This window comes from Vibrio harveyi NBRC 15634 = ATCC 14126 = KCTC 12724 (assembly GCF_001591145.1).
GTDB lineage: Bacteria > Pseudomonadota > Gammaproteobacteria > Enterobacterales > Vibrionaceae > Vibrio > Vibrio harveyi.
Genome location: NZ_BCUF01000003.1, coordinates 115343 through 173013, shown reverse-complemented (window position 1 = coordinate 173013; position 57671 = coordinate 115343). Strand labels below are relative to the sequence as shown.

The window sequence follows — 57671 nt, the reverse complement described above, 5'->3', positions numbered from 1 at the left end:
CGATAATTTTAATATTGCCATTTCGCATTCAAAAACAAAATGGGAACAGTCCCATTAATTGAGAATGATCACAGTATAATTTTAGAGCAGATCATCGAAAGGAGGATTAACGACGGATAGGCTGCTGGGTAAAATGCACCACAGACTCATCACCATTTAATTGATTAATCAGCATGTTAGCGGATTTTTCACCAGCATGAGAGTAGCCTGGATCTACGCTGAAGACATTCGGGAAGAGAAAAGAAAGTAATTCGTTACCACCGACACCGGTAACCACCACATCTTCACGTCCCACTTCTTGCAGACGTTTAATCACACCTAGAGCGATGGTATCACTGGCACAAACAATGGCTTGTGTATCGGATTGAAGAACGTGATCCACCAGCTGATACGCACTTTCGTGGCTAAGCTTGCCAGTTTTAAAACATGGTTCGATGCGCTTTTTCTCACACCAAGCTTGGTAAGCATTAAGGCGAGCGAGACCTGTAGTGCGGTCTTCTGGATCAACACCAATGTAGGCAATACGAGAAATAGATTGTTGTTCCAGGTGGGAGAGCGCCATATCGATAACGCCTTGGTTATCGTAGTTGATCGAGGAAACCATTTGCGTGTCCATCGCGATCACGACAATGCGATTGCCCCAATCCGCCAAAGCTTGTTCATCACACCCAGTAAAACCAAACACGATCACGCCATCGACATTGCGACGTTTGAGCACATCCAAATGTTCATTGGTTTTATCGCGATCGAACTGGCTCTCCATGATCACCACGTCATACCCTGCCGAGTACAAAGCGTTGAGCATGGTACCAACGGCGCGGTTCTCTGATGGCGAATCCAGACGAGAGATGATCACACCGATCACCTTTTGGCTGCCGCCACGCATCGACTGAGCCGATTTTGAGGGCACATAACCTGATTCACGAATGATTTGCTCTACCTTCTCACGCGTTTGCGGTTTTACCTTGGGATCATTGGTAAGCACACGACTGACCGTCGACTTGCCCACGCCAGCCAGTTTCGCGATATCAAGAATGGTGAGTTTTTTGCTCATAAGTGTTCAGACTAAAAGAAGGAATCAAACAAAAGGGAAGCAGCGGCTTCCCTTATCTCAGTCAGTAATGAAGATTACTTGTTTAGGTACGCAGGCACGTCTGCAATGCTATCTAATACTACCGTTGCAATCGCTTCGCCTTGTTCTGTTACTGGCTTACCAGTGCGAACCAAAATCTTAGTGCCAACGCCTGCCGCTTCTGCTGCCATCATGTCTTCGGCTTTGTCGCCGATCATCACAGATTTCTCCATGTCGATCTTCAAGAAGTCACGCGCAGAAATAAACATACCTGGTTTTGGCTTACGACAATCACAATCTTGCCTGTACTCGCCAATGCCATGCTCCGGATGATGTGGGCAGTAGTAGATGCCGTCGAACTCAACGCCATTATCAGCGAAGTTCCAGTCCATCCATTGAGTCAGAGACAAGAAACGGTCTTCGCTGAATTTACCACGTGCAATGCCAGATTGATTGGTCACAAGCACCAGCAGGTAGCCTTTATCTTTCAGCGCTTTTGTCGCTTCAAAGACACCGTCAATGTACTCAAAATCATGTTCGTCATGAACGTAGCCGTGGTCAACGTTGATCACGCCGTCACGGTCGATAAAAACAGCAGGTTTTGCCAAAACGTATTTCTCTATTTACTCGGTTTTATCAGATTATTACATACCTTATAAGCACTCACACTATCTAATTGGTGTGAGTGGGCGACAAAACAGTTGATTTGTCGTCCGAGAATCGGTAAATCTTGAGTATCCCTCTTATATATGTCCTTCCGCCAAACATTCTCTGTTTTCCTTTCCCAACAGAACATCCATACATTTAGACGTCTAGACGTAAAAATATCTATTGACTTAATACTACTTAACCCATAGCATCAACTGAGAATTGAGATAGAGTTCAAAATTTACTCCTGTTAAAAGCCGTTTTTGACAGCGAAGTTCCCAGTATCTCTGTGCAGGTTGAAACATGATAGAAATAAAAAACGTCAATAAAGTGTTCTACCAAGGCAGTAAGGAAATTCTTGCCCTTAAGGACATTAATCTAGATATCGCGAAGGGCACCATCTTCGGTGTTATTGGCTCATCGGGCGCGGGTAAAAGTACCCTAATCCGCTGTGTGAACATGCTGGAAGCCCCGACATCGGGTTCCATCATCGTAGATGGCGTTGATCTAACCAAATTAAGCAAAAAGCAATTGGGAGAAACTCGCCGTAATATCGGGATGATCTTCCAACACTTTAACCTGCTGTCGTCTCGCACCGTTTTCGACAATGTCGCACTCCCTCTTGAGCTAGCAGGCAAAGACAAAGCGCAAATCACAACAAAAGTGACTGAGCTACTTAAACTCGTTGGTCTTTCAGACAAGCATGAAAGCTACCCAGCAAACCTAAGTGGTGGTCAAAAGCAACGCGTGGCGATTGCACGTGCACTGGCATCAGACCCTAGCGTTTTGCTGTGTGACGAAGCAACCAGTGCACTGGATCCAGCAACGACTCAGTCCATCTTAGAACTACTAAAAGAAATCAACCGCAAGCTCGAAATCACCATTCTTCTGATCACTCACGAAATGGAAGTAGTTAAGAGCATCTGTCACGAAGTGGCGATCATCGGTGATGGTGAGCTAGTGGAAAAAGGCACCGTTGGTGAAATCTTCGCGCATCCGAAGACTGCACTGGCGCACGAGTTCATTCGCTCTACTTTGGATCTTTCTATCCCAGAAGATTACCAAGCACGCTTACAAACCACGCGCGTAGAAAACAGCTATCCATTGGTTCGCCTAGAATTTACTGGCGCTACCGTGGATGCACCTCTGATGACGCAGATCGCTCGTAAGTACAACATCGACGTGAGCATTCTAAGTTCTGATCTGGATTACGCTGGCGGCGTGAAGTTCGGCATGATGGTCGCTGAACTGTTTGGTAGTGAAGAAGACGATAACGCAGCGATTGAATTCCTGCGTGAGCACAACGTGAAAGTAGAGGTACTTGGCTATGTCCTTTAATACGATTTCTGAATGGCTGAGCCTAAACAGCAACCTACTTTTGGGCGCAACATGGGAAACCCTATACATGGTTGCGGTTGCTGGCATCGTTGGTTTTGCTGTTGGTATTCCACTAGGCGTAATTTTGCACACCACTAAAAAAGGTGGCTTGCTGGAGAACACTAAACTTAATCGCGTGCTTGGCGCCATCGTTAACATTGGTCGCTCGGTTCCTTTCCTAGTGCTGATGGTTGCGATTATTCCAGTAACCAAACTGTTGGTTGGCACCTTTATCGGTACAACAGCAGCGATTGTTCCTTTGACTATCGGTGCAATCCCATTTGTGGCGCGTCTCATTGAAGGTGCACTGCTGGAAGTACCATCAGGTTTGGTTGAGGCTGCACAATCTATGGGCGCAACACCAACACAAATCATCACAAAAGTTCTGCTTCCTGAAGCAATGCCGACTATTGTTAACTCAGTAACGATTACCCTAGTAACACTTGTAAGCTACTCAGCAATGGCGGGTACGGTAGGCGGCGGCGGTCTTGGTGACGTAGCTATCCGTTATGGCTTCCACCGTTACGACGTAGTCATCATGGCAGTAACGGTCGTGATGCTGATTGTTCTAGTACAAATTATTCAGTCTATCGGTGATGCAATCGTACGCCGTGTAGACCACAGATAAGAATTGAAAATACCAATTATAAGGAGATAAAGATGAAATTTAGCCTTAAGAGTCTTTTGACTGTTGCAACTGCCGCTTCTGCACTGGTTCTTGCTGGTTGTGGTGACAAAGAAGTCGACGTGAATAAAGTAAAAGTTGGCGTAATGGCAGGTGCTGAAGCTCAAGTTGCGGAAGTTGCAGCAAAAGTTGCTAAAGAGAAATATAACCTGGATGTTGAGTTGGTTACCTTTACCGATTACGTAACACCAAACGCAGCACTAGATGATGGCTCAATCGACGCAAACGCGTTCCAACACAAGCCATACCTAGATCAGCAAGTAAAAGATCGTGGCTACAAGCTAGTAACTGCAGGCAACTCTTTCGTATACCCTATCGCTGGTTACTCTAAGCAAGTGAAATCAGTGGATGAAATCGAAGATGGTGCTCGCATCGCGGTTCCAAACGATCCAACTAACCTAGGTCGTTCTCTTCTACTTCTTGAGCAACAAGGTCTGATCGAACTGCGCGATGGCGTTGGTCTACTGGCAACAGTACGTGACATCGTAGGTAACCCGAAAAACATCACTATCGTTGAACTAGACGCAGCACAGCTTCCACGTTCTCTTGATGACGTTGCGGTTTCTATCATCAACACAACTTACGCAAGTTCAATTGACCTAACACCTGAGCGTGACGGTATCTTCGTAGAAGACAAAGAGTCTCCATACGTAAACCTTATCGTTGCTCGTGAAGACAACGTTCAAGCAGCTAACGTACAAAACTTCGTGAAAGCATACCAAACAGATGAAGTTTACGAAGCAGCGAAAGACATCTTCAAAGGTGGTGTAGTGAAAGGTTGGTAATCCCCTCTTTCTACAACACTTTAAACTTAAAAAGGGCGCTCATCGGAGCGCCCTTTTTGCATTTGTTTTCATTGCGGTTTTATATCGCTAGAACAGCTGAACTTCGTCTTGCTCAAGCTTCTTTTGCTCCTGTTCTTGCTGTGTATCCACTTGCGGATGTTTAAACACATAAGGCGCTAAAAACGCAGTAAACGGGATAGTAAGCACAATGCCTACACTGCCCGCTAACGCATTCACCACTGCAAGTCCCACCAGCGGCATATTCATAAACTGGCTCGCTGGCATGTTAAGACCCCACACCATCATGATAGTCGTCAATGAGCCACCAGCAAACGCCAAAATCAAGGTGTTAGTCATGGTGCCCATGATGTCTCGACCAATGTTCATCGACGCTCTAACCAACTGCTTTGGTTTGAGTTTCGGGTCGGTTTGTTGCAGCTCCGCATACGCCGATGCAATCGAAATCGCAACGTCCATAACAGCGCCAAGTGCAGCAACGACAATCGTCACGAACATCAACCAACGGATGCCCATCTTTACCGACGTTAGGTAAATCACGTCTTCGCCCTTGTCGAGGTAAATGCCCGACAAGTGCGCCATTTCACCGAACCACTGCGCCATTACACCCGCGGCGATCACACCCAATAATGTGCCGCCCATGGCACATAAACTCTTACGGTTATAGCCAGAGACGAGAATAAAGCTGACTACAATGATCACCACCATCAATAAGATGCTGACCAACATCGGATTCCAACCCGCAAAAATACTCGGCACCAACACGCCAACGATCAATGCCGCAGTAAAATAGAGCGCGACCATGGAATTGATGCCCTCTTTCTTGCCAAAGCTCAGTAACAGCGCACAGAACAGCACAAGCATCAGGTAAATCGCGTCTGAGCGTTTGTGGTTATACGCCCAATAAACGGTGCCATTGGTGGTTTCGCGGATCATCATAATGAAAGTATCGCCTTCACAAACGTACACATTGTGTTGGCGACTAAGAGGATTGGTGACTTCCACCTCTAAACCTTCGCTCTCTCCCTCAAGGATTTTTGCCATGAAGACTTGTTTGCCTGTCATCACATCTGGCACGAGCGGATCTGGCGCAACATGGTTTGAAATCGAACGAGTAACGGTCGCTTCAACAAACTCTTGTTGCTGACGAGATTTAGGACGGAAATCTTCACTCCACGACGACGAAAACTGAAAGATAAGCGTGGAGATAAGGGTAATCAGTAGGGTGAAACCCCATCGGTTATAGATTCTTTTGATCATGAAGCGCTCTTCTACATCACTCAAACAGTCTTTACCTCAAGCGAGTAAAATTAGGCGCGGTAATACTTACCGCGCCCATATGCAGGATTAATGAGTTGGGTTACAACCTGCGACTTTCTCATCAAGCGTCGCCGCGTCTTTGTTAGGGTTAACAAAGTAGCTAGACGAATCATTGATGTTCACAGACTTAACAATTGCAGGGTATTTCGGGTTTTCCAAATCAATCGAGACACAGATTTCCATGTTCTTCAATTGATCCCACAGCGCCTTGCCTTTACCTTCTCTTAGTGTCGTAATTTCACCACTTGGCAGGTATTGCGTGAACGACCAGTTACCAACGTTGCCATTAAAATCTGCCACGTTGATGCCTTTGTTCTTCTCAACATAAGCCGTCAACATATCGCGGATTGCGTATACCGGCTCATTCACTGAGTCGTAGAACACGTCATCTTTGCTCGCCCAACCAAACTTCTGGATTTGCGAACCAAAGCGGTAGCTGTTCATTGCCACTTTGTAAGTTGCATTAGGATCGAACTGTTCACCGCCAATGCTAGTGATGTTGACGCGGCTGCCTTCATTCGTCACTGTATTGTTTTCATCCAACTCAAGAGACGGCTTACTCAGATCCACAGTAAATTCGATATCACCATCAAATTGGTCGTATAGGTAAGCAGGAGCGCCTTTCTTGAACGAAACGGTAATATCACCCGGTTGGTATTGGTTGAAGTAAGAGTAAGACCATTCGATGAAGCGTTTTAGGTTGGCACCTGTCATCTCCACACCAAGCAAAGTGTTGTCGTATTTATACAAGTTAGTCGACTTACCTTTGGTGTACACTTCGTTGTCTATTAAGTTAGATTGATCAGAGAACAGAGATGCTGCAGAGACTATCGCGCCGTTACCTTTACCCATCGCCGCTTCGATTTGCTGCATTTGGATTTGGTTAATCACATCCATCAATGGTGTATCAACCACTTTCGCAAGGTGAATCGTCGAGTACAGACGCTCTGCGGTGTAGTTGTAATCCGTCGCGGTCGCTTCATCTGGGAAGCCTGTTGCGCTTGGTGTGAAGTTGCCCGTTACACGACCAAGCTCGCGCGTCGCGTCTTCAACCGAAATATCATGCACGTATTGGAATTTCGCTTGTAGAGCCTGCTCTTCTTTGACCTTCTTCGTGCCGATGTTGGTTAACGTGGTATCTTCCATTGTCCACTTACCATCGACTTTCTTCAGTTGAATCTCAGCTTTGGCAAGGTAAGCACCCCACTTACCTGGCTCAATGATTTTCACGCTTTGTGCTCGGTTATCTTGAGTGTATTCGCCAGACTTGGCTTTATCTTCAATCAACGTATTTTCGCCGCCGATTTCTGATGTTGATTTGCTGATTGGTGTGACTGTGCCGTCCGCATTCACTTGTTCGATGTAGTTCGCGTGTTCGTGACCCGCTAGAATAACGTCGAATTTATCCGCCATTGCAGACGCAATTTCATAAACGCCCACACCACCGTCTTCTTGGCGACCAAGGTGAAGCGCACCCACGATCACATCTGGATTGTACTTAGACACCAGTTGATCAACCGCTTCTTTGGTTGCGTCCAATTCGTTCTCAAACTTCAAACCTTTGAAGTGATCCGGAGCTGAGGCTTCCCAGTTCGGCACGTTCGATGGCGTTAGACCAACGATCGCCACTTTCACACCTTCCACTTCAAACATTTGGAACGCGCGAATGTAGTTCACATCGTTACTTTCCCACTTGATGTTAGAAGACAGGACCGCACCATTAAAATGATCGAGGTTGCGATCGACAAACGAACGCTCAAAGTTAAATTCATGGTTGCCTGGTACCCAAACATCAAAGCCAAGAGAGTTCATGCTCTCAACCACAGGGTGAGTTGGGTCATCGTTGAATAGCTGCGCGGAGTTGCCCTGAACCGTATCACCGATATCAATCAGGATCATATTTGGATGTGCCGCTTTTTGGCCAGCAAGCAAGGTTGCGATGCGGGTAATACCAGCGTCATCGTCTACGGCATTTAGCGCATAGTCAAAACCAAACAAGCGACCATGTAAATCCGATGTCGCCGCGATAGCAATGGTGACTTCGTCATCTTGCGTTGCTTCACCTTTGACGACGACGTCAGGTGTGTTAGTTAGCGTTTTACCCTCTGCGACCACTGGACTGTAATCTGATGGTACCTCTACGTATTTGGTTTCATCATCGTTACAACCAGCCATCAAGCCGACAACTGCAATACAGATTAGGCTTCGTTTAAATAAAGTCATCTCAATTCCTTCCAGATTATTTTTTTATATATATTTTCGGAAGGGGCCCTCTTCCCAAAACCTCAAAAAGGATATGGATATTATTTGAAATTTTTGAGAAGCAAACGTTTCAATGCTTATAAACCATGCAACTAAGTTACATTTTTCTTTGAACATGAACAAAGATCACAATCAAGGGGATGAGAGGAATGGTCAATGAAAATGCTTTTCGAATCAATGTATTGATAAAATAAATAATAGAAAATTTTACCAATCAACCCTGATTCATTTATAGCGATAGAAAAAAGCTGGCATAGACGCCAGCTTTTTAAAAATAGACTACTTGATGTGGTCCCAAGAGATATTGGAGACAATTCGGCAATCGTCACACTTAAAGTAGAAGATGTCGTGCAGCGGTTCGTCTAGTAACCAGTCACCACCACATTTGGGACACTTGCGCGCTTTTTCCGCTTCCAGTGACTCTCCACCAACTCGGTATTGGTAGTAATAAGTCGGGATCTTGGTGATGTATTCAATACGACCACGCAAATCCCAACCTCGACGGAACAGCACACTGTCAGCGTCGCAAATTTCATGCAGCGCAGCGTGTTCAGCACGACAGCCACCTGCCATTTGGATTTCATCACACGCTTGCCATTCGGTTTGCCATTTCACCACCGCTTTGTGGTCACCATTCAACGTAGCACCATTACGGTAAAGTGGAATTGGTAACAGTGTCTCGCCGCTGCGCAGTGGAGAACAAGTATGAACGTACGTGGTGTACAGCACTTGCCAGCTAGGTGTCTCTTCTTCCGCCGCTTCTTCTGAGTTCAAATCACGACCCAACATGCGCATTTTCGGCGCAAGCAACGAGGCTTCCGACAAACGATTCATGCACACTTTGACGAAATCAGAATGGTAACGAGGGTGCAAACTGTCTTGCTCTGGGCAAACCACGCGAACATAAAACTCGCCATCACCCATCACGATAGGAAACTCACGACCAAGCACCTGACCGTTGTAGCGCAATGCGTCCATCAGACCATTAATCGCTTTATCAACCGCGCTTACGGTAGTGTTATCAAAACACTCAAACTGCAACTCAACAACGTACATGCTTACACTGCAGCCTCTAGTTTGCTTAGAAACTCGGTGAGCGTCTCAGCCAGTACGTCGCGTTTGTCTGAGCCTAAGCGCTCAAGAATCACATTACCGGTTAAGTTACAGATAGAAATAACATCCAACTCTGCATCTGTCGCTGCGATAAATACCGTCGGCTTTAATTTTAGACGGCGCTGAGTGACTAGATGACCAAGAATATTTTCTTGCAGACGAGTAAAGTCATCATCACTCCATACTTGCAGCAACGTCAGTTCGTTACCTTGCCAAGTTGCGTCCATATCAGCGCTGTACTGAGAACCGTAAAAGGTTTTGATGTCTTCATGCAGCGTCAGCTCAATTGCGTTCTCAACGTTAGTGAAATCCGCCATTTCTTCACGTGGGAATGCTTTCCACAATACGGTCCCGTCGCGTTTCTCTTCTACACATGGAGAAACAAGATCAGCAAGCTCTTCACTGCGTGGCAGTTCGTTATGCTCGTCTTGCCAAGCTTGTTGGTAGCGCAGGCTAAAGTCCTGTAGAGCCTGAGTAACGGTTTGGGTCATGAAGGTCTCCTGGTTAGTTTTTATCAGGTCGCGGTGTCTGCCGGATGGCAATTAATCAGCGGATTCAGTAAAATTCTCGCCATTCTAATCGAAAATGACCACAAAGTATGAGCAAATATTCTGACGCTAAAGAGCTTGCTGGCCTAACTCTGGGTAAAAAGACCGAGTACGCAAATCAATACGACGCAAGCTTGCTGCAACCTGTACCTCGCAGCCTAAACCGTGATGACCTTGAACTTGGCGACAGCCTACCGTTTATGGGTCACGATATTTGGACGCTGTACGAGCTATCTTGGCTAAACAGTAAAGGCTTGCCTCAAGTTGCCGTTGGCGAAGTCTACATCCCAGCAACCAGCGCAAACTTAATTGAGTCAAAGTCGTTCAAGTTGTACCTAAACAGCTACAACCAAACGCGTTTTGCTACTTGGGAAGAAGTCACTGAGCGTTTAGCGCAAGATTTATCAGCATGCGCTGGCGAGCAAGTACTTGTGGAAGTGAATCCAGTTAGTCACTACACCAACCAACCTATTGTCACGATGGAAGGTGAATGCATTGACGATCAAGACATCGAAATCACTAGCTACGACTTTGATGCAGCGCTTCTAGACGGCGCTGCAGGTAACGAGCAAGTGGAAGAAGTACTTCACAGCCATTTACTAAAATCAAACTGTTTGATCACCAACCAGCCAGATTGGGGCAGCGTAGAAATTCGCTACCAAGGCGCTAAGCTTAACCGTGAGAAGCTGCTTCGCTACTTGGTTTCATTCCGTGAACACAATGAGTTCCACGAGCAATGTGTTGAACGTATCTTCACTGACTTGATGAAGTACTGCCAACCAACGAAACTAACCGTATTCGCACGTTACACGCGTCGTGGTGGTTTGGATATCAACCCTTACCGCTCAACGGAACAAGACAAGCCAGCGCACAATAATCGCATGGCTCGTCAATAATCTGAGTACTTAATCAAAAGCGAATGAGCTAAATACTCAACACTCATTGCTTAAATACTCAAAAACGCCCAGCTATCTGTTGGATTGCTGGGCGTTTTTCTCTAATATTGTTTATTCAAAAACGACACAGTTCGAGGGAACGAAAAGGATGTTTTGGGACAGTTCGCGTCTATTAAGGCTGATTGGCTTTCTTTGCTTATTGTTAGCACAGCCACTTCACGCGACCATTTTATCTTCCGCTTTGCTCAATGAAGCTCAGCAATTAGCTGAGATCGAACCTTCACAAGCAAAACAAGCGGCCAAAAACTACCTTTTGCAACGCGAGCTGATTGAACGCCAAGAGAATGGCAGCCCTTCCGCGATGTCTCGTGAAGAGACCGACCGCAGTATCCGCACCCCGAGCAGCACGATTGAGGCGCACAAAATCATTGCACAAGCCGATTATGCAATGGGCAACATTCGCTCTGCCATCAACAACCTTGATGAAGCAGAACGTCTAGCCAAAGAATACCAATTGCCGTACATGAATTTGGATGTGCAACTGATGCGCAACCAAATGATTTGGATGTACGACAAAAACTACGCCGCAGCAGAACAAAAACTCGACCAGATCGAAAAGCAGATTGAAGAAGCAAATCCGGTTTTACAGCGTACCGACAGCGTTCGTTACCGCTTAGTGATGCAACGAGCCTTGCTCGCAGCAAACAGCGGTGACTCCGTAAACGCTGAGCGTTTGTATGCTAAAGCTAAAACCATGTTGGAAGACAATCGCTCAGATCTGACTCTGATTGACTACCACACAGCGGTAGGCGAATTTTACCTCAACAACAAGAAATACAACCTTGCGCTTTCAGAACTGCTTTACGGTTACTGGCAATCTATCGAGAGCGACAGTGGAGCCAGACTAGCGAAGGTAAACCGTCTATTAGCTCGACTATTCCAAGAGCGCCGCGTTTACGACAAAGCAATTGAATACCTCTCTCAGGCGGCAGACTTTTACGACAGTTACCCAAGCTCCCCAATTTTGGCTGACGTGCTAGAACAGATGGGCGATATCTACTTCTACCAAGGTAAGTTTAACCTCGCGCTAGTGCATTACTTCAATGTACTTGATCACGACAGCACCAGTAAGAATATCAACCGCATCATTAAAATACGTTTGAGCCTAGCTGCCACTTACCTTCAGCTTTACAACTATGCGTTAGCAGAGCAGTACCTAGACCGTTCCAAAGACTTATTGGAATACGCTGATTTACCTCAGCTAGAAGCCAAAGCTGCACTGCTTAAATCAGGTCTGGCATACCATCAAAATGACAGTAAAGATGTGATCGTCAATGCCAAGAGAGCGCTAGACCTGATAGAGAAAGCACCAGAAGATACGGGCTTCATTAAACAGCAAAGCTATCGCTTACTGGGTTTGGGGTATGAGCAAGCTGGCGAATACCAGTTATCCCTTCAAGCGTACAAAAAATACATCAGCCTAGTGCGCCTAGAGCAAAAGCAGCTTAACCAAATCAGTGAAGATGCCTTCCGCCAACAAAAAGAGTTTGCTGAGCAAAGCATCCACTATGTAGGTCAGGCAGACAAGCTAGCTCAAGTTGAAATGGAGCATCGTAAATTCCAAAAGATCTCGTTCGCACTGTTTATTACCGTTTTGGTGATGTTCTTATTCATCATGCGTCGTGGTGTTATCAACCAACGTCAAACAGCTGAGATTGAAAAGCTGCGTAATGATCTGTTCACTCACTCTCGCTCACGCCTGCGTAACTTACGCATGCTCAACGTCAAGCTATCGCGTTCATTGAAGAAGTCGAGCGACACATTCGAACAATGGCAAATGGGTGAACTTATCCACGAGCCGTTGAATGACCGCTTACGCTTTGTGATGATCGATTTGCCATTCTTGCGCAGCATGTACGTTCAACATGGTTACAAAGCTGGCTTAGAGTTAGAACGTGCATTTGGTGAGTTCCTAGCAGAACGCATTCAGAAGCCAACACGTTTGTACCATTTCTCAGATGCAAACTTGTTGTACATTGAGCCAAATGCCGATCGCGATGCCTCCGCAGAAGCCACCTTTGATAAATTCCAAGGCTGGGTGGACGAGTTCGCAGCACAGCACAACGTCAATCGCATCATTCGTATGGGCATCAGTGATTACCCATTCTTGCCGCGTGCTTACACCGCGATTAACGATGAAGAACTGCTCGATCTACTGTTGCTTGCGACACACATAGCACGTGAAGTTAGTTTGAAAGATAAGCACAGTCATTGGGTATTCTTAAAGGCCATTGATAATGCACCTGCTGCGAGCTTTGCAACCGGTGACATAAGGACAGCTTGCCAACATGCCATCAATCAAGGGCTAATAAAGATTCATTCTTCGTACAAGAATGAGGACGACATCAAAAAAATATTAAAAAACGGATAATTAAACAACGGTTGAGCGTGATCAGTGATGACGCTATAAAGTTTTTTGTTATTATCAAATAATCGTCAGTAGTACATGGACTTAACCGTAGTCACTTCATGGGAATCTTGGAATCCGATATTCAGTCGCAGCTTCATCAGCTGAGTTGTCAACTTGACCAACTCAGGCTGACTCATCGTGATACTTCGCTCAAATTTCAACGTGAGCAGCAAGTTCTTAAGCGAGTTGTGGCATCATTGTCTTCTGCTTGTCAGGGTTCAAACTCTCAAGTATCCAACTACCTGCGCGAAATTCAGCAAGAGCTTGAACATCATAAAGATGTAAGTACGCTGATCCCTCGCTTAGCAGTGCTAGAAAGAATGCTCAAACAGCAATCTAAGACGATGGAAAAACAAAACGGTTATCTCGACGAACAAATCAAACACAGTGGTGAAACGCTTCAACGTATCACCGGCTTGCCTGCGCAGTTAAAACGTGAATTGCGTAACCTGATGAGCTTCTCGGAAGTCCATGCTGGTAAGAAAGTCGATCAAGCCACTAAGCTACTGAGCATCTACGAGCGCGCACTCAAGATAATCACCTCTAATTCACGCCTTAACCTAGGCGAGCTAGAACACGGTCCTGATAAGTCACAACTGGAATGCCTTGCAAGCGATCTACAACACACCATCACGGAACTCGATTTTGAAGGTGAGTCTGGCGATCAACTGTTGGATATTCGCGCTAAGTTACTTTTAGGTGTCAATGCTGAATCTCTGATTGAATTAACGCTACACACATTAAAACTGGTCGTGGAAGCGACCAAGTACGAGCGTAAATCATCAGAACAGTTCCTAGAACAGTTAAACACGTCACTGTCTAGCAATCTCAAAACCGTTCATCAGAATGTTGACCAGCACCAAACTTACTTTGAGCATCGTCAAGAGCTGAACGCTGAGATGACCACTTTGGTTGAACGCAGCCAAGAGTCTCTTGAGCAAGCTCAAGACTTAGACGAGTTAAAAGGCGAAGTTTCGCCACTGCTGGCAAAAATGGCATCACTGACTGAGCGCTTGAGAATGACAGAAGAGCGTGAGCAAGCACTTCAAGAACGCCTAAGCTACAGCAAAAATCAATTGGAAGCAGTGTTCGAAACGACACAAGATTACCGTCGCCGCTTGGAAGACCAAGCTCAGCGTATGCTGCTTGACCCTCTTACAAAGGTCTACAATCGCACGGCTTTTAACGATCGTTTAGAGCTCGAATATCGTCGTTGGATTCGCTCACAGCAAAACTTGCGCGTGGTGCTGTTTGACGTGGATAACTTCAAAGCGGTTAATGATAGCTACGGTTACACAGCTGGTGACAAGGCGCTAAAAATCATTGCCCGCACGATGAACAAGCGGATTGCAGATACGGAAACCGTAGCGCGTTTTGGTGGTGAAGAGTTCATCTTGCTGATCCCGGAACAATCAGAAGAATACACGCTTGAATTGATGAAAAACATTCAACGTGACATCAGCAAATTACCATTCAAGTTCCGTGAACAAAACATCATGATCACCTTAACTGCGGTTTCTACATCATTTAAAGAAGCAGACAACCCAGAATACGTCCTCGACCGTCTTGGTAACATGCTAAAAGACGCCAAACAGCGTGGTAACAACCAAGTCAACTGGAACTAAAAAGCGTTCAAAAAACAATCAAACGAACACTTTTTACGTGCTGTTTTGTCATATTGCCTCAAATTTTCAACGAGTTATCACGTTTCTCCTCTTCCAGTCTGCTAAGCTGTTTAAACGCTATAAACAAAGTCTGCCAACCACTGAGTAGAACGACACGTATAAGCTAAGTAGGTGAGTTGGTTTCTTCCCTCAAAGAAAGCACTAGCAAGGAGGCCTTATGATTACCCATATAAGCCCCGCAGGTAGCATGGATTTGCTATCACAACTGGAAGTTGAACGTCTTAAGAAAACCGCATCAAGTGAGCTTTACCAGCTCTATCGCAATTGTACGCTCGCGGTCCTCAACTCTGGTAGCCATACCGACAACTCAAAAGAGCTGTTAGATAAATACCTATCGTTTGATGTGAACGTAGTTCGACGCGAACGCGGCATCAAGCTTGAGCTTGCCAACCCGCCAGAACATGCGTTCGTTGACGGAGAGATCATCAAGGGTATTCAAGAGCACTTATTCTCTGTTTTGCGTGACATCGTGTACGTAAACATGCATTTGGCGGACAACCAACGTCTTAACCTCACCAATGCCACGCACATCACCAACCTCGTATTTGGCATCTTGCGTAATGCTGGTACGTTGACGCCCGGCATTGAGCCGAACCTTGTGGTTTGTTGGGGTGGTCACTCAATCAACGCGACAGAGTACCAATACACTCGCGAAGTGGGTAACGAGTTGGGTCTACGTGAACTGAACATCTGTACGGGCTGTGGTCCTGGTGCGATGGAAGGTCCAATGAAAGGCGCAGCGATTGGTCACGCCAAACAGCGTTATACCGAGCAGCGTTACCTTGGCTTGACAGAGCCTTCAATCATTGCGGCTGAGCCACCAAACCCAATCGTGAACGAGTTGGTGATCATGCCAGACATCGAGAAACGTCTCGAAGCCTTTGTTCGCATGGCGCACGGCATCGTTATCTTCCCTGGTGGTCCGGGTACCGCCGAAGAGTTGCTGTACATCTTGGGTATCATGATGCACCCCGAAAATGCCGACCAACCAATGCCTATCGTACTTACAGGTCCGAAAGAGAGTGAAGCCTACTTCCGCTCAATCGATGCCTTTATTGCCGATACATTGGGCGAAGAAGGTCAGAAGCACTACCAAATCGTGATTGATGATCCGGCAGAAGTTGCCCGTATTATGAAGCGCTCAATGGACGAGGTTCGTCAGCATCGTAAAGAAAAAGGCGACGCGTACAGCTTTAACTGGTCGCTAAAAATTGAGCCAGAGTTCCAACTTCCGTTTGAACCAACTCATGATGCGATGGCAAGCCTAGATTTGCATTTGAACCAACAACCTCAAGTTCTGGCTGCAAGCCTGCGCCAAGCCTTCTCAGGTATTGTTGCTGGTAACGTTAAAGCGGAAGGGATTCGAGAAATCGAACGCAAAGGTCCGTTTACCATCAATGGCGATCCAGTCTTGATGAAAAAGCTCGACAAACTGTTGAAAGACTTCGTAGAGCAGCACCGCATGAAACTGCCGGGTGGCACTGCGTATGAACCATGCTACCGTATTGCCCATCGAGAAAATGGTGGTCGATAGATAACTCAGCTTTGGTTACACTAGGGGCATTCCGCCCCTTTTTTATTGCTAAGTCATTATGTCTATTCATCTTGTTATCATTGATGCCCTAAACCTGATCCGCCGCGTGCACTCAGCACAACCCGATCCAACTGACATAGCAAGAACCATCACAACGACAGGCAGAACGCTGACTCGCATCCTATCTGAGGCGCAACCTACGCACATCATCGCGGTATTCGATCACCACGAGCAAGACCGAGGTTGGCGCGCGGAAATCCTTCCAGACTACAAACAAAACCGCAAACCTATGCCAGAGCCCCTGATGCAAGGTTTAGACGCAATTCAACAAGCGTGGTGGGAGCAAGGCATCGACTCACTGCTATCTGAAGGTGATGAAGCGGATGACTTAGTTGCAACCCTCGCCACTAAAGTCGCAAGTCACGGAGAGAAAGTCACCATCGTCTCCACCGACAAAGGTTATTGCCAATTGTTGTCCCCAACTTTGCAAATCCGAGACTACTTCCAACATCGTTGGTTGGATGAGCCGTTTATCGAAAAAGAGTTTGGCGTGAAACCCACTCAGCTTGCCGACTACTGGGGTTTAACAGGGATTAGCTCAAGCCAAGTACCGGGTGTACCCGGTGTTGGTCCAAAAGCCGCTAAGGAAATTCTCACTCAGTTTGAGGACATTGAAGCGGCATACGCAAGTGAAGAGCTGGTACCGAAATATCGTAAGAAGCTGGATGAACACATTGAATCTGCACGTCTATGCAAACGCGTAGCGGCGTTGAAATGCGACATCGAACTCGGCTTTAACCTGCAAGACATTCGCTTTACCGGACCAAATAAAGCCGAGTAAGTGCATCTCTTTTACGCTGCTAGTTTTGGGTTAGACAACACGTTTATAAAATCTGTTGTGTAACCCTTTACATTCACAGCAATGATATTTACCTCATCATTAACCTACAAGATACTGATTAGTTTATAAGCTAATTCACAGTCTTAGTGAGTAATTTCATTATTTTCAAATCTCCCAATAACGGAGAAAAATAATGAAAAACATCATCTTAGTATCTTTAGTCACGCTCCTATCCTTCCCTACTCTTGCTGAAACTTGCGGTCAACACCTTGATAAAGGTATGCCTTCAACTAACAGCGATCAGTTCCTCTGCAGAGATGGCTATGCGGTTGGGTACAACTACGACACCAAAAACGCAGACTGGGTTGCTTACCACATTACCGCGGAAAGCGTGAATATCACCAACAAACGCAGTAACTCCTTCAAAGAAGACACTGAAATGCCGGATTACGCGCGCTCTACCCTAGCGGACTACAAAGGCTCTGGTTACGACAGAGGACACCTTGCTCCGTCAGCGACAATGGACTTCACCCGAGAGTCAATGAAGCAGAGTTTTTTGATGAGCAACATGTCGCCTCAACTTCCGGGGTTTAACCGAGTTGGTTGGCGCGTTCTAGAAGAACATGTTCGTGATCTCGCCAATGAATACAACGAACTTTATGTGGTGACTGGACCGATTTACCAAGGCAACGAAGGAACAATCGGTAATGGTGTGGTGATCCCGAGCGCGTTTTACAAAGTCATTCTTGATCCAAGCTTTGATGAAGCCATTGCGTTCATTGTCCCGCATCGTGATGTTTCAAGCTCTGAGTTAGCTAACTTTATTACCACCATTGACGAAGTTGAACGTCAAACTGGATTAGACTTTTTTGCTCAAACGCCAGATAGCATCGAAGACAACATGGAATCAGTAAAATGGGAAGAGATGTGGCCTACCAGCAACTAAGTAATGGTCATGGTTCTTAAACCGCAATAAAAAAGCGCCTGCATTAGGCGCTTTTTTGAAAATGTTCAACCACATAGAAATGATAGCTTAGTGTGGTGAGATATTAGACAGACATTGAATGTGAATCGTGATCTCTTCGCGGTCATGGTATAGGTGCTTCGCTTGCAGCTTGAATTTCACCTTGTTCTCAATCAGGAACATTTTTAGGTTTTCAAGATCTTGCAGCACTTCATCGTAACGACCTTTCATTGGAAGCTTAAGGTTGAAAATCGCTTCTTTCGCCCAACCTTTTAGCAGCCATTGCCCCATAAGGTGCGCAACGCGTGCTGGCTTCTCAACCATGTCACACACAATCCAAGTAACGTTCTTACGGTCTGGTTCAAACTTAAAGCCATCTACCATGTGGTGTTTAATTTGACCCGTTTCCATTAGGCTATCCGCCATCATGCCGTTATCCACACAGTGAACGAACATCGAACGTTTCACCAATTGGTAAGTCCAACCGCCCGGACAAGCACCTAGGTCAACACCCCACATGCCAGGAGCCAAACGCTCGTCCCATTCCTCACGCGGAATGAAGACGTGGAATGCTTCTTCTAATTTCAGCGTAGAGCGGCTTGGCGCATCAGCAGGGAACTTAAGGCGGGGAATACCCATGAAGAACTGCGAGTTGTTGCCTGGGTATGAGTAACCCACGTAACAATGACCCGGAGCCACAAAGCAAATATGCAGTACTGGCTTCTTCGCGTTGTCTTTGTTCCACATCAGACCTTTACCACGCATCGCCTGACGCATTGGTACCGTGAACTTGCGGCAAAACTTCAATAACTCTTTCGCTTCGTTAGTATCGGGAGTTTCAATACGCAGATCGCCACAACGTGGGAATGCTTCGATTTCAGACAATTCAGCAAGAATTGGGCTGATACGGTCATCGCTTGGTAGCGCTTCGAACTCGGCAGCCACAGCAAACATCTGACGTGCAAAAATCAGTGCGCTAAAGTCTAAGCCTTTTGCTAGCTTATCTGCGTCTCCATCTTGGTAACATTCGAAGACAACATAACCTGAGTTTTTCTTCACACGAGGGAAGCCATACACTTCCAATTGTGTTGCTTTGTCCTGAATTTCACCAGCACACTCTTTCTCAAAGCCAGAACGGCAATAGAGCATTAGTTGTTTCACTTGGAGACCTCTTTGATATTAAACGCAGCAAAAAAGAACAGACACCAACCGATCATGAACAAGAATCCTCCCATAGGAGTAATTGGTCCAAACCACTTAATGCCCGTCAGCGCCAGCGCGTAAAGACTGCCGCTAAAACAAAAGATGCCGATGATAAAGCAAATCGCCGCGATGAAAAAATACTTTTGTGCTTTTTGTCCCAAATTGAGCAACAGCAAAATCGCACAAAATGCGATAGCCAAAGTATGGATGAACTGATACAAAACGCCGGTTTCAAAGACGCCCAGTAAATAAGGCGATAACTTTGCTTTCAATCCATGTGCAGCAAATGCACCTAGCGCCACTGATGTTAAGCCAGAAAGACCAGTAAATGAGAGTAACCACTTACTTTTCACAGGACACCTCTTTAATAAATGTCGCTAACTGCTCCACTGTTGAAGCAATGTTACCTGCCTCTGTATAGCCAGAGCTCTTGCGTGGCTTAAAGCTGTGGTCACCGTCTGGCAGAAAGCTCACTGTGACCTGCTCTGATAATGCAAAGCCTTCGAACTCTTCGCGCTTGCCGAATGTATCGCGCTCACCTTGCAGGATTAAAGTTGGCTTTTCGATACTCGCTAAATGCTCGCCTTTGTATTTCTCTGGTTTACCGGGAGGATGAAAAGGGAAACCTAAACAGGCAACACCCGCCACCAGCGCATTATCGGCGAGTAAGCTCGACATACGCCCACCCATCGACTTACCGCCAATCACGATAGGTTGAGAAGTAAAGTGAGCGATCACTTCTTCATAAGCTTCAAGAAGTTTTGGGGCACGATCTGGCGGACGCTTCTTGCCATCTTCCGCTCGCTTAACCATATAGGGGAAGTTAAAACGCACCACGCGTATACCCTGCTCAACTAATCCTTTGGCGACGGCAGTCATGAAATCGTGTTCCATGCCTGCCCCTGCACCGTGAGCAAAAATAAACAGCGGTCCGTTTTCAGGTCCCTCAGCTATCCAATGGCTCATCCAATACTTCCTCTTGTTCTTTTCTTGCAGTTGCTAGCATCCAGTCCCTAAACGTCGCGATACGTCCCATATCCGCTTGCTGTTCGTGACACACCACATAGAAGGCATTCTTCGACACCAATACCTCATCAAATGGCGCGATTAAGCGTCCCGCTTCCATTTCAGGTTTGGCTAGCACGTTGTTACCTAGAGCGACACCTTGCCCGTGCGCAGCAGCTTGAAGCACCATGGTCGAGTGGCTGAAAATAGGACCATGGTTCACATTGATGCCTTCGATATTCTGCTGGCGAGCGAACTGCTTCCAATCTTTACGAGAGGTATCATGTAACAAGGTGTGTAATTTAAGGTCACTTAGAGATTCTAATGGTTTGTTACCTAAAAGTAACGAAGGTGAACAAAGTGGGATCAAAAACTCTTGGTAGAGTTTATCGGCACGCAAACCAGGCCAGTTACCACGACCATAATAGATAGCCACATCAACATCATCAGTCAGTGAACCTTCGTCCATATCAACCGCTTTAATACGCACATCGATGTCCGGTTCTTGGGCATTAAAATCCGCCAAGCGAGGTACCAGCCATTGGATTGCAAAACTTGGTGGCAAACTGATGGTCAACGCACCTTTTTCACTACGTTCCAATACCTTATCGGTCGCTTCTGAAATCGAAGTGAAGATATCTTTGATGTCTAGAAAGTAACTTTGCCCCTCTTCCGTTAGCAACAAAGAGCGGTTGCGACGACGGAAAAGTTTCAAAGATAAGAACTCTTCTAACGCTTTAATTTGGTGGCTCACTGCCGCTTGAGTAACAAACAACTCTTCAGCAGCACGGGTAAAACTGAGATGGCGAGCAGCCGCTTCAAAAACGCGAAGTGAATTCAACGGAGGCAATCTGCGAGACATTATGGGACCTCAAGTAGGATTAGTTTTTTTTATCTGAAACATTATAAAATGTCCGTTGCCGAACAGCCAGATAAATTCTATATTTCATCCCGCAACACGAGCCTGAACGGCTTGATTCCTTTTGTGAATCAATTGGCTTCGTTGTTGCGATGTTGTGTTTGCAAACTCGTATTTCGAGTTAGGTAGATTTCTACCATATGTTTTGTCCACACTCCCTGTGACAAAACAGATACTTCCTGTATTTATTTTGACCTGTCTGTCAAATTTCTTGCACCGCCTTATTAGGCGGTGTTTTTTTATCTAAAAAATCCCACTGTCCCTCTTCTTCAGAAATTGGTATCAACATCACCTTTTCATCCTGATTTCGGATTAATTATCGTTATATCAATACAAATCCCGAAGCGTGCGATTGAGCTCAATCTTATCACTTCATTAGGGAAAATTTTGCGCGTGCTAAAACGAAAAAAGCGCAAACTGATTTCTCAATTTGCGCTTTTGTGATTGTCAGCATTGCAACGCGATTATGGGCGGTAAACCTTCACGTTGTTGAAACCTTGCTCTTGCAAGTAAAGTGCTTGCAGGCGGCTCATCACACCACGGTCACAGTACAGTAGGTATGTCTTAGCTTGGTCTAGATCACCAAACTGAGTACCCAATTTGTAGAATGGAATATGTTTAACATCAACACCATCGATTTCTAGTGGGTTATCGTCTTCCTCTTCAGGGCTACGGATATCCAATACGATTGCGTTTTCTTCTACTGCTTGTACTTGCTCAACTTCTGGTGCTGCTTCCTGTGACTCTTTTGCGATATCACGGATGTCCATCATACGAGCTTCTTGAACCACTTGCTCAAGGATGCTGAAGTCGAATTTCTCTTCTTCTGCTTCTAGCTTGCCTTTCACCGCTTTAACAGTTGGCTTCTTAGAGATAACACCACAGTATTCTGGCATCGTCTTCGCAAAGTCTTCTGTGCCGATTTCACGCGCTAGATTGATGATGTCTTCTTTATCCCAGTTGATCAGCGGACGCAGAATCAGAGTATCTGTTACGTTATCGATATGGCGTAGGTTAGTTAGCGTCTGGCTCGATACCTGACCCAGTGCTTCACCTGTTACCAATGCTTCGATCTTCATCTTCTGAGCAATCATACCTGCTGCACGCATGAACATACGCTTCAGGATCACGCCCATTTGGCCGTCATCAACTTTCTCTAGGATTTCTGCAACTACAGGCTCGAAATCAACTGAGATGAAACGTACTTTTGCTGAAGAACCGTATTTGTTCCATAGGTAGTGAGAAACCTGCTTAACGCCGATTTCATGTGCTGGACCACCTAGGTTAAAGAAACAGTAGTGTACTTTTGAGCCACGTTTGATATGTAGGTAGCTAGAAACACCAGAGTCGAAACCACCCGAGATCAGGCTTAGTACGTCTTCTTGTGTACCTAGAGGGAAACCACCTAGACCTTTGTGACGTGCCAACACTTGGTTTAGCTTGTCGTTAGTCACTTCAACGTTGATCGTTACGTCTGGCTTACTTAGCTTAACTCGAGCGCTTTCTACCGCTTGGTTAAGACCGCCACCTACGTAACGCTCTAACTCAATAGAAGTAAATTCGTGTTTACCACGACGCTTAGCACGCACTACGAAAGTCTTGCCTTCGATCAGTGAACCGCTTAGCTCCAACACTTGCTCGTAGATGTCGTGCAAGTCTTTGAATTCAGTTTGTTTTACTTCAAGAATATGGTGAATACCTGGCGTGTGCGTCAGGATTTCTAAAACTTCAGCGTGGAACTCGTCACTCTCAGAGGTCACTTCAATGTGATCACGACGGTTGAATACCGCGACAGACTCCGTACGGCTCTTAACGATGTTACGAATGTTGCACTCTAAAATCTTTGTGAAGCGCTTACGCACAGATTCACTTTTTACAAAAATTTCTGGATGGGGCTTTACAATAAATTTCATAGTCTAGTTCGCAGGTTAGTTTCGCAATCAACAATGAGTGATACTCCACCTCGATGCTTCATACGCAGCAAAAGTGCGTTTTGGTCATAAAAGGTAGCCTGAGCTCACTTCAAAGGCGCAAGATTATACACCTAAGCGAAATGGAATGACAAAAAAAGCGAGCTAACGCTCGCTTTTAGTATCAGAACAAATATCCGCTTATTGAATTACGGGCACTTCTTCACTGTAAAGTGGTTCACCTTGCATGATGCTGATTTCAACACGGCGGTTAAGTGCGCGGTTTGCATCAGAATCGTTTGGCGCTAATGGCTCAGTATCAGCCATGCCTCGCACTCGTAAGCGTTGGTGCGAGAAGCCTCTTACTTTCTCCATCTCTTGGGCAACCGATACAGCTCGTTGAGAAGACAAGTCCCAGTTAGAACGATACAGCTCAGAATCCAGCGGTTGGTTGTCCGTATGTCCAGACACTCGAACAATACCCGGTACGTCTTTCACCAGTTCGGCAATCTGGCGTACTAGTGGTCTGAATTTCGGCTGTAAGAACGCCGATCCTTCAGGGAACGCGCCTTTCTCTCGCATTCGAATCACAATTTGCTGACCGAGGTTTTCTACTTCAATCGCGCCTTGCTCAATCTCTCGCTCCAACGCTTTCTTGATGCTTTCCATCAAGGTTTCCATCTCTTGCGACGTTTGTTCAGACTGCTGTTGTTGCATGTCTGCTTCTGCCGATTGATTGTTTTGCGTTGAAGTTTCTGGTGATTGTCCCCCCGTCAGCTTACCTTGGTCACGTTTAGTACCACCTGCTCGGTCAGATTCCCCTTCATGGAATTCCAACGTCTGCTGAGTGATGTCCATGGTTTGCTGCATGATGACATCAATTGGCGTCGGCTCAGGGCGACCCGGTCGAAATTCCTGAGCGATGATGCTGGTACCTTTTGGGATGTCCTTCACTTCAAGTTGGTTTTGTACACCAAAAGCGAACTTCATCGAGCCCGCAATTTGTTTGAACTTCAATACGTCCATTTCCGAAAACGAAAGCAGCAGTACGAAGAAACACATCAGCAGTGACATCAAGTCAGCGAATGTCCCCATCCACAGCGGGAGACCGGGTGGCGGACAATCACATTTGTTATCTTCATCCATCAGATGACCTCCGGATTACTCGTCTATCTCGAGAGCGCGTTTACCCTCGTTGAGGTAGTTCTTCAAGTAACTATCGATAACACGAGGGTTTTGACCATCTTGGATCGCCAAAACACCATCCATAATCAAACGACGGTTTAACGTTTCTTGATCGCGACGTAATGAAAGCTTGTCTGCAATTGGGAAAAACACCATGTTAGAAAGCACCGCACCGTATAGTGTGGTCAAAAGCGCTACCGCCATCGCAGGACCGATCGCTTTTGGGTCATCCATGTTTGAAAGCATGGCTACCAGACCAACCAGTGTACCGATCATCCCCATCGCAGGGGCTACGTCTCCAAATGCACGAAACACGCCTGTACCTTGCGTATGGCGCTCATCGGTAAGTGCAATGTCTTTCTGTAGTGCCGCACGTACAACGTCGGCATCATGTCCATCAACCAGTAAATCGATGCCTTTCTGCATAAAGCTGTTGTTGATTTCCATCTCTTCAAGAGCGAGGAAACCACCTTTACGTGCCGCGTCTGCCATTTCAACAATCTTAGCGATCAGATCTTCTGGCTCATCGGCTTTAAACATGAACGCTTTACCTGCGATCTTTGTCGCACCGAAGAACTGCCCCATGGTGAACTTCATCAACACAACAAATGCAGAGCCACCAACTACGATTAGGATTGAGGTAACGTCTACGAACATACCGATGCTGCCGCCTAGCACCATCGCCATGATGACGAATGCAAAACCACCGATCAAACCTATTAGGGTTGCTAAATCCACAAAGCACTCCTCTCGCTATACTTAAATATTGCCTAGTCAGGCGAATTATTACTTGTATCGACAACTAGAACAGTTTTTTTAGAAAAATCTTGGTCAATACGTCACAAAAAGATCGTTTAGCTCCGAAGTCTATGATCAATATCGTCTTATCAGACCTGTCTAACGCTAATTTTGTGACAATTATATAAGGTTAAATTTGACCAACTTAGTAGGCTAAGGTAACTTGCGTGCATTCTATTAGAGGCTCTATTAAGGCAGATAAAAGATGGCGGTCAAGAAACCAGAAAATATGACCTTCGAAGCAACAATTGAAGAGCTAGATAGCTTAGTTGATCAATTAGAGAATGGCGATCTTGCCCTTGATGATGCCCTACGTAAATTTGAACGTGGCATTGCACTGGCTCGTGCTGGTCAAACAAAACTGAGCGACGCCGAACAGCGCGTAAGCATTCTTCTTAGCGAAGATGATGAAGCACCACTGAGTGACTTCACCCCTGAGTCAGAATAATAATCAGTAGTGAGCAATGTGATGCAAGAGACATTGACGTCTTATCAACAACGAAACAACCAACAACTCAATCTGTGGCTTGAGCAATTGCCTCACCAAGAACAGCCGCTGATTCAAGCGATGAAATATGGTCTGCTGCTTGGCGGAAAACGTGTTCGTCCTTTCCTTGTTTACATCACTGGTCAAATGCTAGGTTGTAAGCCAGAAGATCTCGACACGCCAGCGTCTGCTATTGAGTGTATTCACGCCTACTCTCTGATTCACGATGATCTACCTGCAATGGACGACGATGCGCTGCGTCGCGGTCAACCGACTTGCCACATTAAGTTTGATGAAGCCACAGCAATCTTGACTGGTGATGCTCTACAAACATTGGCATTCACGATTCTTGCTGAAGGTGAACTGAATCCGAACGCGGAAAGCCAGCGTATAAAGATGGTACAAGCACTAGCGCAAGCTTCTGGTGCAAGTGGCATGTGTCTTGGTCAAGCGTTAGATTTAGGTGCAGAGAATCGTCGAGTTTCTCTCGCAGATTTAGAAGAAATTCATCGCAATAAAACTGGTGCACTGATTAACTGTGCAGTCAAACTTGGTGCGTTAGCCGCAGGCGAAAAAGGTCTGGAAGTATTGCCACACCTAGAAGGCTACTCAAAAGCGATCGGTCTGGCGTTTCAGGTTCAAGACGATATTCTTGATATCATTAGTGACACAGAAACACTGGGTAAGCCTCAAGGCTCAGACCAAGAGCTGAACAAGAGCACTTATCCATCTCTACTGGGTTTGGAGGGAGCAATGGAGAAAGCTCACACTCTGTTACAGGAAGCACTTCAAGCATTGGAAGCAATCCCATACAATACTCAGTTACTCGAAGAGTTCGCCCGATATGTCATCGAGCGCAAGAACTAAACTATAAGCGCGCATTTATATGACTCTTGATATTTCAAAATACCCGACACTGGCGTTAGCAAATACACCGGAGGAGTTGCGTCTTCTTCCGAAAGAAACATTGCCGACATTGTGCGATGAACTACGCACGTATCTGCTAAATTCAGTGAGTCAGTCTAGCGGACATTTAGCGTCTGGCTTAGGCACAGTAGAGCTAACGGTCGCTCTGCACTATGTATATAACACACCTGTTGACCAGCTAATCTGGGATGTGGGTCATCAGGCTTACCCACATAAGATTCTGACAGGTCGTCGTGATCAAATGCCTACTATCCGTCAAAAAGGCGGGCTTCACCCATTCCCTTGGCGCGAAGAGAGCGAGTACGACACTTTATCTGTTGGCCATTCATCGACTTCTATCAGTGCTGGTCTCGGTATGGCCATTAGCGCAGAAAAAGAAGGTCAAGGTCGTAAAGTGGTCAGCGTAATCGGTGATGGTGCCATTACGGCTGGTATGGCTTTTGAAGCAATGAACCACGCTGGTGACGTTCACCCTGACATGCTAGTGATTCTAAACGACAACGAAATGTCGATTTCAGAGAACGTAGGCGCGTTGAACAATCACCTTGCGAAAGTCCTTTCTGGCAGCTTGTACACTTCTATCCGTGAAGGCGGCAAGAAAGTGCTGTCCGGCGTCCCACCGATCAAAGAGTTGGTGCGTCGTACAGAAGAACACCTAAAAGGCATGGTCGTTCCTGGCACGTTATTCGAAGAGCTTGGCTTCAACTACATCGGTCCTATCGATGGTCACGATGTCAACGAGCTCGTCAAGACATTGAAAAACATGCGTGAGTTGAAAGGTCCACAATTCCTGCACATCATGACCAAGAAAGGTAAAGGTTATGAGCCAGCAGAAAAAGATCCTATCGGCTACCACGGTGTACCAAAGTTCGACCCATCACATAACAGTTTGCCGAAGAGCAGTGGCGGCAAGCCAACCTTCTCTAAGATCTTTGGTGATTTCCTATGTGATATGGCAGCGCAAGATCCTAAGCTGATGGCGATTACACCAGCAATGCGTGAAGGCTCTGGTATGGTTCGCTTCTCAAAAGAGTACCCTGAGCAGTACTTTGACGTAGCGATCGCAGAGCAGCATGCCGTGACACTTGCAACAGGTATGGCAATTGCGGGCGATCACCCGATCGTAGCAATCTACTCTACCTTCCTACAGCGTGGTTATGATCAACTGATCCACGACGTTGCGATCATGGATTTGCCAGTGATGTTCGCTATCGACCGTGCAGGTCTGGTTGGCGCAGATGGTCAAACTCACCAAGGCGCGTTCGATCTCAGCTTTATGCGTTGTATCCCGAACATGGTAATCATGGCACCAAGTGACGAAAACGAATGTCGTCAGATGCTGTACACAGGCCACAAACACACGGGTCCAAGCGCGGTTCGTTACCCACGCGGTAGCGGTATGGGCACAGAAATCGAAAAAGACTTCACTGCACTTGAAATCGGTAAAGGTCGTATCGTGCGTAAAGGCGAGAAAGTGGCAATTCTTAGCTTCGGTACCTTCTTAGGTAACGCATTGGAGGCGGCTGAAAACCTCAACGCAACAGTTGCTGATATGCGCTTTGTTAAGCCTCTTGATGAAGCCTTGATCCGTCAGCTCGCCGCTGAGCATGATGTTCTGGTTACACTAGAAGAGAATGCGATTGCAGGTGGCGCTGGTGCAGGTGTAATTGAGTTTATGATGCAAGATAAGATCATCAAGCCAGTACTAAATCTTGGCTTGCCAGATCGCTTCATACCTCAAGGTACGCAAGACGAGCTGCACGAAGAACTTGGTTTAGACGCGCAAGGCATCGAGAAATCAATCAACGATTACCTAGCCAAGTAAATAGCGTAAAGCAATAAAATCGCGTAAACACAAAAAAGGGATGCTCTGGCATCCCTTTTGTTTATTTGTCGATGGTCAGTGGTAGGTACTACATCCAACCTGCGTATTTCGCCACAAAAAACAGTGCGATACCCGCCATAATGCCCGCCACGATATCATCAATCATGATACCTAAGCCGCCATGAACACGTTTATCTAACCAACCGATAGGCCACGGTTTTACCATGTCAAAGAAGCGGAACAAGATAAAACCAGTAAGTAACCATTTCCATTCTGTTAAGGGAATATTCAGTGCAGGCACTAAGCTCATGGTGATCCAAAAGCCCGCAAATTCATCCCACACGATTGAGCCATGGTCATGAACGCCCATGTCGTCTGATGTCACTTGGCAGATCTTTATGCCAATCACACAAGAGACAAGTACGGCGACCACGTATAGTGGAAAAGGCAATTGGGCTAACAATAGAAATAATGGTACAGATGCCAGTGTGCCCATTGTGCCTGGCACTACAGGTGATAAACCGCTACCAAAACCTGTCGCCAATAAATGCCACGGGTTCTTTAATGAAATCAGAGAGAGAGGGTTGGTCATTTCCTTAAACCTATACTGCAAGTTTGGTTTCAATCTTAGGCTAGAGCCTAGCTCATATCATTTAAAGTGGTCAAAGCCACTCAGATCCCAATCAAGCGGTTGATTGTTATCATGCAGCTCGAAGGTACCTTTTGGTCGAATCTGACCAATACACGTGACTTTACATCCGATATGAGACAAAGCGCTTTGTAATGAGCCACGGTTTTGCTCTGGCACAGTAAAGCACAGTTCGTATTCTTCGCCACTTGATAGAGCATACTGCTGTGCGATGACCTTATCATCTAAAAACTGAACCAGTTCTGAAGAAATTGGCAATTGGGAAACATCTAAGCTCACACCAACATCAGAACGTTTGAGGATGTGTTTGATATCAGAGATTAAACCATCAGAGATATCAATCGCAGCCGAAGCCAACCCAACGAGCGCTTGACCAGCCAAAACACGAGGTGAGCTAAGATAATGCGCTGTCTCAAGTTCCTGCGCAGCAATACGCGAGCGCAGTGAATCATCCAGAATCACATCCAGACCGGCTTTGGCATCTCCAAGGTTGCCCGTGACATAAACCCAGTCCCCGACTTTCGCCCCAGAGCGAGTCAGTGCTTTCCCTTCTGGTACAAACCCTTGCACGGTGAGCGTCAGGCTCAGTGGACCTTTTGTGGTATCACCACCAATAAGTTGAATACCAAAATAATCCGCCAGCTCAAAAAATGCATCACAGAAAGGCGCGAGCCAAGCTTCATCAGGCTTAGGCATCGTCAATGCAAAGCTCACCCACGCCGGCGTTGCACCCATTGCCGCGAGATCACTAATATTTGATGCCAACGCCTTATGTGCGACCCAAGCAGGGTTTGCATCCGCAAGAAAATGGGTTCCAGCCACTAACGTATCAGTACTAATGGCAATTTGTACGTTATCTGGCGCTTTCACTAACGCACAGTCGTCACCCGCCGCTAGGTGTACGTCTTTGCGTTGGCTTTGACGTCCAACAAAGTACTTATCGATCAGATTGAATTCACCAGACATTATTCACTTACTTTTTGATGGAAAAGCTTTTGATACAAAAAAGGTCAGCATCTGCTGACCTTTTTAATGAAGAAATCGTTATTTCTTACGTACGTGTGGCGCCGCTTTATCTAGCACACCATTCACAAATTTGTGGCTGTCTTCTGCCGCGAATACTTTTGCAAGTTCAATCGCTTCGTTGATTACCACTTTGTAAGGAACATCTTCGCGACGAGTCATCTCGTACATAGCAAGACGAAGAAGAGCAAGTTCCATCATGTCTAGGTCCTGCATTGGACGAGACACGTATGGACGGATTTTGCTATCTAGCTCAGAGTGGCTAAGTACAACACCGCTTAGTAGTTCACGGAAGTAAGCTACGTCTGTTTCTGGAGCAGCAAGTGCAGGCTCAGATGCGTGAAGTTCTTCTTCATCGTATTTGTCGCCAGACAAAAACTGTTCTTCGATCGTGGCAACATTATCTTTGGTAATTTGCCATGAATAGATCGCTTGTAGAGCGAATTGACGTGCGTTACGACGTGCGGCTGGTTTCACACTGGCCCCCATTAGGAATCAATTTCAGATAGTACATTAATCATTTCAAGTGCGCTTAGTGCAGCCTCTGCACCTTTATTACCAGCCTTGGTTCCTGCGCGTTCAATCGCTTGATCGATAGTATCAACAGTCAATACACCAAATGCTACTGGAAGACTGTACTCCAGAGAAACTTGTGCAAGACCCTTGTTACACTCACTACAAACATAGTCAAAGTGCGGTGTACCGCCACGAATTACTGTACCTAGAGATACGATTGCATCGTACTTACCAGTTTTAGCAACACGTTGAGCTACTAGAGGTAGTTCTACGGCACCTGGGCAACGAACAACAGTGATGTTGTCTTCGCTTACTTGTCCGTGACGCTTTAGTGTATCGATCGCACCAGATAGTAGGCTTTCGTTAATAAAACTGTTGAAACGAGAAATAACGATAGCAATTTTTGCATTTGGCGCTGGGAAGCCACCCTCGATCACTTTCATAAGCTTTCCTTTAACTCTATTTATAAGTGAAAATTGTTCATCAAGTGAGAATCGCCGGATTCTATCACAATTTTGTGAGCAATATCTAATGGAAATTGGGGACGAATCACGAGTTCCTCGCCTTAGCGACGATAAGTGCATGTAAGACTAGGAACTCGCTGGTCAGTTATTATTCGCAGACGTACTCAACCACATTCAGACCAAAACCGCCGAGTGCGTGGTACTTCTTGTTGGTTGAAGAAAGCAGGCGCATATCGTGAATGCCCAGATCAGCAAGGATTTGAGAGCCGACACCCACTCGGCGTGACGTACCTTGCTTCTTAGCAAGCGTTGGTGCTTCGCCTTTGTCTTGTGCTTCAAACATTTTCACTCGGTGAATAAGCAGATCGGTTGACTCTTCGTTGCCAAGTACAACCAGAACACCACCTTCTTCGCCAATGCGCTTCATTGCTTTCTCAAGTGTCCAGCTACGCTCTGCGTTGCGGTCACTTCGAAGGACATCGGTAAATACATCTTGTAAATGAACGCGGACCAATGGCGCTTCAGAAGCAAGGTCACCCTTACACATTGCGTAGTGCACTTGGTTATCAATCGTGTCTTTGTAAGTCACAAGCGTGAACTCACCGAACTCTGTTGGCAATGCACACTCAGCAACACGTTCAATCGTTGTTTCGGTGTTATTGCGGTATTCAATCAAGTCCGCAATAGTACCTAGCTTTAAGCCGTGCTTTTCAGCAAATACTTCAAGATCAGGACGACGTGCCATCGTGCCGTCGTCGTTTAGGATCTCAACGATAACCGATGCTGGCTCTAGACCTGCAAGGCGAGCCAAATCGCAGCCTGCTTCTGTATGACCAGCGCGAGTTAGAACGCCACCATCTTGTGCTGCTAGAGGGAAGATATGACCAGGTTGAACTAAATCAGCTGCTTTCGCATTTGGCGCAACGGCAGCTTGTACAGTGCGAGCACGGTCTGCGGCAGAGATACCTGTCGTAACACCTTCAGCCGCTTCAATAGAAACGGTAAAGTTCGTGGTGTATTGCGCATTGTTGTCTTGCACCATTGGCGGTAAACCAAGGCTTTCACAACGAGCTTTTGTCATGGTTAGACAGATCAAGCCACGACCATGCGTAGCCATAAAGTTGATTGCTTCCGGCGTAATGTGCTCGGCAGCCATGATCAAATCACCTTCATTCTCGCGGTCTTCATCATCCATCAGGATGACCATTTTGCCCGCGCGAATGTCATCAATAATTTCTTGAGGCGTGCTGATAGGCATATTCTGTTTCCCGTTATTCATAAATTTATTATTGCAGCAGCAATACGTTTAACGTTTCGGTTAGCCATGTCTACTGGCTTTAGCGCAGTTTGCAGCCAACCCTTATTAAGTCAATTAACCTGATAACGTTCTGTGATTATTGTCGGTTTCGCCTACGCAAAACCATTTTGCTGCAAGAAGTCCATGGTAATACGTGACTCTTGCGATTCTTCTTTTTGACCTTGTAGCAAGCGTTCCATGTAGCGAGCCAGTACATCCACTTCTAGGTTCACTTTGCGACCCACCTGGAACTGATCAATCGTGGTCTCTTCACTGGTGTGAGGAACAATCGTCAATTTAAAACCATTTTTACGTAGGTCATTGACGGTCAGACTAATGCCATCCACTGTGATCGAGCCTTTTTCTGCGACGTACTTACTGATTTCAGTAGGCATTTCTACCCAGAATTCAATCGCTCGACCAACTTGGTTGCGCTCAACAATCACGCCCACGCCATCGACGTGACCAGACACAATGTGCCCACCAAAACGTGTCGTTGGTAACATGGCCTTTTCCAGGTTCACTTTATCGCCAACTTGGTAAGCGGCAAAACCTGTTTTATTCAGCGTTTCCAGTGATAAGTCAGCACTGTAATAGTTGCTACCGAAGTCGACGACCGTCAAGCACACACCATTCGTTGCGATACTGTCCCCCAACTTAACGTCAGACATATCCAACTTGCCAACTTCGACCGTAACGGTGATGTCTTCGCCTTTTGGCGTGATTGCAGTTAGTTTGCCAACTGCTTCTACAATTCCTGTAAACATAATGCTTCTTTCTAGCTTTGGTTGCGTTTGACGGTTGCAGTAATGCGAATATCCACCCCTACCATTCGAACGTCGGTAATAGTTAAATCGATAACTTGTGCCATATCGGTTAGCCCAAGAGCACCAATCAAACCTCGCCCATCACTGCCCATTAATTTAGGAGCAAGATAAACAATCAGTTCATCTACAAGGTTAGCTTTGATTAATGAACTCGCGAGTGTAGCGCCAGCTTCAACCCACAAGTGATTAATATGATATTCGCTCGCTACAGCTTTTAATGTCGCCGTTAAGTCAATTTGACCATTTTCCGTCAGCTCAGGCGCAATATCGCCGTCGTGACTAACAATAATACGCTCACCGTCGGTATTAAATAGTTTTAGATCATCGCTAAGTTGAGACTGGCGATCGAAAATCACACGAAGAGGCTGACGAACTTCATCTTGAGTATATTGAGCTCGCACACTGCATGGCAGGTCATCCCAACGCACATTCAGCGATGCATTGTCATCAATGACTGTCTTACTGGTCGAGAGAATAGCGCCACTCAACGCTCGATAACGCTGTACATCTTGGCGAGCCTTTGGGGAGGTGATCCATTGACTCTGACCATTATTGAGTGCACTTTGCCCATCGAGGCTGGCTGCCATTTTCAACTGAACATAAGGCATGCCAGTTTGCATGAACTTGATAAACCCTTTGTTCAGCTCGATCGCATCGCTTTCTAATAAGCCAACTTGAACGTCTACCCCCGCATCGCGCAGCATTTGAAAACCGCGTCCTGCAACTTTCGGGTTTGGATCTTCCATTGCACAAACAACACGTGCGACTTTGGCTTTGATTAGCCCCTCAGCACAAGGTGGCGTACGACCATAATGAGAGCAAGGTTCCAGTGTCACATATGCCGTTGCGCCTTCAGCTTTATTGCCAGCCATACGCATCGCGTGAACTTCAGCATGAGGTTCCCCCGCACGATGGTGATGACCTTCGCCAACAATCTCACCGTCACGGACAATAACGCAGCCTACATTCGGGTTAGGTGCCGTTGTATAAATGCCGCGTTTCGCTAACTTGAGCGCACGCGACATCATTTCGAAATCTTGAGAGGTAAATTCTGAAGAGAGAGATTGTTGAGCCATGATTCAATCAGTCTTCTAGGCGAGCAATTTCTTCGCCGAATTCACGGATGTCTTCAAAGCTACGATAAACTGATGCAAAGCGGATATAAGCGACTTTATCCAGCTCTTTCAATTGATCCATAACCAAATTACCAATCATTTCACTTGGTACTTCACGTTCACCAGTTGCACGCAGTTGGGACTTAATCATGCTGATGGCTAGCTCAATAGAGTCAGCACTAACTGGACGTTTTTCTAAGGCACGTTGAATACCACCAACCATTTTATCTTCATCAAATGGTTCACGGTTACCGTTAGATTTAATCACTTTCGGCATCACCAACTCTGCGGTCTCAAACGTTGTAAAACGTTCACTGCACGCAAGGCATTGACGACGACGACGCACTTGATGCCCATCAGCAACCAAGCGTGAATCAATTACTTTTGTGTCGTTCTCAGAACAAAAAGGACAATGCATATCACCTCCAAATAGCTTGCAATTGGGTTCGTCCCAAAAGCAAGACTAGTGTAGCGGAATTGCTATGTTAGAGAAAACAAAAAGGGGCATCGCTGCCCCTTTTTCAATCAATATCAAACGGTTTCTGTTAACTGCGTGCTAAGTAGTTCGCTTTACCAACCCATTTGTAGCTGGTCAGTTCTTCCAAACCCATAGGACCACGAGCATGCAGTTTCTGAGTTGATACCGCAACTTCGGCACCTAAACCAAACTGAGCACCGTCAGTAAAACGTGTTGCGGCATTTACGTAAACCGCCGCAGAACCGACAGAGTTAATGAACAATTCTGAGTTTTGTAGGCTGTTTGTCATGATCGCATCTGAGTGGCTCGCGTTGTGAACGCGCATGTGATCAATCGCTTCTTTCACATCAGCAACCACTTTTACACCTAGCGTGTAACTTAGCCATTCCGTATCAAAATCACCTTCACCCGCATCGCGAATTTGTTTCGCTTGTGCCATCAGTGCTTTTGCTTTTGGCTCTGCGACAAAAGTTACGTTTTCGTTCATGCGCTCTACGATCATTGGCAGGAACTGCGCAGCGATATTCTCGTGAACCAGCAAAGTATCTAGCGAGTTACATGCGGACGGGCGTTGGACTTTTGAGTTTTCAACAACATTGAGTGATTTCTCTAGCTCTGCTGATTCATCAACAAAAATGTGACTAATACCAAAGCCACCAATGATCACTGGAATGGTACTGTTCTCTTTACACATTTTGTGTAGACCAGCGCCACCACGTGGAATGATCATATCGACGTAGTCGTCTAGCTTAAGTAATTGAGAAACCAACTCACGATCCGGTTTTTCGATGTACTGAACAGAAGCCGCTGGCAAGTTTGCTTTCGCAAGTGCCGATTGGATAACCTTCACCAGTTCCATATTAGAGAAAAATGTCTCTTTACCACCACGTAGGATGCTTGCATTACCTGTTTTTAGACACAAAGCAGCAATATCGATGGTGACATTCGGACGCGCTTCGTAAATCACACCAACTACACCAAGTGGCACGCGACGACGAGACAGAGACATGCCGTTTTCTAGCACTTTGCTGTCAATTTCACTGCCCACAGGATCGTTAAGGCTGATCACATTACGAACATCGTTAGCAATACCCGTTAAGCGCTCTTCATTCAGTAAAAGGCGGTCAAGTAATGCATCCGTTAGACCCGCTTCGCGACCTAACTCAATATCTTTTGCGTTTGCAGCCAAAATGGTTGCTGCATTTGCTTCTAGCTCATCGGCGATAATGGCTAGTGCTTGGTTCTTTTGTGCGGTTGACGCTGTCGCCAATTCGAAAGCTGCATCTTTGGCAGCTTTACCCATATTCGTTAAATCCACTTTGCTTCCCTCAATTTCTATTCTTGAATGACGACAAGATCATCGCGATGAATCACTTCTGAGCCGTAGTCATGACCCAAAATAGAGATGATATATTTACTGTGCTTACCTGCAATTTTCGCTAGGTCTTCACTTGAGTAGGCACTGATACCACGAGCAACCAGTTTACCGTGGGAGTTTGTCACGCGGGCGACTTCGCCACGAGCAAAATCACCACTTACTTTAATAACGCCTTTCGCAAGCAGACTACTGCCCTTACCTACAACCGCGTTAACGGCACCGTCATCAATAATGATGTCACCAGACGCCGCAGGACCGGCTAAGATCCAACGCTTACGGTTTTCTAGTGCTTCAGAACACGGTAGGAAACGTGTGCCTTGTGGCTCTGAACTCAATGAGTCAAAGATAACATTTGGTGCACTACCAGCGGCGATAATAACTTCAATACCAGCGCGGCGAGCTATGTCTGCCGCTTGAAGTTTGGTTGCCATGCCGCCCGTACCTAGCGTTGTGCCACTACCACCTGCAATTTTACGCAAAGTATCATCGATAGTTTTCACTTCTTTGATCAGCTCAGCATTCGGATCTTTACGTGGGTCTGCGGTAAACAAACCTTTTTGATCAGTCAGGAGCAGCAATTTGTCTGCACCACACAAAATCCCCACCAAAGCAGACAAGTTATCGTTATCACCTACTTTGATTTCATTTGTTGCGACAGCATCGTTTTCATTAACGATAGGGATAATGTCATTCGCAACCAACGCATTAATGGTGTCACGTGCGTTAAGGAAACGTTCACGATCGTCCAAATCAGCGCGAGTCAGTAGCATCTGACCAATTTTGATACCGTAAATACCAAACAAAGACTCCCATGTTTGAATCAGACGGCTCTGACCCACGGCTGCAAGCAACTGTTTGCTCGCCATCGCGTTGGGCAGTGCGGGGTATCCAAGATGCTCACGGCCTGCTGCAATCGCACCAGACGAAACCATTACTACTGAATGGCCTTGTTTTTTAAGCTCAGCACATTGACGAGCCAGCTCTACCATATGAGCACGGTCTAACGCCAAAGTGCCGCCTGTCAGCACACTTGTACCCAGTTTCACAACGACGGTCTGTGGTTGTGAAACAACTGCATTCTGTTGATTCGTTGTCATGATGTCTTCTGAAATGAAAAACAAATAAAGAGTGGATGTTTTAGCAATCAAATGGGGATTTAACAAGCAGAAAAGGTGCGAAAACGCACCTTTTTGTCTTATCAGGGAAGAAAACAGCCAAATTAGGCGAAATCAAACGATTCGGTGTGATATTCCACTTCCAGTTTGAAATGCTCAGCCACTGTATCAATAAGCTTTTGATGGAAGGTACTTTGTGTCAAGTACACTTCCTCTACCACCTTATTTGGTAATGGTTCTGAGGTCCATTCCCCTTCTTTGTTGTATTTACCAATATGGTATTTTGCCGTAAAGCCACCTTCGATGGACTCCAAGTCCATCCACCAGCCCCAAAATTCACGTTTCTCAGGTGACTTTTTGTCGTCTACACAGACAGATAGACAGTCAAAATAGTAGTGCCCTTCTTGTGATTGTGGTTCGCGCAGGTACGGACCTATCGCCTTCAACTTTGACATCAAGCGAAAGTGAGTCGGCCCTTGTGTCGTCTCTGACATAAGAATCTCCGTTTCCATAGTAAGGATATTTAGCTATCCAAGAATGATTATTATTTTTAATTATCATGAGCTTATTTTTTGCTCACATATATCACTCTTAACTAAATTAGGAGATTTGTCATCTTAATAATTCGTCCTCCAACCACTTTATGGCTAAATCGAGGGATTGCTCATAACCTTTTGTAATTGTCTTGGAACTGATTTTCTTGGCTTGTCCGTACTGGCTAAACAGTGCTACCAACTGGTTATCACTATGAGGTGAAACTGGGTCCCCTTCGAGACTCAATGCTAAAATTGGCACCTTAGTTTTACGGCTACTTAGGAAACCTTGTACCTTGAGTGACCATGCCATCATCTGTCCGGCCATGCTATTGATGTCAACAGCACTCTTACCAAGGCGAGACGCTAATAGGTCAAGGTACATCTTCGGCATTTGCTGCAACTTTTTAGGCGACGTAAACAGATCATGCACTGGTGCTCCCAAAGCCACACAAGCTTTGATCTTTTCTTGCTCAACAAACGAAAGACGAATCATGGCATTACCGCCAAAGCGGAAGCCAATCAATCCAACTTTGTGGTGATCAACCCAAGGTAGAGAATACAGTTCATTCAAAACCGCTTGATGAAGGCAACTGGAGTTTTCAGTCAGCGGCCAATGTGAACTATGACCGACTGACGGCATATCAATAGTCACCATCGCAATGTCTTTTGGAGCTAAGTGGTTTCTGAACAAGCGCCACATATCCGTTTGCAAGCTGTCCAAACCAGCACTGACCATTACAACTGGTAATTGTTTATCTGTGCGAGGAAGATGTAGGTTCGCGATGATCTTGCGTTTTTGGTAAGGCACTTCGATCTGCTTGATCACGTATTTAGTTTTTTCTGAGCCTTCTGAATACGCTTTGTTCGCCAATACCTGTGCTTGAATGGCTAAGTTATCATTCTTTAAATGTGGATAGCCTGCAATGCTAAAACACAATGAAGCCGTAAACAGCTCATCAGCCGCTTCCTCCCCCTTCATTTCATTCGCGCGGCGTTGATGCTCCATGCCTAACTTAATCCACTCAAACGTCCAGTTACCACCGTGGTAACCCATGACCGTATCAAGCCATTTATCTTCGGTACGAGAATGATTCGATGACGCGATTTTAGAAAGTACCCCTTCCATTTCGATAGGAGATAAGCCCTGCCACGCCCATTGAAGACGTCTCAAATGACGATACCAAGCACGATCTTCATGCTCTTCTCGCTCATCAAGAATCTTTTGGCTGGTCGGCATGTATTGAGTAAGTGCAGAGGTTTCTTTCGCTTGTTTGTGTTTGACAAACAAAGTTTCGGAGAGGTTTTTACTGACGTCTTCTGACATAGGAAGAACTCTAGGCTGGTTGCAATAGCGTAATAATAATAAAAAAAATGCCCCTATAAAGGGGCATTTCTCAATATTCTTAGTGCAAACTTATTTTTGCTTGCGATTTACTGGCTCAGCGTACTGGATAGACATATCCCAAGGTTGCTCGATCCAAGTGTCTTGTGCGATGTCTACTACGTAGTCATCAAGTAGCTCTTTACCAGAAGGCTTAGCACATACAGCAATCAGTTTTGCTTTCGGGTACATTTCACGAAGTTTACGCGCTGTATCACCGCTATCTACTAGGTCTTCAATGATTAGGTAACCTTCACCGTCACCTTCTGGTGCTTTAAGCACTGTCATGTCACGTTGATGATCGTGGTCGTAGCTTGAGATACAAATTGTATCTACGTAGCGAATACCTAGCTCACGAGCCAAGATAGCACCAGGAACCAAGCCACCACGACTTACCGCCCAAATACCTTTCCATTGCTCAGCTGGCATTTGTTTCTCAGCCAGTTCACGGCAGTAAGACTGCATCGCATCCCAAGTGATAATGAATTTTTTACTCATTGTAATAACCTAATAATTTCAAAATATGCATCCCCGTGACCTAGCTGATGGCGCTGAAATGGACTCATCAATCTAGATTTCCCACACCAGAGGAAATGGGGGTTTCAAGCTACGCAAACGATTATTCTACCGAAACCCATGATTAATACCAACGCTGATATCAAAATTCTCCGTCTATTACGCAGAAAAATCGAATTCAGTGAACACGGCAAAATAAAGAAGGGAATGAATTTGAGAAGAAATGCTCCATAAACAAGGAGAAATTCCCCTCCAGTAAAAGCCCACAAACAAAAAGCCAGTGTGAACGTGTGCCCACACTGGCTTTTCTTTTAATCGTCAGAGTTAGCCTAGGATGTACTTCGCAATGAAGATAGCGGACATAACCCATACACTCATTGAGACTTCACGTCCTTTACCACTGAACAGTTTGATCGCAGCGTAAGCAATGAAACCAAGCGTGATACCTTCTGCAATAGAGAAAGTCAAAGGCATAACCAAACACGTTACGACAACAGGAGCCGCTTCTGTTAGGTCACGCCAGTCGATGCCAACAAGACCAGAAAGCATCAAGATAGCCACGTAAAATAGTGCACCAGACGTTGCGTAAGCTGGAATCATTCCCGCTAGTGGAGAGAACAATAGAGCAAGAAGGAACAATACGCCAACAACCACAGCAGTTAGACCTGTACGACCACCAGCGGCTACACCAGAAACGCTCTCAATGTATGACGTCGTGTTTGATGTACCTAGTAGAGCACCGACAGATGTTGCTGTTGAGTCTGCAAGTAGCGCTTTATTTAGGCGTGGAATGTTGCCGTTTTCGTCAGTCAAACCCGCTTTTTGCGAAACACCAACTAGCGTGCCTGCAGTGTCGAACAAGTCAACGAATAGGAAAGCAAATACTACAGAGATCATACCTACTTCGAACAAGCCAGAGAAGTCTAGCTGCATGAAGGTTGGCGCGATGCTTGGTGGTGTTGACATGATGCCGCCCCACTGAACGTCACCAAAGATCAGACCAAGAATTGTTACGCCTAGGATTGCGATCATAACCGCACCTTTCACACCACGGTGAACCAATGCAATCGTCATGAAGAAGCCAATCGCTGCAAGTACAGATGGTAGAGAAGTGATATTACCCATTGAAACTAGCGTTGCTGGGTTATCTACAACAATACCTGCGTTTTTCAGTGCGATGAAAGCAAGGAACAGACCGATACCTGCTGAGATACCAGTACGAAGAGAAAGTGGAATCGAATTGATGATCCATTCGCGAATCTTAAACACACTCAAGACGATAAATAGCAGACCGGAAACAAATACTGCTGCTAGCGCGACTTGCCATGTGTAACCCATGCCCAACACAACGGAATAGGTAAAGAACGCGTTTAGACCCATACCTGGAGCCTGAGCGATTGGGTAGTTTGCTACTAAGCCCATGATGAAACAGCCAATAGCGGCAGCAAGACACGTCGCAACGAACACGGCACCACGATCCATACCTGTATCTGCAAGGATAGCTGGGTTTACAAAGATGATGTAAGCCATAGTTAGGAAGGTAGTAACACCTGCGATGATCTCAGTGCGCACATTGGTGCCATTTTCACTAAGTTTAAAGAGCCTTTCGAGCATGATCGAATCCTGTAAAAGGTAAAAAGTAAACGGTTGCGTAATCGATTGGCTCGAATTATAAAGTTATCAAATAACAAATTCCAGATAGAATTTTCACTCTAAAGGGATTTTTTTCTTGGGATATGAAACCCATTAGCTAGCGTTTTAAACAGCAAATAAATTTAGGTCTTAATAAACAATAACTAACGAACTTGTACTGAAAACAAACGTATGTGTACAAACTGAGCAATGTATTAAACTTTCAAACGCAAAGTCATCGTTTTGGACGCTAAATACCCAAAGAATTGGTCAGAAAATGAAACAAGTGAGATAAGCAATCGGAGAATTGAAGCTTGGTGGCGATAAAATAGGCGAGATTGGGATCAGAAGATAAAAAAACGCCACTCAATTTGAGTGGCGGTGAATCATGTCAGCACTATGCACTGAAAAAAAATTCCAATTTATAGGGGTGAACAAACTTGTTCGAGTCACATGCGTTGGCTTCAATTAGTAACCAAAGCTTGTTGGGTATACAAAGTTACCGGTGTAAACAGATTTGCTGTTCCAGAACATTGCACTTGGTAAACCTTTCATAAATATCACCTTCTAAATCAATTAATACTGTTAATTTGGTTGATTTCTCAGTTCCTTGGAGGCGATAAACGGACTCATCCTTTGAGCATTTCATTCTTCTCTCAGAAGCTGGTTACAAATATACCACCCAGAAATTTAATTACAAGCATTTTAGTGACCAGAATCACAAAAACTTAATAAATTGACCTCCATCAAGAATTAACTGTAATTAAATTACAGTTTAGTAAATTAAAAATTAAACAAACTTTCAGAACATACTAAGCTCGTTGCATTGGTGTATTACGTTGTGTTCATAATCTGTGACAGTTCTAGGGCAAATCCTTTTCACCACAACTACTAGAACCGCTTTTCTGGTGGTATGCTGAGGGCAATTCCAAGCCAATACCGATTAGCATTTACTGCTAAACACTCATTAAATTTACGGTTTAAATTTGGCAAAGCACATCAAAAGGAGTCTTCCGTGTCTGAATTCCATTCTGAAATCAGTACCTTATCACCTGCTCCACTTTGGCAGTTTTTCGATAAGATTTGTTCAATCCCTCACCCTTCAAAACATGAAGAAGCTCTAGCACAGTACATTGTTACTTGGGCAACAGAGCAAGGTTTTGACGTACGCCGCGATCCAACTGGCAACGTGTTCATTAAAAAACCTGCGACACCAGGTATGGAAAACAAAAAAGGTGTAGTGCTTCAAGCACACATCGACATGGTGCCACAAAAGAACGAAGACACTGATCACGACTTCACTCAAGATCCAATTCAGCCATACATCGATGGTGAATGGGTAACAGCAAAGGGCACAACGCTAGGTGCAGATAACGGCATCGGCATGGCTTCTTGTCTTGCTGTACTTGCTTCTAAAGAGATCAAGCACGGTCCTATTGAAGTTTTACTGACTATTGATGAAGAAGCAGGCATGACAGGTGCATTTGGTCTTGAAGCTGGCTGGTTGAAAGGCGATATCCTTCTAAATACAGACTCAGAACAAGAAGGCGAAGTGTACATGGGTTGTGCAGGAGGTATCGATGGCGCAATGACCTTCGATATTACTCGTGACGCAATTCCAGCGGGCTTTATTACTCGTCAACTAACACTGAAAGGTCTAAAAGGCGGTCACTCTGGCTGTGACATCCATACAGGTCGCGGTAACGCAAACAAACTGATTGGTCGCTTCCTCGCTGGTCACGCGCAAGAGTTGGATCTTCGCCTGGTTGAATTCCGTGGCGGTAGTTTACGTAACGCGATTCCTCGTGAAGCTTTTGTAACTGTAGCACTACCGGCAGAAAATCAAGATAAACTAGCGGAACTGTTCAACTACTACACTGAGTTACTAAAAACAGAGCTTGGTAAAATTGAAACAGACATCGTGACTTTCAACGAAGAAGTTGCAACAGATGCACAAGTGTTTGCGATTGCAGACCAACAACGTTTCATCGCAGCATTGAACGCTTGTCCAAACGGTGTAATGCGTATGAGTGATGAAGTTGAAGGCGTGGTTGAAACATCACTTAACGTTGGTGTTATCACAACAGAAGAGAACAAAGTAACCGTTCTATGCCTAATTCGTTCCCTGATCGACTCAGGTCGTAGCCAAGTTGAAGGTATGCTTCAATCTGTCGCTGAACTGGCTGGTGCTCAAATTGAATTCTCTGGCGCTTACCCAGGCTGGAAACCAGATGCTGATTCAGAGATCATGGCAATTTTCCGTGATATGTACGAAGGCATCTACGGTCACAAGCCAAACATCATGGTTATCCACGCAGGTCTTGAATGTGGTCTGTTCAAAGAACCTTACCCGAACATGGATATGGTTTCTTTCGGTCCAACCATCAAGTTCCCTCATTCTCCAGATGAGAAAGTGAAGATCGATACCGTTCAACTGTTCTGGGACCAAATGGTTGCGCTTCTTGAAGCCATTCCTGAAAAAGCGTAATTCAAACCAATACGCGAAAAACACAAAAGGGTGCCTCGGCACCCTTTTTTTATTGTGAGCTTTTTATTACAGACTCTTTATAACAAGAGTATCGCAAACTATGCGCGAGTTTGCGCGTATGCCGCTAGCTCATCCATAGAAGTTTTAGCAACCACTTCACCATCGATGTAGTAAGTAACGAAGTCACCTTCACGAACGCCCATTAGTGTCGCTTTGTCACCGTTGTTGTATGTAATGTCCATCTGAACGGTGTTCTCGTCGATCTGTTGCATTTGACCTTGCTCGATAACACGGTTGTGCGTTAGAGGACCGATCGGTGCAGTCGTTAGAGATTTGTCTAACTGGTGGTTCACGTCGATGTAAGTATCCATCTTGGTATCAAAGATGTGTGGCTTACCGTTTAGTGGGTTTTTACCAGTCCAGAATTCTAGAGAGTTGAATACGATGTAATCCGCTGCAACAGCAACACCATAAACAGGCGCCAAAAGCATGTTTAGACCACCACGAGCGTAACGGTTATCTACTGCTTTTAGGTTAAAGCCCATTACGTAACCTGTCACTGCATTACTGCCCACACAGCCAGAAAGAGAAACTGCGACTGCAGTCAATGCGCCAATTTTAGCGAACGCCTTTTTCATCAAAACCTCTAGTTAAATAGTATTAGGTCAAAAATTCGGCGGGGATATTAGCGGATTAAAACCATAGGTAAAAGTCAGTTTTTCTTCAAAAAAATATGAGTATTAAATTTAACACAGCCTTATTTATTCGATGAATGTGCTACTTTAAAACACAGCGTACAGCCACTCAATAAACACAGAAATTAACCCAATGTGCTTACACAACTCATACATCTGGTGAAACTTTAATCTTTTCAATAAAAATTATTTTTCGTCACCTAAAGAAGAATGATTAGTGTGATTTTGAACCAGTTGTTACATTGTTGCTAACGTATTTGACAGAGATGGTTTATGGCCAGAAGTAAAAAAAGCAAAGTATTTGAGCTACTCGGGCATCAAGTACAACCAGGACAACGACTAGAAACCGAATTTGAAGCAGCACAGCTTTACACGCACTCACCACTTTCTATTCCTGTGGAAATCATCCATGGTAAACAAGAAGGTCCCGTGCTAATGGTGAATGCGGCGATCCATGGTGATGAGCTTAATGGCGTAGAAATCGTTCGTCAGATGATCAACCAACTGGATCCGCAAAAGCTGAAAGGCACCGTGATTGCGGTTCCTATTGTGAACGTATTTGGTTTTATTCATAAGTCACGCTACCTACCGGACCGCCGCGACCTAAACCGTTGCTTCCCAGGAAGCGAAAAAGGTGCATTGGCATCTCGCATGGCGCATGGGTTCTTTAACAATATCGCCAAACGCTGTGATTACATCTTGGATCTTCATACGGGAGCGATTCACCGTACTAACCTACCGCAGATCCGTGCGAACCTGAGTAATCCAGAAACACTGCGAATCGCAAAAGCGTTTGCCACACCAGTGATCGTAGACTCGGCACTGCGTGATGGCTCTTTGCGTAGTGAAGCTGAAAAATGCGATATCCCAGTGCTAACTTATGAAGCTGGTGAAGCTCTGCGCTTTGACCCTCTATCTATCAGCGCAGGTGTACTTGGCGTGCAGCGCGTCATGCAAGCCATCGGCATGCTTCGCGCAAGCCGCAAAAAGCTACCAGAGCCAATTATCGCAAAATCCACCAGTTGGGTACGTGCATCAGGTAACGGTATTCTGCGTACTGTCGTGAACCTAGGTGACAAAGTTGAAGAAGGTGAAACACTCGCATACATCAGCTCGCCGCTTGGTCACGACGAACTTGAACTGGTTGCACCAAAAGGCGGTATCGTGATCGGTCAGCAAACACTGCCTCTAGTTAACGAAGGTGATGCAATCTTCCACATTGCTTACTTCAAACAAGACGATGATGTCGTTGAACAAACCGTAGAAAGCTATATTGAAGAGCTAACAGAGTTCGATGTTGATCAAGTCACGACAGGGCAAATTCCGCTAGAAACTCAGCAATAAGTTTTTGCATAAACTGAAAGCCCAGAAATTCATCTGGGCTTTTTTGTGGCGAAAAGATAGACACATTCACTCCCCTACATATCTTAATCCCTATCAAAATCTGTTTTACCGTCATTTGGTGGATATAAAACTTTACAGGCATTCAAAAAAACACCATTGATAATTAATCTCATTATCATTTATTAATTTGTGCAGCATTCATATAATCCTCGCCTAATCAAATTACTATAAATGACGAATATGAAACGTTTATCCACTCATGGCTTCAAGGTAAGCCTTGTTTCGCTCGCAGTGCTCAACTCCCTTGCTTCCTATGCAGCAGAAGGCTCAGATGAAGAGCTTGAAGTCATTGGTGTGCATTACGCGAAACCAATCACTGTTGCAGAACCTGCTCAAACGACCATTGATTGGTCTCTTATCGAGGAACAGCAGTATTCCAATTTTGCAGATATGATCGACTCCGTGCCAGGAGCAACATTAGATGGTGGCGCTCGCTCTGGGGGGGAACGTATCAATATCCGCGGTTTTGATGACCCAAGTGACATCGCTGTATTTGTTGATGGCGCACCTATCGGCTTCCAACAATACCGTTACGGTACCTTCTTCTTTGACCCGTTCTTAATTGGTGAGGCAGAGATCATCAAAGGCGCGCACGACTATCGCGCATTGAATGGTAAATTTGGTGGCTCCATCCGTATCAAAACGAAAAGTGTCGATGATCTCCTCGATGGCGATCGTAACTTTGGTGCTCGTGTTTCCACTGGCTATAACAATAATGGTGATGAAAACTCATACACCTTGTCCTTATACGGCAAGAACGACGCCGGCTTCTACTTCTTAGCCAATGGCTCGGTAAAAGATTCAGATGACATCCAAGTTGGCGGCGGTGAAACGTTGGATTACTCGGGTTACGAGCAAGAAAACATGCTGGTGAAAGTCGGCTATGAAAATGACGACCACGAGTTCGAAATCAGTCATACGCGCTACAAAGACGAAGGTCGCAAACCTTGGGCGAACCGTCGTGGAAAAATGCCGAATATTTCCGACTACAACATCAAAAAATATGGCTCATTGGAGAAGGCGAAATACGCGTACACGGTCGACAACAAATACACCGACAATACGACAACGCTCTCTTACCATTACATGCCTTCCAATCCTTACATTGATTTCAACATCAAAATGGCACGCTCTGAAAACGATCGCCACTGGGTACGCCCTGATGTTGCATTCGAAAAAATGTTCGTCTCTGTCGGCAGCTACGGTCACGAGTCTTGGCTAAGTTACGAACGCGATTACGTTGATGTCTTCAACCAAGCACAAATTGGAGATCACGCACTAGTCACTGGTCTTCAGTACCAAAAAACTGATCGCGATTCACTGGTCTTCAATAAATCGTATGCCAAAAAAGAAGCAAAGAACTACGGCTGGTACACGCCTTATTACGAACCATCGGGTATACAGACGATTTACGCCGCTTATGTAGCAGACCATTACCAAGCGACCGATCGTCTAACCATCACGCCATCTTTGCGTTATGAATACATCACCAGCGAAGGTAAAGGCAATGCAGCGCCAGACTACAACGACCCGGCGGCTGGACATGACTACAGTGAGACGAGCCACAAAGGCTTTAGTCCGCGTCTCGATATCGATTTTGATGCCACTAATAATACGCGTTTGAATTTCTCTTACGCATACGCATTAAAAGCGCCAACGGTTGATAACATCTACTCTGTACAATATTCCCGCGCTACGGCGACAGCAACAGCAAGAGATCTGGATGTTTCGCGCATTCATGCCTACCAAGCGAGCGTGATCAATTTAACCGAAGGTCTCGTCAGTGACCGTGACAACCTTGCAACGGAGTTTACCGTGTTTTACAACGACGTAAATGACACGGTCGATATCCGAACAGGTGCAAATCTAGATAAAAACAGTACAGAAAACCAAAGCTGGAATACGAACTTAGATGGGTTCAAAAACTACGGTTTTGAGTTGATTTCACAGTACCGTATTTCAGATTTCTATACTGATTTTTCAGCGAGTTACGTACGTGGTAAAAACAAAGGTAGTCTATCTGACTCCACTGGTTCTGATGACGATCACCCAGATGTACCACCATTGAACATCAACCTAGGCTTCGGTTACGAATGGCTCCCAGGTCTACGCTCAGGTTGGGAAGTACGTTGGTACGATGCACAAACCAAAACGAAGGCAGAGGGTAACAACCTGAAAGTAAAATCGCCTAGTGAGCAATATACGCTGCAAAATGCGTATGTCGTTTGGGATGTGCAACAAGTCAAAGGCTTGAGCGTTGGAGCGATCGTGAAAAACCTAACTGACCGTTACTATGAAGCCTACCTATCTAACGGCGTGCCTTCACCGGGTCGTGAAGTTAAACTTAAACTGACTTACCAGTACTAATTAATCACATTATCTGTATTGGTCTTCAACCAGCTCGGGGCTATGAATGGCTCCGAGTTTTCGTTTATATCCAAGTAACCTCAAAATGCTTGATTCAGCCAGAGTGACTTGGGTCTATCACCCTCATTTTACATACGAGACTTATGAGCCTTCGAAGAAAAACGCTGACATGGAAACAAATGTTATTTGTCGCTGCCCTAGCCTCTCCGCATGCTGCGAGTATTTCACAAGACAATATCTCTCAATATTTGGAAGAACACAGTAAGCGCCAGCAATTAGAAGATCATTACGCTGCCACTGTGACAGACAACTTAGATCTTGATGCTCAAACAGATGGTTTAACGTGGAAAGAAGATGGCAAACCCGATCATTGCCAATACACAAAAGGAGAGATAACGGAAGCGAGAGATTATGATTATGGGGAAGCCAAAGATCTTTCTGACGGCTTGCATAACATCGATTTGCCGCCCGTACATACTCCCAAAAACAGCCACAAGCATCGAACCTATTCGAATAATCCTCAATTGCTTGCCGGTAATAAACAATTTGCAGCCCCTGCAGAAGGTTCGGTGAGCTTTTCGATATCTTCGGACTGCTTTTAAACGACACAAACAAAAATGCCCCGAGATGATCTCAGGGCATTTTTTAATTCATAATCGACGGCACAGATAAGCCATCTAGTAAGCTGAGATTACTCTTCGTCAGCTTCTACTTCACGCGCTTTGCGAGCTTCTTCTTTGCGAACTTTCGCCGCTAGTTGCTCAGCTTCACGCTCTTGACGCTGTGCTGCTTTACGCTCGTTACGAACAACTTGGTTTTGAACAAAACCCGCAAGTTCTTGCTCAGCCCAAGCTTGTGCTTTCTCTTCGCTGTCAAAACCAGTTTCACGTTTTGATACTACTGTCTTACGAGATGTCACTTGACGAGTGATCTCTGCGCTCCAGCCGTTACGTTTTTCAGTTACGCGGATAGCAAATTTTGGATTTTTAGACATTTCTTTCATTTCCTAAGGGATTAATCAGGGATTCGGTCAACTTGATAACTCCATCTAAGCTGAGCTGTTTAACACCATCCCTTGGTAAGCGCGGTATTAGAGCATAAAAGTTACCGAAACGCTGCAAGTTTTTTAAGGGAGACGGGAGACGTTCTCGATTCCCTTAAATAAAAAAGCGCCAGTCTTTCAACCAGCGCTTTATTCTTTTCGTTAACCTTGGACTACGCCGTAATTAGCCGATGTTCTTACGTGCGTTTTGGAACATACGCATCCAAGCACCATTCTCGCCCCAACCTTCTGGAGCCCATGAGTTCGCTACTGTGCGGAACACACGCTCAGGGTGCGGCATCATGATTGTGACACGACCATCTTGAGTCGTTAGACCCGTAATAGCGTTTGGCGAGCCGTTCGGGTTATTCGGGTATTGCTGCGTTGGATTACCGTGGTTGTCCACGTAACGAACTGCAACGGTACCTGATGCTTCAATCGCTGCTAGATGGTCAGCATCACGTACTTCTACACGACCTTCACCGTGAGAAACTGCGATAGGCATACGAGAACCCGCCATGCCGTCAAAGAATACAGAATCAGACTTCTGAACTTCAACTAAGCTAAAGCGCGCTTCAAAACGCTCAGATTCATTACGAACAAAGCGTGGCCATAGGTCTGCACCTGGGATTAGCTCTTTCAGGTTCGATAACATCTGACAGCCGTTACACACACCTAGAGAAAATGTGTTGTCACGATTAAAGAAGCTTTGGAACTGTTCACGAGCTTGTGCATTGAACAAAATAGACTTAGCCCAACCTTCACCCGCACCAAGTACGTCACCGTAAGAGAAGCCACCACAAGCCACTAGACCGTGGTACTCATCCAGAGCCGCTTGACCTGTTAGGATGTCGCTCATGTGAATATCAGTCGCTTCGAAACCTGCACGATCAAACGCTGCTGCCATTTCTACGTGAGAGTTAACGCCCTGCTCACGCAGAATAGCCATCTTAGGCTTCGCACCGGTATTTACCATAGAACCCGCGATGTAAGGCGCTGCAATGTCTTCGTTTACGTCGAAGCTTAGCTTAACGTTTAGACCTGGGTCAGAGTTGTCTTTCTTCGCTTCATGCTCTTGGTCAGCACATGCTGGGTTATCGCGTAAACCTTGCATCTTATGCGTCGTCTCAGCCCAGATAGTACGTAGTTCAGTACGGTTACGCTCAAGAACCACTGTGTCACCAGAAGTAATCACTAGCTCATCAGATGCTTCGACTGAGCCGATTACGTGAGAACATGCTTCAAGACCGTTCGCTGCTAGCGTTGAAAGTACAGCGTCTAGGTCATCGTTTTTAACCTGAAGCACTGCACCCAACTCTTCGTTGAATAGTGCTGCTAGTACATCTTCACCTAGGTCGGCGATGTCTGCTTTAACACCACAGTGACCAGCGAACGCCATCTCTGCAAGCGTTACAAATAGACCGCCATCGCCTTTATCGTGGTAAGCCACTACTTGATCGTTTGCTACTAGAGTTTGAACTCCTTCGTAGAAACCTTTCAGTTGTGCTGCGTTGTCTACATCTGCTGGCTTATCACCAAGCTGCTTGTAAACCTGCGCAAGTGCTGTTGCGCCTAGACGGTTTTGCCCGTTACCTAGGTCGATAAGAACCAGTGACGTGTCACCTTTATCTGTGCGCAATTGCGGAGTGATGGTCTTACGAACATCTTCAACACGAGCAAACGCAGTGATGATGAGAGATAGCGGAGAGGTTACTTCTTTCTGTTCGCCGTTCTCTTCCCACTTGGTCTTCATCGACATTGAGTCTTTACCCACAGGGATAGTCAGACCAAGTGCTGGACATAGCTCTTCACCCACAGCTTTCACCGCTTCGTAAAGACCTGCATCTTCACCCGGGTGACCGGCTGGAGACATCCAGTTTGCAGACAGTTTAATATGTTTGATATCACCGATGTTTGTCGCTGCAATGTTTGTGATTGCTTCACCAACCGCTAGACGAGCCGATGCACCAAAGTCTAATAGAGCAACTGGTGTACGCTCACCCATCGACATTGCTTCACCGTGGTAAGTGTCGTAACTTGCTGCAGTTACCGCGCAGTTTGCTACTGGAACCTGCCACGGACCAACCATTTGGTCACGCGCGACAAGACCTGTTACCGTGCGGTCACCGATAGTGATTAGGAATGTTTTTTCTGCAACCGTTGGAAGGCGTAGAACGCGATCCACGGCTTCGTTCAGCTCGATGCCGTCACGGTTAACCGCCGGGTTGTTTGCTTTTAGCGTTTTCGCATCACGGTGCATCTTAGGCGTCTTACCAAGAAGCACATCCATTGGCATGTCAATTGGCGTGTTCTCGAAGTGTGAATCTTCAAGTTTAAGCTCACGCTCTTCAGTTGCGATGCCTACTACTGCGTATGGTGCGCGCTCACGCTTACAGATTGCATCGAATACTTCCATGTTCTCTGGCGCAACCGCCATTACGTAGCGTTCTTGAGATTCGTTACACCAGATCTCAAGTGGGCTCATGCCTGGTTCGTCATTTGGTACGTCACGCAGTTGGAAAATACCACCACGTTCGCCATCGTCGACAAGCTCTGGAAGTGCGTTAGAGATACCGCCCGCACCCACATCGTGGATGAATGCGATTGGGTTAGCATCACCAAGTTGCCAACAACGGTCGATCACTTCCTGACAGCGACGCTCCATCTCTGGGTTTTCACGCTGTACTGAAGCGAAATCTAAGTCTTCTGCTGATTGACCAGATGCCATTGAAGAAGCAGCACCACCGCCAAGACCGATGTTCATTGCAGGACCACCAAGTACGATTAGGCTTGCACCTACGGGGATCTCTTTCTTCTGAACGTGCTCGTCACGGATGTTACCCATACCACCAGCAATCATGATTGGCTTGTGGTAACCACGAACCTCTTCACCTGCGTGAGAGTTAACTTTCTCTTCGTAAGTACGGAAGTAGCCAAGTAGGTTTGGACGACCAAATTCGTTGTTGAACGCCGCGCCACCAAGTGGACCTTCTAGCATGATATCTAAAGCATTAACGATACGACCCGGCTTACCGAAATCTGTTTCCCATGGCTGCTCAAAACCAGGAATACGTAGGTTAGAAGTAGTGAAGCCAACAAGACCTGCTTTTGGCTTACCACCGATACCAGTCGCGCCTTCATCACGGATCTCACCGCCTGAACCAGTAGAAGCGCCTGGCCATGGAGAGATCGCTGTCGGGTGGTTGTGCGTTTCCACCTTCATTAGGATGTGCGCTTTCTCTTGGCTGTAACCGTACTGGCGAGTTTCTGGGTTCGGGAAGAAACGACCTACATCTGAACCCACCATAACTGCTGCGTTATCTTTGTACGCAGACAGTACGTTTTCTGGTGTGGTTTCAAACGTGTTTTTGATCATCTTGAACAGAGACTTCTCTTGCTTAACACCGTCGATAGTCCAATCTGCATTGAAGATCTTGTGACGACAGTGCTCTGAGTTCGCTTGTGCAAACATCATTAGCTCAATATCAGTCGGGTTACGTTCAAGCTTATTTACGAACGCATCGTAAAGGTATTCTATTTCATCATCTGCAAGTGCAAGACCTAGGGTAACGTTTGCGTTTTCAAGCGCAGCACGACCGCCGTTTAATAGGTCAACGTCTGCCACTGGTGCAGGTTCTGCAGCTTGGAATAATGCGCTTGCGTCGTCGAAGTCAGTAAAAGTAACTTCCATCATGCGATCATGGATGAGCGCTTTTACATCTGCAATTTGAGCATCGTTAAGAGGCGTCGCTGTTTCTACGTAGTATGCTGTGCCGCGCTCAAGACGTTTTACTTTGTCTAGACCACAGTTGATGGCGATGTCTGTAGATTTAGAAGACCAAGGCGAAATAGTGCCCGGGCGAGGAGTCACAAGAAGTAAAAGACCTTCTGGCTCATGCTCTTCGATCGTTGGACCGTAAGTCAGCAATTTTTCCAGTTTTTCCAACTCTTGGTCATCAAGGTCAGACTTTAGATCCGCAAAGTGCATAAACTCTGCGTAAATGCCAGTGACAGGCAGATCTTGTTCACGACATAGTTCCAGTAGTTTATTAACACGAAACTCAGAAAGAGCTGGGGAGCCACGCAAAATTCTCATGTGCTTAGGTCTCTTATTGCAAGTGATTAAGGTGATATTGGAATAAATTCAGTGGGTTATACTGTTTTCTTCGAAGCTATTCCCGAAGGTTTTTCAAACCTATGCCGATGCCACCTCTTCGTTGCGAGCGCATTATATAGCAATTGTTTTTGTGATGTAACACCAAAAGCAACCGTTTGCGTCATTTTTTTTGCCAAATTTGAATTACGACTAAAATGTCGATAAATCACACAATGTCGCACTCTATCTGTCTGATTCACTTTGCCCCACCAGCGCGCTTTGATATAAAGGCAACTAGAAATTTATCGAGACGTACCGAATTAATGCAAATAAGTCAGTTCAACCGACTCAAGCGCAGCGCCCTACTTTTCGCTTCTGTGCTTTTACTTTCTGCCTGTCAGATTGAGTCGGAACCTAAAAGTGAATTCGAGCAAATCCAAGAGCGTGGTGTCCTACGTGTTGGCACGCTAAATAACCAACTCTCCTACTACATTGGTCCAGACGGTCCTGCTGGCTTGGATTATGAACTGGCACGTAAATTTGCAGAACAACTAGGCGTGAAGTTGGAAATCAAACCTGCTTTCCGTCAAGCCGAGTTATTCCCTGCCCTCAAAAAAGGCGATATCGACATCATTGCGACAGGTTTGAATCAAACTTCGCAAGCGGTGCAACGTTTCCGTCCGGGACCTGCCTACTACTACGTAAGCCAACAGGTGGTATATAAGAAAGGACAACTTCGTCCTCGCGACATTGATCAGCTCATCAAGTATCAAGAATCAAAAGATGAAAAGGCTGTCGATGAAAATGCCAATGCAGGTGCAGAAACGCTACAGATCGTTGAACAATCACAGTTTGTTCCGACACTAACGTCACTACAAAAAGAATATCCAGAGCTTCAATTCGAGATTGTTGGCGATGCAGACACTCGCGATTTGCTAAAACACGTATCGACGGGTGAACTGCGTTTTACTGTAACTGACTCGGTCGAATTGTCTTTAGCTCAACGTTTATACCCAGATCTTGCACTTGCTTTTGAGCTAACAGAAGACCAACCCGTCTCTTGGTTTACTCGCCGCTCTGAAGATGAAAGCTTATACGCGATGCTGATTGAATTCTTTGGCAATATCCAGCAGTCAGGCGAGTTGGCGACACTAGAAGAAAAGTACATCGGTCATATTGAAGCATTTGATTATGTCGATACTCGCGCCTTTATCCGAGCGCTAGACAACAGCCTGCCTAAGTGGGCACCACTATTCCAAAAATACAGCGAAGAGTTTGATTGGCGCTTGATCGCCGCATTGGCTTACCAAGAGTCCCACTGGAAACCAAAAGCAAAATCACCGACGGGTGTACGTGGAATGATGATGCTTACATTGCCTACTGCGAAGAGCGTTGGAGTAACGGACCGACTTGCCCCAGAACAGTCTGTTCGAGGTGGTGTGGAATACCTGCGTCGTATTGTCGCTCGTGTACCAGATTCCATTAATGAACACGAAAAGATTTGGTTTGCGTTGGCATCTTACAACGTTGGCTATGGTCATATGATGGACGCACGACGCCTAACTAAAGCGCAAGGCGGCGATCCAAACGCATGGGCAGATGTAAAAGAGCGTCTACCATTGTTGCGTCAGAAACGTTATTACAGCCAAACCCGTTACGGTTATGCCCGTGGTGATGAAGCACGTAACTACGTAGAAAACATCCGCCGTTACTATCAATCGATCATTGGTCATGTCAGTCAGAAACCAGCCATTGACGAAGATACGGAAGATCTTCAGGTCATTCCGCCACTCGATCCAAACCTATTGGTTTCTGGGGCGGTTGAAACCTTGGCTGAGCAAGTTTCAGGGGCTAAAAGCACAACACCAAATGAAGTGCAAAAACCAGAGACGAAAACCGAACCTATTCCTGTTTCAGAGGCGGAATAAACCTTTCGAAAATAGCGAGCTCACAGCTCGCTATTTTTTTGTTGAGTCAACAAAAAAAGTTATCTAGAATCCAGTCTTTCGAGCTTATCTAGTTTGCGTTGCTATTTGGTGCCATACCAATACGAAGCGCGCAGAAAAGTAAGTTCTTTTGGTCACCTCTCCTCACTCGATGTCACCTTCATCGGAAGTGTGCATCACCAGAATGTCATCAATTGATAATGAATCGGACGCTTTGCTATGCGAGTGTCGGAGAGTGTGTTCGTTGTCTGCAAGAGGTTCTGATTATGAGAAAACGCAGAGTGCAGTCAAAACGTTTGAATAAGACAGTGGCTGCTAACCGCCGTAAGCGCAAGCTTACGTGTATGAAAAAGAAAGTCAGTGCACGTAACCGTGTTTTCGTTCACCTAGTGAATCACTGAGAACTTGAAGCAAACATCTACTTCCGAGTAGGTGTTTGCTAAAGAGATGAATTATTGCCGCGAACCTTAATTTACTCGCCTGAATTTATTCGCCCTTTGTATCCTGCTCATTATCTAACGCTTTCTGCGCTTGTTTTTTGGCTTTAATTTCTTTACGACGACGCTTAAAGAACGCTTGCAACTGAGCACGGCACTCCTCTTCTAGCAATCCATTTTCTACTGTTGCGTAATGGTATGCCGCTTGGCTTTCGAACAAATTCAATACCGTCCCTGCTGCCCCTGCTTTTAAATCAGGCGCACCGTAAACCACTCGCTTTACTCGGCTATGTAGCAACGCACCAGCACACATAGGACAAGGCTCTAACGTGACATACAAAGTCGTATCAAGCAGTCGATAGTTACCTAGTGCTTCTCCTGCTTTTCGTAATGTCTGGATCTCGGCGTGTGCGGTTGCATCGTGAGCACAAATAGAACGGTTCCAACCTTCCGCAATAACCTCTCCATCTTTTACCAACACAGCGCCAACTGGCACTTCCCCTTCAGCTTCGGCTTGCTCGGCAAGCTCCATCGCACGGCGCATAAATAGTTCGTCTTGAGGAGAAAACTGAGAATCTGACAAAAGGAAGCTCCGGAATTTGGGATAGATCGTGATTGAAAGTGGATTTTAACCTTCAAAGAGGGGAAGTGGAAGCGGGATGATTTTGCCTGTTAGGGTGCAAATACCGTGATTCAAAGCAGTTTGATCGTCATCCTCAAGAGCGAGGTACGAGCGAGTTGGGGATCTCTTTATTTTGTATCCCGAAGGGCAAAGTCCGTTCCGACTCCCAAAACAAAAAAGCGCCAGTCTCTCGACCAGCGCTTTCGAATTACCAATACCTAAATAGTTGGTGTTGTAGCTAGGCAACAAGCAAGTTCAGCCCTATGAGCATAGAGGCTCTATGTGATTAGGGTGAACTTGCGCAGTTAACAACGCTACAGCGCCAAATATGACGGTATTTACATTGTGTAAGTGTATGGCGCTTGGATACCTAGAGGAATGCCTAGCATCCAGTAAACCACTAGGAATACTGACCAGCCGATTAGCATTGCAATCGAGAATGGCATCATTAGCGATGCTAGCGTACCGATACCTGTCGACTTCACGTAACGTTGACAGTAAACCACGACTAGAGGGAAGAATACCATCAGAGGTGAAATGATGTTCGATACAGAGTCACCTACGCGGTAAGCCGCCTGAGATAGCTCAGGAGAGATACCCACAGCCATTAGCATAGGAACTAGGATTGGACCGATAAGAGCCCATTTCGCCGATGCAGAACCGATTAGAAGGTTTACAGAAGCTGTTAGAAGAATCATACCGATGATAGTAGCTTCACCAGGTAGGTTCATTGCTTTCAGACCTTCTGCACCGTAAAGCGCTAGCATCGTACCGATGTTTGATTGCGCGAATGCAGATAGGAACTGCGCACAGAAGAACGACATTACAATGTATGCGCCCATAGTGGACATGGTATCCGCCATCGCTTTGATGATGTCGTTACTTGTCTTAAACGTGCCAGAAACGCGACCGTAAACGTAACCCGGAATGATAAACAGGATGAAGATCAACGGAACAATAGACTTCATGATTGGCGCAGAGAACGCTGTGATTTCACCTTCAGGTGAACGCAGTGCAGAGTTTTCTGGAATAAGTGCTACAACAAGAAGTGCGATACCCGCCATCATTGCCCAACCAGCGTAACGGAACGCTTTAGACTCAAGCTCAGTGAAAGAACCTAGATCTGGTGCTTTCTCTGCGTCTTCGTCGATTGGTGTGTTCTTTAGGCGT

The 57671-nt window shown here is 45.8% G+C and carries 50 protein-coding genes (1 of these 50 cut by a window edge); 17 read left to right on the top strand and 33 right to left on the bottom strand.

The window, feature by feature from the left end; genetic code table 11:
• Positions 1 to 106: 106 nt before the first annotated feature.
• Positions 107 to 1054, bottom strand: a complete 948-nt coding sequence (gene treR, locus VHA02S_RS02875; protein WP_038898524.1) for a trehalose operon repressor TreR — start codon at positions 1052 to 1054, stop codon at positions 107 to 109.
• A 74-nt stretch (positions 1055 to 1128) separates the two neighbouring features.
• Positions 1129 to 1680 (bottom strand): D-glycero-beta-D-manno-heptose 1,7-bisphosphate 7-phosphatase, encoded by a 552-nt coding sequence (gene gmhB, locus VHA02S_RS02870; RefSeq protein WP_038898523.1) that lies wholly within the window; start codon positions 1678 to 1680, stop codon positions 1129 to 1131.
• A gap of 343 nt (positions 1681 to 2023) precedes the next feature.
• Here gmhB and metN point away from each other — a divergent pair, with 343 nt between their 5' ends.
• Genes metN through VHA02S_RS02855 form a run of 3 tightly spaced genes read left to right on the top strand, consistent with a single transcriptional unit; the run spans position 2024 to position 4567 of the window.
• Positions 2024 to 3058, top strand: coding sequence for a methionine ABC transporter ATP-binding protein MetN (metN, locus tag VHA02S_RS02865; protein WP_029789180.1), 1035 nt, complete (start codon positions 2024 to 2026; stop codon positions 3056 to 3058).
• Positions 3048 to 3725, top strand: a complete 678-nt coding sequence (locus VHA02S_RS02860; protein WP_005432672.1) for a methionine ABC transporter permease — start codon at positions 3048 to 3050, stop codon at positions 3723 to 3725. Before metN ends, VHA02S_RS02860 begins: the two co-directional genes overlap by 11 nt.
• A gap of 32 nt (positions 3726 to 3757) precedes the next feature.
• Positions 3758 to 4567 carry a MetQ/NlpA family lipoprotein gene (locus VHA02S_RS02855; protein ID WP_005447551.1) on the top strand — a complete coding sequence of 270 codons (810 nt, stop codon included), beginning with the start codon at positions 3758 to 3760 and terminating at the stop codon, positions 4565 to 4567.
• Positions 4568 to 4654: 87 nt separating this feature from the next.
• On the opposite strand, the gene VHA02S_RS02850 is transcribed toward VHA02S_RS02855, so the two are convergent.
• The 4 genes from VHA02S_RS02850 to syd form a co-directional block, all read right to left on the bottom strand.
• Positions 4655 to 5845, bottom strand: coding sequence for a YibE/F family protein (locus tag VHA02S_RS02850; protein ID WP_017818925.1), 1191 nt, complete (start codon positions 5843 to 5845; stop codon positions 4655 to 4657).
• A gap of 87 nt (positions 5846 to 5932) precedes the next feature.
• Positions 5933 to 8128, bottom strand: a complete 2196-nt coding sequence (locus VHA02S_RS02845; RefSeq protein ID WP_038898522.1) for a bifunctional metallophosphatase/5'-nucleotidase — start codon at positions 8126 to 8128, stop codon at positions 5933 to 5935.
• 318 nt (positions 8129 to 8446) lie between these two features.
• Positions 8447 to 9223: a Zn-ribbon-containing protein gene (locus VHA02S_RS02840; RefSeq protein ID WP_005447555.1), complete on the bottom strand. Its 777-nt coding sequence runs from the start codon at positions 9221 to 9223 to the stop codon at positions 8447 to 8449.
• A 2-nt stretch (positions 9224 to 9225) separates the two neighbouring features.
• Positions 9226 to 9771 carry a SecY-interacting protein gene (syd, locus tag VHA02S_RS02835; protein ID WP_038898521.1) on the bottom strand — a complete coding sequence of 182 codons (546 nt, stop codon included), beginning with the start codon at positions 9769 to 9771 and terminating at the stop codon, positions 9226 to 9228.
• A gap of 107 nt (positions 9772 to 9878) precedes the next feature.
• On the opposite strand from syd, the gene queF reads away from it, so the two are divergent.
• The 6 genes from queF (at position 9879) to VHA02S_RS02805 (ending at position 18200) form a co-directional block, all read left to right on the top strand.
• The gene (gene queF / locus VHA02S_RS02830; RefSeq protein WP_038898520.1) at positions 9879 to 10724 is read left to right on the top strand and encodes an NADPH-dependent 7-cyano-7-deazaguanine reductase QueF; all 846 of its coding nucleotides are present in this window, start codon (positions 9879 to 9881) and stop codon (positions 10722 to 10724) included.
• Between the two features lie 148 nt (positions 10725 to 10872).
• Positions 10873 to 13155 (top strand): tetratricopeptide repeat protein, encoded by a 2283-nt coding sequence (locus tag VHA02S_RS02825; RefSeq protein ID WP_017188442.1) that lies wholly within the window; start codon positions 10873 to 10875, stop codon positions 13153 to 13155.
• A 98-nt stretch (positions 13156 to 13253) separates the two neighbouring features.
• The gene (locus VHA02S_RS02820) at positions 13254 to 14819 is read left to right on the top strand and encodes a GGDEF domain-containing protein (protein ID WP_005447568.1); all 1566 of its coding nucleotides are present in this window, start codon (positions 13254 to 13256) and stop codon (positions 14817 to 14819) included.
• A 217-nt stretch (positions 14820 to 15036) separates the two neighbouring features.
• Positions 15037 to 16413: a nucleotide 5'-monophosphate nucleosidase PpnN gene (gene ppnN, locus VHA02S_RS02815; protein WP_005447570.1), complete on the top strand. Its 1377-nt coding sequence runs from the start codon at positions 15037 to 15039 to the stop codon at positions 16411 to 16413.
• A 58-nt stretch (positions 16414 to 16471) separates the two neighbouring features.
• A complete protein-coding gene (xni, locus tag VHA02S_RS02810) occupies positions 16472 to 17254 on the top strand; it encodes a flap endonuclease Xni (protein ID WP_005447572.1) in 783 nt (260 codons plus the stop codon).
• Positions 17255 to 17447: 193 nt separating this feature from the next.
• Entirely contained in the window at positions 17448 to 18200 is a 753-nt protein-coding gene (locus VHA02S_RS02805) for a DNA/RNA non-specific endonuclease (RefSeq protein WP_009697728.1), read from the top strand.
• 87 nt (positions 18201 to 18287) lie between these two features.
• Here the strand turns inward: VHA02S_RS02805 and rlmM are convergent, their stop codons facing one another.
• From rlmM to pomA, 7 genes are all read right to left on the bottom strand, one after another.
• Entirely contained in the window at positions 18288 to 19379 is a 1092-nt protein-coding gene (rlmM, locus tag VHA02S_RS02800) for a 23S rRNA (cytidine(2498)-2'-O)-methyltransferase RlmM (RefSeq protein WP_017188443.1), read from the bottom strand.
• Entirely contained in the window at positions 19376 to 19774 is a 399-nt protein-coding gene (locus VHA02S_RS02795) for a DUF423 domain-containing protein (protein WP_005447577.1), read from the bottom strand. The genes rlmM and VHA02S_RS02795 overlap by 4 nt, the downstream gene beginning before the upstream one ends.
• Positions 19764 to 20387 carry an alpha/beta family hydrolase gene (locus tag VHA02S_RS02790; protein ID WP_005447578.1) on the bottom strand — a complete coding sequence of 208 codons (624 nt, stop codon included), beginning with the start codon at positions 20385 to 20387 and terminating at the stop codon, positions 19764 to 19766. The genes VHA02S_RS02795 and VHA02S_RS02790 overlap by 11 nt, the downstream gene beginning before the upstream one ends.
• Positions 20368 to 21288 carry a transcriptional regulator GcvA gene (locus tag VHA02S_RS02785; protein ID WP_009697724.1) on the bottom strand — a complete coding sequence of 307 codons (921 nt, stop codon included), beginning with the start codon at positions 21286 to 21288 and terminating at the stop codon, positions 20368 to 20370. The genes VHA02S_RS02790 and VHA02S_RS02785 overlap by 20 nt, the downstream gene beginning before the upstream one ends.
• A gap of 521 nt (positions 21289 to 21809) precedes the next feature.
• Positions 21810 to 23258, bottom strand: a complete 1449-nt coding sequence (gene thiI / locus VHA02S_RS02780) for a tRNA uracil 4-sulfurtransferase ThiI (RefSeq protein WP_005447587.1) — start codon at positions 23256 to 23258, stop codon at positions 21810 to 21812.
• Positions 23259 to 23456: 198 nt separating this feature from the next.
• Positions 23457 to 24401 (bottom strand): flagellar motor protein MotB, encoded by a 945-nt coding sequence (locus VHA02S_RS02775; protein WP_005447588.1) that lies wholly within the window; start codon positions 24399 to 24401, stop codon positions 23457 to 23459.
• A gap of 15 nt (positions 24402 to 24416) precedes the next feature.
• Positions 24417 to 25178 carry a flagellar motor protein PomA gene (gene pomA, locus VHA02S_RS02770; protein WP_005427558.1) on the bottom strand — a complete coding sequence of 254 codons (762 nt, stop codon included), beginning with the start codon at positions 25176 to 25178 and terminating at the stop codon, positions 24417 to 24419.
• Between the two features lie 265 nt (positions 25179 to 25443).
• Here pomA and xseB point away from each other — a divergent pair, with 265 nt between their 5' ends.
• Genes xseB through dxs form a run of 3 tightly spaced genes read left to right on the top strand, consistent with a single transcriptional unit; the run spans position 25444 to position 28477 of the window.
• On the top strand, positions 25444 to 25686 hold the full coding sequence (xseB, locus tag VHA02S_RS02765; protein ID WP_038898518.1) for an exodeoxyribonuclease VII small subunit: 243 nt from the start codon (positions 25444 to 25446) through the stop codon (positions 25684 to 25686).
• A gap of 21 nt (positions 25687 to 25707) precedes the next feature.
• Complete coding sequence (gene ispA / locus VHA02S_RS02760) at positions 25708 to 26592, top strand: (2E,6E)-farnesyl diphosphate synthase (RefSeq protein ID WP_038898517.1); 885 nt, start codon at positions 25708 to 25710, stop codon at positions 26590 to 26592.
• A 19-nt stretch (positions 26593 to 26611) separates the two neighbouring features.
• Positions 26612 to 28477, top strand: coding sequence for a 1-deoxy-D-xylulose-5-phosphate synthase (gene dxs / locus VHA02S_RS02755; RefSeq protein WP_038898515.1), 1866 nt, complete (start codon positions 26612 to 26614; stop codon positions 28475 to 28477).
• Positions 28478 to 28565: 88 nt separating this feature from the next.
• Here dxs and pgpA read toward each other — a convergent pair whose 3' ends face one another.
• The 15 genes from pgpA to vcdP form a co-directional block, all read right to left on the bottom strand.
• Positions 28566 to 29069 carry a phosphatidylglycerophosphatase A gene (gene pgpA / locus VHA02S_RS02750; protein WP_005447591.1) on the bottom strand — a complete coding sequence of 168 codons (504 nt, stop codon included), beginning with the start codon at positions 29067 to 29069 and terminating at the stop codon, positions 28566 to 28568.
• A 57-nt stretch (positions 29070 to 29126) separates the two neighbouring features.
• On the bottom strand, positions 29127 to 30092 hold the full coding sequence (gene thiL, locus VHA02S_RS02745; protein ID WP_005447592.1) for a thiamine-phosphate kinase: 966 nt from the start codon (positions 30090 to 30092) through the stop codon (positions 29127 to 29129).
• 78 nt (positions 30093 to 30170) lie between these two features.
• Entirely contained in the window at positions 30171 to 30638 is a 468-nt protein-coding gene (gene nusB / locus VHA02S_RS02740) for a transcription antitermination factor NusB (RefSeq protein WP_005440182.1), read from the bottom strand.
• Positions 30638 to 31108 carry a 6,7-dimethyl-8-ribityllumazine synthase gene (ribH, locus tag VHA02S_RS02735; RefSeq protein WP_005440184.1) on the bottom strand — a complete coding sequence of 157 codons (471 nt, stop codon included), beginning with the start codon at positions 31106 to 31108 and terminating at the stop codon, positions 30638 to 30640. Before ribH ends, nusB begins: the two co-directional genes overlap by 1 nt.
• A gap of 169 nt (positions 31109 to 31277) precedes the next feature.
• A complete protein-coding gene (gene ribBA / locus VHA02S_RS02730; RefSeq protein WP_005447594.1) occupies positions 31278 to 32387 on the bottom strand; it encodes a bifunctional 3,4-dihydroxy-2-butanone-4-phosphate synthase/GTP cyclohydrolase II in 1110 nt (369 codons plus the stop codon).
• Positions 32388 to 32539: 152 nt separating this feature from the next.
• Positions 32540 to 33193: a riboflavin synthase gene (locus tag VHA02S_RS02725; RefSeq protein WP_009697720.1), complete on the bottom strand. Its 654-nt coding sequence runs from the start codon at positions 33191 to 33193 to the stop codon at positions 32540 to 32542.
• An 11-nt stretch (positions 33194 to 33204) separates the two neighbouring features.
• Entirely contained in the window at positions 33205 to 34329 is a 1125-nt protein-coding gene (ribD, locus tag VHA02S_RS02720; RefSeq protein ID WP_038898514.1) for a bifunctional diaminohydroxyphosphoribosylaminopyrimidine deaminase/5-amino-6-(5-phosphoribosylamino)uracil reductase RibD, read from the bottom strand.
• 7 nt (positions 34330 to 34336) lie between these two features.
• Positions 34337 to 34786, bottom strand: a complete 450-nt coding sequence (gene nrdR, locus VHA02S_RS02715; protein WP_005424846.1) for a transcriptional regulator NrdR — start codon at positions 34784 to 34786, stop codon at positions 34337 to 34339.
• A 127-nt stretch (positions 34787 to 34913) separates the two neighbouring features.
• Positions 34914 to 36164 (bottom strand): glutamate-5-semialdehyde dehydrogenase, encoded by a 1251-nt coding sequence (locus VHA02S_RS02710; RefSeq protein ID WP_038898513.1) that lies wholly within the window; start codon positions 36162 to 36164, stop codon positions 34914 to 34916.
• Positions 36165 to 36181: 17 nt separating this feature from the next.
• Positions 36182 to 37321, bottom strand: a complete 1140-nt coding sequence (gene proB / locus VHA02S_RS02705; RefSeq protein WP_038898512.1) for a glutamate 5-kinase — start codon at positions 37319 to 37321, stop codon at positions 36182 to 36184.
• 122 nt (positions 37322 to 37443) lie between these two features.
• Positions 37444 to 37833 (bottom strand): sigma factor-binding protein Crl, encoded by a 390-nt coding sequence (gene crl / locus VHA02S_RS02700; RefSeq protein ID WP_005447601.1) that lies wholly within the window; start codon positions 37831 to 37833, stop codon positions 37444 to 37446.
• Between the two features lie 118 nt (positions 37834 to 37951).
• A complete protein-coding gene (gene frsA, locus VHA02S_RS02695) occupies positions 37952 to 39199 on the bottom strand; it encodes an esterase FrsA (protein ID WP_009697716.1) in 1248 nt (415 codons plus the stop codon).
• A gap of 90 nt (positions 39200 to 39289) precedes the next feature.
• A complete protein-coding gene (gpt, locus tag VHA02S_RS02690) occupies positions 39290 to 39754 on the bottom strand; it encodes a xanthine phosphoribosyltransferase (RefSeq protein WP_005447605.1) in 465 nt (154 codons plus the stop codon).
• A 342-nt stretch (positions 39755 to 40096) separates the two neighbouring features.
• Positions 40097 to 41386, bottom strand: coding sequence for an NCS2 family permease (locus VHA02S_RS02685; protein ID WP_005447607.1), 1290 nt, complete (start codon positions 41384 to 41386; stop codon positions 40097 to 40099).
• Between the two features lie 486 nt (positions 41387 to 41872).
• On the bottom strand, positions 41873 to 41959 hold the full coding sequence (gene vcdP / locus VHA02S_RS26595) for a small protein VcdP (RefSeq protein WP_017188447.1): 87 nt from the start codon (positions 41957 to 41959) through the stop codon (positions 41873 to 41875).
• Between the two features lie 460 nt (positions 41960 to 42419).
• Between vcdP and VHA02S_RS02680 the strand changes: the two genes are divergently transcribed.
• The gene (locus tag VHA02S_RS02680; RefSeq protein WP_038898511.1) at positions 42420 to 43892 is read left to right on the top strand and encodes an aminoacyl-histidine dipeptidase; all 1473 of its coding nucleotides are present in this window, start codon (positions 42420 to 42422) and stop codon (positions 43890 to 43892) included.
• A 98-nt stretch (positions 43893 to 43990) separates the two neighbouring features.
• Here VHA02S_RS02680 and VHA02S_RS02675 read toward each other — a convergent pair whose 3' ends face one another.
• Positions 43991 to 44530, bottom strand: a complete 540-nt coding sequence (locus VHA02S_RS02675) for a DUF3332 domain-containing protein (protein WP_005447616.1) — start codon at positions 44528 to 44530, stop codon at positions 43991 to 43993.
• 330 nt (positions 44531 to 44860) lie between these two features.
• Here VHA02S_RS02675 and VHA02S_RS02670 point away from each other — a divergent pair, with 330 nt between their 5' ends.
• The 3 genes from VHA02S_RS02670 to VHA02S_RS02660 all read left to right on the top strand — a co-directional run bounded on the left by VHA02S_RS02670 (position 44861) and on the right by VHA02S_RS02660 (position 48960).
• Positions 44861 to 45931 carry a succinylglutamate desuccinylase/aspartoacylase family protein gene (locus tag VHA02S_RS02670; RefSeq protein WP_005447618.1) on the top strand — a complete coding sequence of 357 codons (1071 nt, stop codon included), beginning with the start codon at positions 44861 to 44863 and terminating at the stop codon, positions 45929 to 45931.
• Positions 45932 to 46171: 240 nt separating this feature from the next.
• Complete coding sequence (locus VHA02S_RS02665) at positions 46172 to 48358, top strand: TonB-dependent receptor domain-containing protein (protein WP_038898510.1); 2187 nt, start codon at positions 46172 to 46174, stop codon at positions 48356 to 48358.
• Between the two features lie 179 nt (positions 48359 to 48537).
• A complete protein-coding gene (locus VHA02S_RS02660) occupies positions 48538 to 48960 on the top strand; it encodes a hypothetical protein (RefSeq protein ID WP_038898509.1) in 423 nt (140 codons plus the stop codon).
• A gap of 89 nt (positions 48961 to 49049) precedes the next feature.
• Here VHA02S_RS02660 and VHA02S_RS02655 read toward each other — a convergent pair whose 3' ends face one another.
• Positions 49050 to 49352: a DUF3622 domain-containing protein gene (locus VHA02S_RS02655; protein WP_005447624.1), complete on the bottom strand. Its 303-nt coding sequence runs from the start codon at positions 49350 to 49352 to the stop codon at positions 49050 to 49052.
• Between the two features lie 232 nt (positions 49353 to 49584).
• Positions 49585 to 53496 carry a phosphoribosylformylglycinamidine synthase gene (gene purL, locus VHA02S_RS02650; protein ID WP_005447626.1) on the bottom strand — a complete coding sequence of 1304 codons (3912 nt, stop codon included), beginning with the start codon at positions 53494 to 53496 and terminating at the stop codon, positions 49585 to 49587.
• Between the two features lie 323 nt (positions 53497 to 53819).
• On the opposite strand from purL, the gene mltF reads away from it, so the two are divergent.
• Positions 53820 to 55424, top strand: a complete 1605-nt coding sequence (gene mltF / locus VHA02S_RS02645; RefSeq protein ID WP_038898508.1) for a membrane-bound lytic murein transglycosylase MltF — start codon at positions 53820 to 53822, stop codon at positions 55422 to 55424.
• A 504-nt stretch (positions 55425 to 55928) separates the two neighbouring features.
• On the opposite strand, the gene tadA is transcribed toward mltF, so the two are convergent.
• Entirely contained in the window at positions 55929 to 56462 is a 534-nt protein-coding gene (gene tadA, locus VHA02S_RS02640) for a tRNA adenosine(34) deaminase TadA (RefSeq protein WP_005447631.1), read from the bottom strand.
• A 377-nt stretch (positions 56463 to 56839) separates the two neighbouring features.
• Positions 56840 to 57671: the 3' portion of an AbgT family transporter gene (locus VHA02S_RS02635; protein WP_005447634.1), read on the bottom strand. It continues 728 nt past the right edge of the window; the window shows 832 of its 1560 coding nt (coding positions 729–1560); its start codon lies off the right edge, out of view; its stop codon occupies positions 56840 to 56842.

Bases quoted from the DNA above. Each gene is read 5' to 3' on its own strand.
- VHA02S_RS02685 (WP_005447607.1), bottom strand. From the start codon at position 41,386: ATGCTCGAAAGGCTCTTTAAACTTAGTGAAAATGGCACCAATGTGCGC.
- syd (WP_038898521.1), bottom strand. From the start codon at position 9,771: ATGACCCAAACCGTTACTCAGGCTCTACAGGACTTTAGCCTGCGCTAC.
- VHA02S_RS02775 (WP_005447588.1), bottom strand. From the start codon at position 24,401: ATGGATGAAGATAACAAATGTGATTGTCCGCCACCCGGTCTCCCGCTG.
- VHA02S_RS02665 (WP_038898510.1), top strand. From the start codon at position 46,172: ATGAAACGTTTATCCACTCATGGCTTCAAGGTAAGCCTTGTTTCGCTC.
- VHA02S_RS02790 (WP_005447578.1), bottom strand. From the start codon at position 20,387: ATGAGCCATTGGATAGCTGAGGGACCTGAAAACGGACCGCTGTTTATT.
- VHA02S_RS02725 (WP_009697720.1), bottom strand. From the start codon at position 33,193: ATGTTTACAGGAATTGTAGAAGCAGTTGGCAAACTAACTGCAATCACG.
- VHA02S_RS02860 (WP_005432672.1), top strand. From the start codon at position 3,048: ATGTCCTTTAATACGATTTCTGAATGGCTGAGCCTAAACAGCAACCTA.
- mltF (WP_038898508.1), top strand. From the start codon at position 53,820: ATGCAAATAAGTCAGTTCAACCGACTCAAGCGCAGCGCCCTACTTTTC.
- gpt (WP_005447605.1), bottom strand. From the start codon at position 39,754: ATGAGTAAAAAATTCATTATCACTTGGGATGCGATGCAGTCTTACTGC.
- VHA02S_RS02660 (WP_038898509.1), top strand. From the start codon at position 48,538: ATGTTATTTGTCGCTGCCCTAGCCTCTCCGCATGCTGCGAGTATTTCA.
- nrdR (WP_005424846.1), bottom strand. From the start codon at position 34,786: ATGCATTGTCCTTTTTGTTCTGAGAACGACACAAAAGTAATTGATTCA.
- VHA02S_RS02840 (WP_005447555.1), bottom strand. From the start codon at position 9,223: ATGTACGTTGTTGAGTTGCAGTTTGAGTGTTTTGATAACACTACCGTA.
- thiL (WP_005447592.1), bottom strand. From the start codon at position 30,092: ATGTCTGGTGAATTCAATCTGATCGATAAGTACTTTGTTGGACGTCAA.
- ribBA (WP_005447594.1), bottom strand. From the start codon at position 32,387: ATGCCTATCAGCACGCCTCAAGAAATTATTGATGACATTCGCGCGGGC.
- ribD (WP_038898514.1), bottom strand. From the start codon at position 34,329: ATGGCTCAACAATCTCTCTCTTCAGAATTTACCTCTCAAGATTTCGAA.
- VHA02S_RS02820 (WP_005447568.1), top strand. From the start codon at position 13,254: ATGGGAATCTTGGAATCCGATATTCAGTCGCAGCTTCATCAGCTGAGT.
- ispA (WP_038898517.1), top strand. From the start codon at position 25,708: ATGCAAGAGACATTGACGTCTTATCAACAACGAAACAACCAACAACTC.
- VHA02S_RS02855 (WP_005447551.1), top strand. From the start codon at position 3,758: ATGAAATTTAGCCTTAAGAGTCTTTTGACTGTTGCAACTGCCGCTTCT.
- dxs (WP_038898515.1), top strand. From the start codon at position 26,612: ATGACTCTTGATATTTCAAAATACCCGACACTGGCGTTAGCAAATACA.
- VHA02S_RS02785 (WP_009697724.1), bottom strand. From the start codon at position 21,288: ATGTCTCGCAGATTGCCTCCGTTGAATTCACTTCGCGTTTTTGAAGCG.
- purL (WP_005447626.1), bottom strand. From the start codon at position 53,496: ATGAGAATTTTGCGTGGCTCCCCAGCTCTTTCTGAGTTTCGTGTTAAT.
- VHA02S_RS02825 (WP_017188442.1), top strand. From the start codon at position 10,873: ATGTTTTGGGACAGTTCGCGTCTATTAAGGCTGATTGGCTTTCTTTGC.
- ribH (WP_005440184.1), bottom strand. From the start codon at position 31,108: ATGAAAGTGATCGAGGGTGGCTTCCCAGCGCCAAATGCAAAAATTGCT.
- nusB (WP_005440182.1), bottom strand. From the start codon at position 30,638: ATGGGGGCCAGTGTGAAACCAGCCGCACGTCGTAACGCACGTCAATTC.
- VHA02S_RS02850 (WP_017818925.1), bottom strand. From the start codon at position 5,845: ATGATCAAAAGAATCTATAACCGATGGGGTTTCACCCTACTGATTACC.
- xseB (WP_038898518.1), top strand. From the start codon at position 25,444: ATGGCGGTCAAGAAACCAGAAAATATGACCTTCGAAGCAACAATTGAA.
- VHA02S_RS02655 (WP_005447624.1), bottom strand. From the start codon at position 49,352: ATGTCTAAAAATCCAAAATTTGCTATCCGCGTAACTGAAAAACGTAAC.
- VHA02S_RS02805 (WP_009697728.1), top strand. From the start codon at position 17,448: ATGAAAAACATCATCTTAGTATCTTTAGTCACGCTCCTATCCTTCCCT.
- VHA02S_RS02845 (WP_038898522.1), bottom strand. From the start codon at position 8,128: ATGACTTTATTTAAACGAAGCCTAATCTGTATTGCAGTTGTCGGCTTG.
- crl (WP_005447601.1), bottom strand. From the start codon at position 37,833: ATGTCAGAGACGACACAAGGGCCGACTCACTTTCGCTTGATGTCAAAG.
- metN (WP_029789180.1), top strand. From the start codon at position 2,024: ATGATAGAAATAAAAAACGTCAATAAAGTGTTCTACCAAGGCAGTAAG.
- xni (WP_005447572.1), top strand. From the start codon at position 16,472: ATGTCTATTCATCTTGTTATCATTGATGCCCTAAACCTGATCCGCCGC.
- VHA02S_RS02670 (WP_005447618.1), top strand. From the start codon at position 44,861: ATGGCCAGAAGTAAAAAAAGCAAAGTATTTGAGCTACTCGGGCATCAA.
- queF (WP_038898520.1), top strand. From the start codon at position 9,879: ATGAGCAAATATTCTGACGCTAAAGAGCTTGCTGGCCTAACTCTGGGT.
- frsA (WP_009697716.1), bottom strand. From the start codon at position 39,199: ATGTCAGAAGACGTCAGTAAAAACCTCTCCGAAACTTTGTTTGTCAAA.
- VHA02S_RS02675 (WP_005447616.1), bottom strand. From the start codon at position 44,530: ATGAAAAAGGCGTTCGCTAAAATTGGCGCATTGACTGCAGTCGCAGTT.
- proB (WP_038898512.1), bottom strand. From the start codon at position 37,321: ATGACAACGAATCAACAGAATGCAGTTGTTTCACAACCACAGACCGTC.
- thiI (WP_005447587.1), bottom strand. From the start codon at position 23,258: ATGAAATTTATTGTAAAGCCCCATCCAGAAATTTTTGTAAAAAGTGAA.
- vcdP (WP_017188447.1), bottom strand. From the start codon at position 41,959: ATGAAAGGTTTACCAAGTGCAATGTTCTGGAACAGCAAATCTGTTTAC.
- treR (WP_038898524.1), bottom strand. From the start codon at position 1,054: ATGAGCAAAAAACTCACCATTCTTGATATCGCGAAACTGGCTGGCGTG.
- pgpA (WP_005447591.1), bottom strand. From the start codon at position 29,069: ATGACCAACCCTCTCTCTCTGATTTCATTAAAGAACCCGTGGCATTTA.
- ppnN (WP_005447570.1), top strand. From the start codon at position 15,037: ATGATTACCCATATAAGCCCCGCAGGTAGCATGGATTTGCTATCACAA.